The organism is Micromonospora zingiberis (genome assembly GCF_004331455.1).
In the GTDB taxonomy this organism is placed as follows: Bacteria; Actinomycetota; Actinomycetes; order Mycobacteriales; family Micromonosporaceae; genus Micromonospora; species Micromonospora zingiberis.
Genome location: NZ_SJJR01000030.1, coordinates 1 through 50,436, shown reverse-complemented (window position 1 = coordinate 50,436; position 50,436 = coordinate 1). Strand labels below are relative to the sequence as shown.

General features: G+C 71.7%; 41 protein-coding genes and 1 pseudogene. 16 read left to right on the top strand and 26 right to left on the bottom strand.

The genetic code is table 11. From position 1 onward, the window contains the following. From E0H26_RS27385 to E0H26_RS27370, 4 genes and pseudogenes are all read right to left on the bottom strand, one after another. Positions 1-3,006: pseudogene (locus tag E0H26_RS27385) on the bottom strand (hypothetical protein); the annotation flags it as partial. Positions 3,007-3,008: 2 nt separating this feature from the next. Beyond that, on the bottom strand, positions 3,009-3,395 hold the full coding sequence (locus tag E0H26_RS27380; RefSeq protein WP_131309013.1) for a hypothetical protein: 387 nt from the start codon (positions 3,393-3,395) through the stop codon (positions 3,009-3,011). Between the two features lie 419 nt (positions 3,396-3,814). Further along, complete coding sequence (locus E0H26_RS27375; protein ID WP_131309010.1) at positions 3,815-4,285, bottom strand: roadblock/LC7 domain-containing protein; 471 nt, start codon at positions 4,283-4,285, stop codon at positions 3,815-3,817. After that, positions 4,282-4,653 (bottom strand): hypothetical protein, encoded by a 372-nt coding sequence (locus tag E0H26_RS27370; RefSeq protein WP_131309007.1) that lies wholly within the window; start codon positions 4,651-4,653, stop codon positions 4,282-4,284. Before E0H26_RS27370 ends, E0H26_RS27375 begins: the two co-directional genes overlap by 4 nt. Positions 4,654-5,027: 374 nt before the next feature. Between E0H26_RS27370 and E0H26_RS27365 the strand changes: the two genes are divergently transcribed. Beyond that, positions 5,028-5,894: an AraC family transcriptional regulator gene (locus tag E0H26_RS27365; RefSeq protein WP_131309004.1), complete on the top strand. Its 867-nt coding sequence runs from the start codon at positions 5,028-5,030 to the stop codon at positions 5,892-5,894. A gap of 61 nt (positions 5,895-5,955) precedes the next feature. On the opposite strand, the gene E0H26_RS27360 is transcribed toward E0H26_RS27365, so the two are convergent. Continuing rightward, entirely contained in the window at positions 5,956-6,771 is an 816-nt protein-coding gene (locus tag E0H26_RS27360; RefSeq protein WP_131309001.1) for a nucleotidyltransferase domain-containing protein, read from the bottom strand. After that, the gene (locus E0H26_RS27355) at positions 6,764-7,273 is read right to left on the bottom strand and encodes an NUDIX hydrolase (protein ID WP_131308998.1); all 510 of its coding nucleotides are present in this window, start codon (positions 7,271-7,273) and stop codon (positions 6,764-6,766) included. The genes E0H26_RS27360 and E0H26_RS27355 overlap by 8 nt, the downstream gene beginning before the upstream one ends. A gap of 194 nt (positions 7,274-7,467) precedes the next feature. Between E0H26_RS27355 and E0H26_RS27350 the strand changes: the two genes are divergently transcribed. From E0H26_RS27350 to npdG, 4 genes are all read left to right on the top strand, one after another. Continuing rightward, on the top strand, positions 7,468-7,668 hold the full coding sequence (locus E0H26_RS27350; protein WP_240742414.1) for a hypothetical protein: 201 nt from the start codon (positions 7,468-7,470) through the stop codon (positions 7,666-7,668). A gap of 80 nt (positions 7,669-7,748) precedes the next feature. Beyond that, on the top strand, positions 7,749-8,726 hold the full coding sequence (locus E0H26_RS30375) for a histone (RefSeq protein WP_276320422.1): 978 nt from the start codon (positions 7,749-7,751) through the stop codon (positions 8,724-8,726). 69 nt (positions 8,727-8,795) lie between these two features. Then, complete coding sequence (locus E0H26_RS27340; RefSeq protein WP_131308992.1) at positions 8,796-10,229, top strand: RNB domain-containing ribonuclease; 1,434 nt, start codon at positions 8,796-8,798, stop codon at positions 10,227-10,229. Positions 10,230-10,321: 92 nt separating this feature from the next. Then, the gene (gene npdG / locus E0H26_RS27335) at positions 10,322-11,020 is read left to right on the top strand and encodes an NADPH-dependent F420 reductase (RefSeq protein ID WP_131308989.1); all 699 of its coding nucleotides are present in this window, start codon (positions 10,322-10,324) and stop codon (positions 11,018-11,020) included. A gap of 75 nt (positions 11,021-11,095) precedes the next feature. On the opposite strand, the gene panB is transcribed toward npdG, so the two are convergent. Both panB and E0H26_RS27325 read right to left on the bottom strand, forming a co-directional pair. Next, a complete protein-coding gene (gene panB, locus E0H26_RS27330) occupies positions 11,096-11,941 on the bottom strand; it encodes a 3-methyl-2-oxobutanoate hydroxymethyltransferase (protein ID WP_131308985.1) in 846 nt (281 codons plus the stop codon). A gap of 113 nt (positions 11,942-12,054) precedes the next feature. Beyond that, the gene (locus E0H26_RS27325) at positions 12,055-13,821 is read right to left on the bottom strand and encodes an NAD+ synthase (RefSeq protein WP_131308982.1); all 1,767 of its coding nucleotides are present in this window, start codon (positions 13,819-13,821) and stop codon (positions 12,055-12,057) included. A gap of 209 nt (positions 13,822-14,030) precedes the next feature. Here E0H26_RS27325 and glnA (E0H26_RS27320) point away from each other — a divergent pair, with 209 nt between their 5' ends. From glnA (E0H26_RS27320) to E0H26_RS27310, 3 genes are all read left to right on the top strand, one after another. Further along, positions 14,031-15,380, top strand: a complete 1,350-nt coding sequence (gene glnA / locus E0H26_RS27320; RefSeq protein WP_131308978.1) for a type I glutamate--ammonia ligase — start codon at positions 14,031-14,033, stop codon at positions 15,378-15,380. Positions 15,381-15,474: 94 nt separating this feature from the next. Continuing rightward, entirely contained in the window at positions 15,475-15,900 is a 426-nt protein-coding gene (locus E0H26_RS27315) for a DUF350 domain-containing protein (protein ID WP_131308975.1), read from the top strand. Between the two features lie 279 nt (positions 15,901-16,179). Next, positions 16,180-19,221 (top strand): carbohydrate binding domain-containing protein, encoded by a 3,042-nt coding sequence (locus E0H26_RS27310; RefSeq protein WP_131308972.1) that lies wholly within the window; start codon positions 16,180-16,182, stop codon positions 19,219-19,221. A gap of 107 nt (positions 19,222-19,328) precedes the next feature. Here the strand turns inward: E0H26_RS27310 and E0H26_RS27305 are convergent, their stop codons facing one another. Both E0H26_RS27305 and E0H26_RS27300 read right to left on the bottom strand, forming a co-directional pair. Continuing rightward, positions 19,329-19,841 (bottom strand): hypothetical protein, encoded by a 513-nt coding sequence (locus E0H26_RS27305; RefSeq protein WP_131308969.1) that lies wholly within the window; start codon positions 19,839-19,841, stop codon positions 19,329-19,331. 161 nt (positions 19,842-20,002) lie between these two features. Continuing rightward, positions 20,003-20,878 (bottom strand): S66 peptidase family protein, encoded by an 876-nt coding sequence (locus E0H26_RS27300; RefSeq protein WP_131309018.1) that lies wholly within the window; start codon positions 20,876-20,878, stop codon positions 20,003-20,005. A 126-nt stretch (positions 20,879-21,004) separates the two neighbouring features. Between E0H26_RS27300 and E0H26_RS27295 the strand changes: the two genes are divergently transcribed. Both E0H26_RS27295 and E0H26_RS27290 read left to right on the top strand, forming a co-directional pair. Then, positions 21,005-21,772, top strand: a complete 768-nt coding sequence (locus E0H26_RS27295; RefSeq protein WP_131308966.1) for a type 1 glutamine amidotransferase — start codon at positions 21,005-21,007, stop codon at positions 21,770-21,772. Further along, complete coding sequence (locus E0H26_RS27290) at positions 21,772-24,819, top strand: bifunctional [glutamine synthetase] adenylyltransferase/[glutamine synthetase]-adenylyl-L-tyrosine phosphorylase (protein WP_131308963.1); 3,048 nt, start codon at positions 21,772-21,774, stop codon at positions 24,817-24,819. The genes E0H26_RS27295 and E0H26_RS27290 overlap by 1 nt, the downstream gene beginning before the upstream one ends. Before the next feature lie 119 nt (positions 24,820-24,938). Here E0H26_RS27290 and E0H26_RS27285 read toward each other — a convergent pair whose 3' ends face one another. Then, entirely contained in the window at positions 24,939-26,594 is a 1,656-nt protein-coding gene (locus tag E0H26_RS27285; RefSeq protein WP_131308960.1) for a hypothetical protein, read from the bottom strand. Positions 26,595-26,638: 44 nt separating this feature from the next. On the opposite strand from E0H26_RS27285, the gene mptB (E0H26_RS27280) reads away from it, so the two are divergent. Together mptB (E0H26_RS27280) and mptB (E0H26_RS30185) are read left to right on the top strand one after the other, a co-directional pair. Further along, positions 26,639-28,039 (top strand): polyprenol phosphomannose-dependent alpha 1,6 mannosyltransferase MptB, encoded by a 1,401-nt coding sequence (gene mptB / locus E0H26_RS27280; RefSeq protein WP_206025392.1) that lies wholly within the window; start codon positions 26,639-26,641, stop codon positions 28,037-28,039. 209 nt (positions 28,040-28,248) lie between these two features. Then, positions 28,249-29,991: a polyprenol phosphomannose-dependent alpha 1,6 mannosyltransferase MptB gene (gene mptB, locus E0H26_RS30185; protein ID WP_240742416.1), complete on the top strand. Its 1,743-nt coding sequence runs from the start codon at positions 28,249-28,251 to the stop codon at positions 29,989-29,991. Positions 29,992-30,128: 137 nt separating this feature from the next. Here mptB (E0H26_RS30185) and E0H26_RS27265 read toward each other — a convergent pair whose 3' ends face one another. From E0H26_RS27265 to glnA (E0H26_RS27255), 3 genes are all read right to left on the bottom strand, one after another. Continuing rightward, positions 30,129-31,115 carry a hypothetical protein gene (locus E0H26_RS27265; RefSeq protein WP_131308954.1) on the bottom strand — a complete coding sequence of 329 codons (987 nt, stop codon included), beginning with the start codon at positions 31,113-31,115 and terminating at the stop codon, positions 30,129-30,131. After that, a complete protein-coding gene (locus tag E0H26_RS27260) occupies positions 31,112-31,471 on the bottom strand; it encodes a PadR family transcriptional regulator (protein WP_131308951.1) in 360 nt (119 codons plus the stop codon). Before E0H26_RS27260 ends, E0H26_RS27265 begins: the two co-directional genes overlap by 4 nt. Before the next feature lie 196 nt (positions 31,472-31,667). After that, on the bottom strand, positions 31,668-33,092 hold the full coding sequence (gene glnA / locus E0H26_RS27255; protein WP_131308948.1) for a type I glutamate--ammonia ligase: 1,425 nt from the start codon (positions 33,090-33,092) through the stop codon (positions 31,668-31,670). Positions 33,093-33,350: 258 nt separating this feature from the next. On the opposite strand from glnA (E0H26_RS27255), the gene E0H26_RS27250 reads away from it, so the two are divergent. Next, a complete protein-coding gene (locus E0H26_RS27250) occupies positions 33,351-33,749 on the top strand; it encodes an RDD family protein (protein ID WP_131308945.1) in 399 nt (132 codons plus the stop codon). Between the two features lie 177 nt (positions 33,750-33,926). On the opposite strand, the gene E0H26_RS27245 is transcribed toward E0H26_RS27250, so the two are convergent. The 5 genes from E0H26_RS27245 to E0H26_RS27225 form a co-directional block, all read right to left on the bottom strand. After that, complete coding sequence (locus tag E0H26_RS27245; RefSeq protein ID WP_131308942.1) at positions 33,927-34,616, bottom strand: DUF4191 domain-containing protein; 690 nt, start codon at positions 34,614-34,616, stop codon at positions 33,927-33,929. Between the two features lie 167 nt (positions 34,617-34,783). Beyond that, positions 34,784-36,544 (bottom strand): hypothetical protein, encoded by a 1,761-nt coding sequence (locus tag E0H26_RS27240; RefSeq protein WP_131309016.1) that lies wholly within the window; start codon positions 36,542-36,544, stop codon positions 34,784-34,786. Positions 36,545-36,650: 106 nt separating this feature from the next. Continuing rightward, the gene (gene lipA, locus E0H26_RS27235) at positions 36,651-37,703 is read right to left on the bottom strand and encodes a lipoyl synthase (protein WP_131308939.1); all 1,053 of its coding nucleotides are present in this window, start codon (positions 37,701-37,703) and stop codon (positions 36,651-36,653) included. Between the two features lie 132 nt (positions 37,704-37,835). Beyond that, positions 37,836-38,489, bottom strand: a complete 654-nt coding sequence (gene lipB, locus E0H26_RS27230; RefSeq protein WP_131308936.1) for a lipoyl(octanoyl) transferase LipB — start codon at positions 38,487-38,489, stop codon at positions 37,836-37,838. A 68-nt stretch (positions 38,490-38,557) separates the two neighbouring features. Continuing rightward, positions 38,558-40,375 carry a DUF6311 domain-containing protein gene (locus tag E0H26_RS27225; RefSeq protein ID WP_131308933.1) on the bottom strand — a complete coding sequence of 606 codons (1,818 nt, stop codon included), beginning with the start codon at positions 40,373-40,375 and terminating at the stop codon, positions 38,558-38,560. A gap of 265 nt (positions 40,376-40,640) precedes the next feature. Here E0H26_RS27225 and E0H26_RS27220 point away from each other — a divergent pair, with 265 nt between their 5' ends. Beyond that, complete coding sequence (locus tag E0H26_RS27220; protein ID WP_131308929.1) at positions 40,641-41,855, top strand: extracellular catalytic domain type 1 short-chain-length polyhydroxyalkanoate depolymerase; 1,215 nt, start codon at positions 40,641-40,643, stop codon at positions 41,853-41,855. Positions 41,856-41,927: 72 nt separating this feature from the next. Here the strand turns inward: E0H26_RS27220 and E0H26_RS27215 are convergent, their stop codons facing one another. The 4 genes from E0H26_RS27215 to E0H26_RS27200 all read right to left on the bottom strand — a co-directional run bounded on the left by E0H26_RS27215 (position 41,928) and on the right by E0H26_RS27200 (position 43,803). After that, positions 41,928-42,827, bottom strand: a complete 900-nt coding sequence (locus E0H26_RS27215) for a TIGR01777 family oxidoreductase (protein WP_131308926.1) — start codon at positions 42,825-42,827, stop codon at positions 41,928-41,930. Between the two features lie 46 nt (positions 42,828-42,873). Next, positions 42,874-43,020 carry a hypothetical protein gene (locus E0H26_RS29475; protein ID WP_165521999.1) on the bottom strand — a complete coding sequence of 49 codons (147 nt, stop codon included), beginning with the start codon at positions 43,018-43,020 and terminating at the stop codon, positions 42,874-42,876. Positions 43,021-43,127: 107 nt separating this feature from the next. Then, complete coding sequence (locus tag E0H26_RS27205) at positions 43,128-43,544, bottom strand: type II toxin-antitoxin system VapC family toxin (protein ID WP_131308920.1); 417 nt, start codon at positions 43,542-43,544, stop codon at positions 43,128-43,130. Continuing rightward, the gene (locus tag E0H26_RS27200; protein WP_131308917.1) at positions 43,534-43,803 is read right to left on the bottom strand and encodes a type II toxin-antitoxin system Phd/YefM family antitoxin; all 270 of its coding nucleotides are present in this window, start codon (positions 43,801-43,803) and stop codon (positions 43,534-43,536) included. Before E0H26_RS27200 ends, E0H26_RS27205 begins: the two co-directional genes overlap by 11 nt. Before the next feature lie 258 nt (positions 43,804-44,061). Here E0H26_RS27200 and E0H26_RS27195 point away from each other — a divergent pair, with 258 nt between their 5' ends. Beyond that, positions 44,062-44,697 carry a DUF305 domain-containing protein gene (locus E0H26_RS27195; protein ID WP_165522000.1) on the top strand — a complete coding sequence of 212 codons (636 nt, stop codon included), beginning with the start codon at positions 44,062-44,064 and terminating at the stop codon, positions 44,695-44,697. Positions 44,698-44,773: 76 nt separating this feature from the next. Here the strand turns inward: E0H26_RS27195 and E0H26_RS27190 are convergent, their stop codons facing one another. The 3 genes from E0H26_RS27190 to E0H26_RS27180 all read right to left on the bottom strand — a co-directional run bounded on the left by E0H26_RS27190 (position 44,774) and on the right by E0H26_RS27180 (position 48,748). Next, positions 44,774-46,543, bottom strand: coding sequence for an LVIVD repeat-containing protein (locus E0H26_RS27190; protein ID WP_131308911.1), 1,770 nt, complete (start codon positions 46,541-46,543; stop codon positions 44,774-44,776). A 252-nt stretch (positions 46,544-46,795) separates the two neighbouring features. Then, positions 46,796-48,124 (bottom strand): low temperature requirement protein A, encoded by a 1,329-nt coding sequence (locus E0H26_RS27185; protein WP_131308908.1) that lies wholly within the window; start codon positions 48,122-48,124, stop codon positions 46,796-46,798. Positions 48,125-48,169: 45 nt separating this feature from the next. Then, positions 48,170-48,748 carry a TetR/AcrR family transcriptional regulator gene (locus E0H26_RS27180; RefSeq protein WP_131308905.1) on the bottom strand — a complete coding sequence of 193 codons (579 nt, stop codon included), beginning with the start codon at positions 48,746-48,748 and terminating at the stop codon, positions 48,170-48,172. Between the two features lie 138 nt (positions 48,749-48,886). Here E0H26_RS27180 and E0H26_RS27175 point away from each other — a divergent pair, with 138 nt between their 5' ends. Beyond that, positions 48,887-49,831, top strand: a complete 945-nt coding sequence (locus tag E0H26_RS27175; RefSeq protein WP_131308902.1) for an SDR family NAD(P)-dependent oxidoreductase — start codon at positions 48,887-48,889, stop codon at positions 49,829-49,831. Positions 49,832-50,436 lie beyond the last annotated feature (605 nt).

Genomic DNA, 50,436 nt, shown 5'->3' with positions numbered 1-50,436 from the left:
GTCGCTGCTGCCGGACACGATGTGGTGTCGGCCGTCTGGGGTAGGCAGCACTGCTAGGGCGGTCACTTCGTCAGTGTGGCCGGTGAGTTCGGTGAGTTCTATGGCGTTGTCTGGGTCCCACAGGCGTACCGTCCGGTCGCTGCTGCCGGAGACGATGCGGTATTGACCTTCCGGGCCGGGAAGGACGGCCAGGGCGGTCACCTCGTTGGTGTGGCCGGTGAGCTCGGCCAGCTGGATTCCGTTGTCGGGGTCCCACACCCGTACCGCCTCGTCGCTGCTGCCGGAGACGATGTGGTGTCGGCCGTCTGGGGTAGGCAGCACTGCTAGGGCGGTCACTTCGCTGGGATGGCCGGTGAGTTCGGCGAGTTCAGTGGCGTTGTCGGGGTCCCACACGCGTACCGTCTCGTCGCTGCTGCCGGAGACGATGCGGTATTGACCTTCCGGGCCGGGAAGGACGGCCAGGGCGGTCACCTCGTTGGTGTGGCCGGTGAGCTCGGCCAGCTGGGTTCCGTTGTCGGGGTCCCACACCCGTATCGTCTCGTCGCCGGTAGAGACAATGCGGTGTCGTCCGTTCAGACCGGGCAGTACCGCCACCGCAGAAATCCCTCTGGTATGCCCGCCGAGCACGCTTAGCTGAGTTTTTTGGTCGGGGTCCCACACCCGTACGGTCCCGTCGCCGGCCGAGACGATGAGGTGCCGCCCGTCCGCGTTGGGTAGCACCGCTAGTGACGACACCCAGCTTGTGTGACCGGTCAGTCGTGCCAACGGGATGCCGTTGTCGGGGTCCCACACCCGTACCGTCTCGTCCCCAGCGGAGACAATGCGGTGTCGCCCGTCCGGGCTCGGCAGCACTGCCAGAGCGGTCACTTCGCTGGTGTGGCCGGTAAGTTCGGCTAGTTGAGTGCCGTTGTCGGGGTCCCATACGCATATCGTTTCGTCGCCAGCGGAGACGATGCGGTGTCGTCCGTCCTTTCCGGGCAGCACCACTACCGAGCACACCTCGTTAGTGTGGGCGGCAATGGCGGCTAGTAGGGTGCCGGAATCGGCATCCCATATCCGCACCGTCCCGTCGTTGTTGCCGGAGACAATGCGGTACTGCCCGTCTGGGCCAGGCAATGCGGCCACCGCTGACAGCCCTTCCCCGAGTCCGGTGAGTTCGGCCAACAGACTACCGCTGTCGGGATCCCATACCCGTACTGTTCGGTCATTGCTGCCGGAGACAATGCGGTACTGCCCGTCTGGGCCAGGCAGCACCGTAACCGTGAGAACTGCCCCAGTGTGTCCGGTAAGGATGCGGGCAGTGGCGCCAGACCAGACCGCGCTATGCACGTGCCAAGGCCATTCATAGCCGCCAGAGGTGAGCCTGTCGGCAAGGTGGGTCGACCGGGTCTTTCGGGCCCAGATATGTAGCCACCATGCTCGTTCAGATTCGGTCCTGTTGGACCAATCACTGGTGGCGGCGCTCTCAAGAGCGGCGGCTGCGGTGATGTTCTGACGGCGGGTCAGGGTGTGTCGATGCCACAGGACCTGTCCGGGCGGAAAAGAGAGCAGGAAACCGGGATCTGTCACGAGGTCGTCGAGAACCTTGCCAGCGGCGGCGTGGCTGGGCAACTGCAGGCGAGTGTAGTGATCCATGCCGGCCCAATCACGCCGCCCAGTAGTACTGTTCTGGAATGGGATGAGCCACATAGCGATCGCTCGATGTGCTGCCATCCATGCGGCATGCAACCGTTCGGTCAGCCCGGCGTCGAGGGGCTCACGGTCGTCAGCGGTGGCGGGGGCGATGAAGAGGTCTCGAAGACTCTGGTGCCTGACCTGGTACTGGCGCACGTCGCCCACACCGGTAGTGACATCGAGGAAGGCACGGGCTGGCCCGTCTAGCCACTTTGTCAGTTCGCCAGTAACGCCCGGTTGTTGCAAGGCGGCGGCGAGGTCTTTGATGGTGATGCGACGTCTGAGTGCAGCGAGCAGGGCCAAGGCGGGTAGGTGTATATGTTCCCAGGCATGATGCTCGGACCATCTTTGGACATGCTGTTCGTAATACCCGCGAAGTCGGTCTGGCAGGAAGGCGATATCGTTTGGGGGGCGAAGTCCGGCGCGGATTTCGTCGAGTACGTAGCGGAGGTAGATCCACACGCCTTGGCAGCGGTTTAGCAACGTCGTGGTGAAAGCCTCGGCGGTGACTCCGTGATCGCTAAGTGTCCGAGCTAGGGCCGGATCTGAGTTGGGGCCGGATGTGGCTCCCCGGAGGTAGGCGGCCATGTCGGCCAAGTTGTCGGCGCCTTGCACATCGATCTGTGACCAGCCAACCCGGAGTGGATCACGCAGCGCCACTAAGGGAAGTCCGTATCGGCTGGTCGCGATGATGTAGGCCCCCGAAGGTAAGGCGTCCGGGGTGGGCAGTCCGAGTGGGATTCCGGTGCCCATTCCTGGTGGATCTGGTTCGGCCTCGTCCAAGCCGTCAACGATCAGCACTATCGGCCGGCGCTCCGCTGGCGGATGCTGCTCATTTCGAGCTGCTATCGCTGCTCGAATGACCTTGGCGAGCCAGTCCGGCCGCTCTGCTGCAGCTGGAAAGACGTCTCCGGGGGTGAAGCGCTGAGCCAACCGCCAAGCGCCGATCAGTTGAGCTGCCAGGCTTTTACGTGCCTCGACCGGGTTACGCGCGCCACCATCCAGCCCAGTGAAGTGATAAGCGCACGGACGGGTCCAGACCAGATGCGCCGCCAGTGTGCTTTTACCGACCCCGGCTTCGCCGCGGACGACCACATACCCACGGTCGGTCGTGGTGATTCGCTCGTCAATACGGCTGATCAACTCTTTACGGCCTTGAAATCGTGCAAGGTCCAGGAGTTCGAACAGCGGTGCTGGGTCGAAGACCGCGTCATGAACCTGATCGAAGCGGCCAGCCGTGACCTGTACGTAGGTCGGCCCAGTGTTAACGGTGCCAGAAATATCTCGCCCGGCCGCTACCGCACCGGGGGCAAGCTGCCACGATCGGCTCATTATTAGCCGCCCGATTTCGGTGTCCGTCCGGGCTGTTGTCCCGTGGTGTCGATGTCCGCTTGTTCGGTGATGTCTTGTCCGGCGACGACCGCGCCGGGATTCACCCCCAGTGCGGGCGACAGGTCGTGGACCGAGGCAACTGCGGACCCATCAGTGCGGACCCGGCCACCGATGTCCCGGCCAGCGACGACCGCACCCCGCCCAATCCGTTGCTGCGTGTCCATCGGCCGCGCTGCCAGCCACCCTGCCAGCACCGCTCCGGCCAACGTCAGGACGCTGCAGGCGACCCACCACTTCCAGCCGCCGTGAAGCTCGTTGATCACCGCGCTGTTGATCGCGGCTAGCGTTACCCCAACCCCCGCGGTCCAGGCAACCTGACGACCTGCCACCTAATACACCCCTGATCATCGAAGGCGCTGACAGCAGTACCCGAGCGCCACAGTCTAGTAGGCGCCAGCCACGGCGCTCGCGGGCGCGAACACAAAGCGTCAATCACGGCAACCGCCAACTGAACTGTCCGGTCGATGGGCCTTGGGCGAAAGTCGGCGTACAGGTCGACTCGTCCGTCGCCCACCGGCTCAGAGCCGCGTTCAAGGCTGCTGGTCCGATGCCCGCAGCCATCGCCGAGCAGATCCCACCTGCCGAGGCATGTCGGCGGTGGCGCTACGGCCCGGTGGGGTGAGCTGATGCCGGTAGTGGCCGGAAAGGGCGGGCGCACCGCCATCGGGCAGCGAGGAACACGCGGGTGGGCCGCGTGGCGTACGCGATGGCGGTGCGCCCGGTCTGTGGCGCCGCAGCGGTGTCGGGGTCAGACCTGTTCGAGGAGCGTGGCCAGACGTTCCGCGACCGGTGGGGCGTGCAGGTGCAGTCGGGCCACGTTGATGGCGTCGGTGCCGACCACGGAGAGCAGGGCCTGCGGGCCGACCGCGTACACGGCGAAGTAGCCGCCGTGGTTGCGGACGGTGGACTGGCGGAAGTCGCCCTGGCCGAGACGGAGGCTGACCTGGCGGCCCAGGCCGAAGGTTGCCGCCGCCATCGCGGCCAGGTCGTCCGGGTCCAGTTGGACCGGTACGTCGTGGGTGATGCGTAGTCCGTCCACGCCGCCAAGGACACTTCCCTGCACGCCGGGGATCTGTAGGCGCAGCTCGGCCATCTCGGTCCCGATCGCCGGGTACGGCAGTGACGGGTTGCCGGCCAGTGACGGTGGGAGCCTGGGCGGTGGCGGGGCGGCGGGCTGCCGGGCGGTACGGCGGGGCAGGAACGTGTCGCGGTTGTTCACAGTTCCAACTGCTCCTCGATGGCGCGCAGCTGGTGCCGGGCGAGCGCCAGGTTGGAGCGGGACTTGCTGAGCATCAGGTAGAGGAAGAGGCCCTTGCCGTTGGAGCCGGTGAGCGGCCGGATGATGTGGTACTGGCCGCCGAGGGTGATGAGCATGTCCTCGATGTCGTCGTTGAGCTTCAACATCTCGATGGTGCGCATCTTGGCGCGTACCACGTCGGTGTTGCCGGCCGCCGCGACGGTCAGGTCGATCTCGGGGGTTCCACCGGCCACGCCGAGCGTCATCCCGCTGGTGTAGTCGACGAGCGCGACGCCGATCGCGCCGTCGATGGTCATGGCGTCCTTGAGTGCGGAGTCGAGGTTGGCCACGGTGCCTCCAGGTCTGACTGGCGCGGCTACCCACGCCAGCGCATGGTCTTCCGGGAGATTCGGTCCCGACGAAGAAATCTCGCACGAGGGTGGCACACGTTCCGTCTCATCTGCACCCCGAGCAGCGCGAACAGACTGAGCGGGCCACGCTAGGTGACCGCCGGGCTGATGGAGATCGTCGCTGCGGTGGATGTCTGGTGGTTCACTTCGCTGCTACCTACTCCACCTGTGAGCTGGGAAATCTGGCACTGGCGGGCGGTTTCCGAGAGTACGGAGGTAACCCGGGGTACGCACCCGACCCGACCGGGCACAGCATGTCGGGTCGACCGGCCCGGTGCGGCCATAGCTTGGACCACACAAGGGAGGGAGACCCGGTGCTGGAGCGGCTCAACCAGGCGATGGAGCACCTTGAGCGGCACCTCGACCGGCCGGTCGAGATCGCCGAACTGGCCCGGATAGCGGTCACGTCGGAGTACCACTTCCGGCGGCTGTTCTCCGCGCTGGCCGGCATTCCGCTGTCCGAGTACGTGCGCCGCCGACGGCTCACCATGGCGGCGGCGGAGGTGGTCGCGGGGGAGCGCACGCTGCTCGACATCGCGGTCCGCTGGGGGTACGGCTCGGCTGAGGCGTTCGCCCGGGCGTTCAGGGCCGTGCACGGCGTCGGTCCGGGCGAGGCTCGGCGTACGAAGGCGCCGCTGCACGCCCAGCCCCGGATGTCCTTCCGACTCATCGTCGAAGGGAGCAGCAGCATGCGATACCGCATCGTACGCAAGGACCCGTTCTCGCTGGTCGGGCGCAAGGCCCGGGTACCGCTGGTGCACGAGGGGATGAACCCGGCGATCGTCGCCTTCGTCCGGAGCATCGAGCCGGCGACCCGGGAGCGGATCGAGGCGTTGTCCGACCAGGAACCGGCGGGGATCGTCAACGTCAGCGACGGGCTGGCCGGCAACCGCGAGGAGGGCACCGAACTGGATTACTGGTACGGCGTGGTCACCGGCGCCGAGGTGCCGGCGGATCTGGACGTGCTGCCGGTGCCGGCGGGCGACTGGGCGGTGTTCGAGGTGTCCGGGGAGTTCCCGGCGGCCGTGCAACACCTGTGGCGGGACGTGTTCACCCAGTGGTTCCCGTCCAACCCGTACCGTTCCCGCCCCGGGCCGGAGATCTCCCGTACCCGGCTCTCCGCCGACGGCGCCCACGCCGAGGCCGAACTGTGGATCCCGGTGGAACCGGTCTCCGCCTGAGGCACACCCGATCCGGGTCGGCACCGCCCGCGCCGGGCGGCGGGTCGAGCGCCGATCCGGGTCAGGCGGGGCGGTGCGCGGCCGGGGGTACCGGGTCGCCGAGGGCGGCGAGGACCCGGCGCTGGAACTCGCGGGCCGATGGGCCGGTCGGCGGGGTGCCACCGGTGCGGGCGGCGATCGACCGTTCGACCAGGTCGGTGCTGGTGGCGTCGACCAGCGGCCCGGCGTCGGCCAGCAGCCGGCGGCCGGCGGCCACCTTGGGCAGCCACACCCCGTGTCGCAGCCGTACCCAGGACCGGCAGGCGCCGAGGACGGCGTCCTCGGCGCCGGGGGCCGGTACCTCGCCGGGCGGTACGGGTAGCGCCAGCCACCAGCGCAACGCCTCCCCGATCAGCCGGCGCAGGTCGTCGGGGGCCAGGTCGGCGAAGGCTTCGGCGGCGGGCGGGCCGGACAGGGTCCGCCCGCTCTGGTGCAGGATGCTGCGGTCCAGGGCGTACCAGAACAGGCCGTCGGCGGCGGGCCGGTCGGCCGGCCCGTACGAGGCCCGGAAGTCCATCCCGGCGCCGGTGTTCAACTCGACCTCGAACCCCGGCTCGGGGGTGCCGGAGCGGGCCACCTCCCGCCGGTACACGACCAACTCCAGGCCCCGTGCCGGGCACGGCAGCGCCTCGTGGCGCAGCCGCGCCACCAGTTCGCCCGCGACCGCCCGGTCCAGCCGGTCGGCGCAGACCAGCGCCACGTCGACGTCGCTGCGGCCCGGCTGGTAGGCGCCCAGGCCCACCGACCCGGCCGCGTACGAACCGTGGAGCCCGGCACCGAGCAGGTCAGCGCAGACCGCGACCAACTCGGTCAGGTACCGCCGGAGTGGCTCATCCATGCTCAAGTTCGCCGGGCTCGCCCCACAGCGTGCCGGGGGGCAGGAAGAACGCCGAGTGCTCCGCGCCGAGGGCGTGCCGGATCACCAGCCGGGAGTGCTCGTCCAACTCGGGCAACCGGCCCGGCGGGAACCAGGCCACGGCCAGCGACTCGTCGTCGTTGACCCGTGCCTCGCCGCCGAGCAACCGGCAGTGGAAACCGAGGTTGAGGTACTCGCACTGGTCCCCGTTCGGGTAGCGGTGCGGGTGCGAGACCGCGCTGCTGAGCCGTAACGGCTCGACCTCCAGGCCGGTCTCCTCCAGCACCTCGCGGACCACCGCGGTGGCCGGCTGCTCGCCCGGCTCCACGAAGCCGCTCACCACCGCCCACCGGCCGTCGTCGGCGCGCTGGCCCAGCAACAGTTCGCCCGCGTCGTTGCGGACGACCGCGCTGACGCTCGGCAGCCAGAGCAGGTCATGTCCGACGTGCTTACGCATCCGCAGGATGTAGTCCGGTACGCCCACCCGGCGACCTTAGCCCTCCGCCGGACGTCGCCTCGCACCCGGCCCGGACCCGCACCACCCCCACCGATCCTGGGCCCGGACGGTCGATCCGCCCGTTTCGGCCCGCCGGCCGCATACCCCGTCTACTGTGGAAAAGGCTGGTGACTTGCGGTGTTCCGGTGGCGGGCGGTCGCTTATCGGTGCACAGTGATCCCATGAGCGACAGCGGACGTGGACGCTACTACTGGTGTACGCGACATCACCGGGTCGAGACCGAGGCCGACGTGTGTCCGGCGCGACACGTTCTCGGACCCTACGCCTCTGCCGCCGACGCCGAGAACGCCCTGCAACAGGTGCGGGAGCGCAACGAGGCGTGGGAGGCCGAGGACAGCCGCTGGGCCGGGGAGGAGAAGTAGCCGACGCGGGACGCCTCCCGCGTCGTAGAGCACCGCGTGCGCCGCGAGGGCGGTGACACGTCCCCAAGGAGGGAACCGAGATGGCCGAAGCACAGCAGGCCACCCGCCCGGCCGCGAAGCGTACGCCCGCGAGGAGGACCGCCGCGACGGAACGTACCGCGGGCCTGACCCGTACCCCGTCCAGCCGTCGGGCCGACGGCACTGCGCCGGCGGCCCGGAAAGCGTCCGGCGGCACCGCGCGGACCACGGCGGCCAAGAGCACCGCCACCAAGGCACCCGCGAAGAAGACGGCGGCGAGCAAGGCGCCCGCGAACCGGGCCGCGAAGAAGACCACCACCACCGCCGCGAAGAAGACCACGGCGGCGAAGAAGACCACGGCGGCGAAGAAGACCACGGCGGCGAAGACGGCGGCCGCGAAGAAGACCACCGTGGCGAAGACGGCGGCGAAGGCGTCCGGTCGCCCGGCGACGGCGGGCAAGGCCACGCCGGCTCGCAAGACCACGGCGGCGACCACGCAGACGCCCGCCCGCAGGACCACGACGGCGGCCCGGAAGACCACCGCGACCGGGGCACCCGCGAAGAAGGCGACCGCCGCGAAGAAGGCGACCGCGACCCGGCCCGCGACGGGCGCGCGGAAGACCACCGCGACGAGGGCGCCCGCGAAGAAGACTGCCGCCCGCAAGACCACCACGTCGCCGGCCCGCAAGTCGGTGTCGGCCGCGAAGGCACCGGCCCGTAAGACCGCGACGAAGGCGACCGCGACCAAGGCACCGGCCCGTAAGACGGTGTCCGCGACCAAGGCACCGGCCCGTAAGACGGTGTCGGCCGCGAAGGCGCCGGCCCGTAAGACGGCGACGAAGGCGCCCGCGAAGAGGGCGACCGCCGCGAAGAAGGCGACCGCGACCCGGCCCGCGGCGGGCGCGCGGCAGACCACGGCGGCGAAGGCGCCCGCCCGCAAGGCCACCACCAGGGCGGGCGCGGCGACGAAGCAGACCAGCGCCGCCAAGGCGTCGGGGCGTACGGCCTCGGCGGGGCGGGCCCGCAAGAGCGCCGGCTGACCCGGCGTACGCCCGACGGCCGTCGGTCGGGGGAGGGCGCGGCGGGCGAGGCGCTGTCAGGATTGGCCCATGGTCATCCGACGGGTCCTCGCACCACGCATCGACTTCGGGGCGTTGCGCCGCGAGTTGGGGCTGCCCGACCACTACCCGGAGGCGGCGCGGCGGGAGGCTGACGAGGCCGCCGCCGCGCCGCCCCGGCCGGGCGTCGACCGCACGGACATAGCGCTGGTGACCGTCGACCCACCCGGCTCGCGTGACCTGGACCAGGCGATGCAGCTCAGCCGCCGCGCCGGTGGCGGCTTCCGGGTGCGGTACGCGATAGCCGACGTCGCCGCCCACGTACGCCCGGCTGGTGCTCTGGAGGAGGAGACCTGGCGGCGGGGGCAGACCGTGTACCTGCCCGACGGCAACGTGCCGCTGCACCCGCACAGTCTCGGCGAGGGCGCGGCCAGCCTGCTGCCCGACGTCGACCGGGCGGCCGTGTTGTGGACCATCGACCTGGACGCCGACGGTGGCACCACCGCCGTGCGGCTGGAACGGGCGCTGGTGCGCAGCCGGGCCCAACTGGACTACCCGGGAGTGCAGGCCGACGCCGACGCGGGTCGGCTGCCGGAGCCGATCGCCCTGCTGCCCGAGATCGGGGCGCTGCTCACCGCCCGGGGGCTGCGTCGGGGCGCGATCAACCTGCCGATCCCGGAGCAGGACGTGGTGGCCGACGGCGACGGTTGGCGGTTGGTGCTGCGGGCCCCGGTGCCGCTGGAGGAACACAACGCGCAGATCTCCCTGCTCACCGGGATGGCCGCCGCGGATCTGATGCTGGCCGGCGGGATCGGTCTGCTGCGTACGATGCCCGCCCCGAAACCCGAGGCGGTGCAGCGCCTGCGCGCGGCGGCCACCCCGCTGGGCGTGCACTGGCCGGACGAGGTGGGCGTCGGTGAGTTGCTGCTCGGGCTGGACCCGGCGCAGCCCCGGGCCGCCGCCTTCGTCGACCAGGCGGCCGAGCTGATGCGGTCGGCCGCGTACACCGCCTTCGACGGCGAGCCGCCGGGGCAGCCGGCGCACGGCGGGGTGGCGGCCGCGTACGCCCATGTCACGGCGCCGTTGCGCCGACTGGCCGACCGGTACGCCACGGAGGTTTGTCTGGCCCTGCACGACGGCCGCGCGATACCCGACTGGGCCCGTGCGGCGCTGCCCCGGCTGCCGGCGGTGATGGCCGCCACCGACCGCACCGCGTCGGCGGCCAGCCGGGGCGCGATCGACCTGGCCGAGGCGGTCCTGCTGCGGCACCGGGTGGGCGAGACGTTCGACGCGGCCGTGCTGGACGTGGACGCGCCGCCGAACGGCCGTACCCGTCCGGGTCGCCCGCCCGGTGGCACGGTCGCCCTGGACGATCCGCCGGTACGCGCCCGCTGCCTCGGGGAACTGACGCTGGGCACCCGGGTGCGGGTGCGGCTGGTGACCGCCGATCCGGCCACCCGTACCGTCTCCTTCGAACTGGTCTGACGCCGCCGGCCGATCGTCGTCCGCGCCGCAGGGGGCTTTGTCACAGTGGCGGTCGTCGCTGCCAGCTGGGCGGAACTGGAAGGATGACGACCATGGCATACGACCCGAGTGACCTGCCCGACGTGTCCGGACTCACCGTCGGCATCATCGGTGGCACCGGCGACCAGGGTCGCGGGCTGGCCTACCGGTTCGCCCGCGCCGGTCAGCCGGTGCTGATCGGCTCGCGCTCCGCGCAGCGGGCCGCGCAGTCGGCCGAGGAGATCGCCGCGCTGCCGGGGGTGCCGGCCGGCGGCAGCGTCACCGGGGCGGACAACGACGAGGTGGCCCGGCGCAGTGACGTGGTGATCATCGCGGTGCCCTGGGACGGGCACGCCGCCACCGTCTCCGCGCTCGCCGAGCCGCTGGCCGCCAAGATCGTGGTCGACTGCGTCAACCCGCTCGGCTTCGACAAGCAGGGCCCGTACGCGCTGCCGGTGCCCGAGGGCAGCGCGGCCCAGCAGGCCGCCGCGCTGCTGCCCGACTCCCGGGTCTGCGCGGCGTTCAACCACGTCAGCGCCCCGTTGCTGGCCGACCCGGAGATCGACCGGATCGACCTCGACGTGCTGATCTGCACCGAGGAGCGCGAACTGGTCGGGGTCGTCGCGGCGCTCGCCGCCCGCATCCCGGGCATGCGCGGCGTCTACGCCGGGCGGCTGCGCAACGCCCACCAGATCGAGGCGTTCACCGCCAACCTGATCGCGATCAACCGGCGCTACAAAACCCACGCCGGCGTCCGCGTCACCGACCTCTGAGCTTCCTTCCTCGACCTTGGTACGAAGTCGCCCCTCCGAGGGCCCGTTCGTACCAAGATCCAGGAAGGGGTGGGGCTAGAAGGTGTGTTCGGGGGCGGGGAATTGGGTGGTGCGGACCTCGTGGGCGAAGTTGCGGGTTGCCTCGTCCAGGGTGCTGGCCAGGTCGGCGTAGCGCTTCACGAAGCGCGGGGTGCGGCCGGTGCGCAGGCCGGCCATGTCCTGCCAGACCAGCACCTGGGCGTCGGTCTCCGGTCCGGCGCCGATACCCACCGTCGGGATCGGCAGTTCGGCCGTGATCCGCTTGGCGACCTCACCGGGCACCATCTCCAGGACCACCGCGAAGGCGCCCGCCTCGGTCACCGCCCGGGCGTCGGCGATCACCTCCTCGGCGGTGTCGCCGCGACCCTGCACCCGGTAACCGCCGAGGGTGTGCTCACTCTGCGGGGTGAACCCGATGTGCGCCATGACCGGGATGCCGGCGCCGACGATGGCGGCGATCTGGTCGGCGCAGCGCCGGCCGCCCTCCAGCTTCACCGCGTGGCAGCCGCCCTCCTTCATGAACCGCACGGCGGTACGCAGCGCCTGCGTCGGCCCCTCCTCGTACGACCCGAACGGCAGGTCGCCGACGACGAGGGTGTGCCGGGTGGCCCGGACCACCGCCCGGACCAGGGGCAGCAGTTCCTCGGCGGTCACCGGCAGGGTGGTCTCGTAGCCGAACACGTTGTTCGCCGCCGAGTCGCCCACCAGCAGCACCGGGATCCCGGCGGCGTCGAAGATCGAGGCCGTGTACTGGTCGTACGAGGTGAGCATCGGCCACTTCTCGCCGCGCTCCTTGGCGGCGATCAGGTCACGGGTGCGGACCCTTCGGGTGGCCGGGCCGCCGTATAGCGCGGTCACCTCGGCCGGGGTGGATTCCACCATGACTGTCTCCTTTCCTCGAGGCCGCGTACGCGGTCCCCGGGCTCTGCCGCGATCGTCGCACCGTCGGCCCCGATCGCGGCAGGTCGGAGTGGAGGAATTCACTCCGGGCGAGCTTAGCCGTCCTCGCGCCACCGGTTGGTGATCGGCAGCCGCCGATCCCGACCGAACGCCTTCATGGAGATCTTCGTGCCGGGAGCGGACTGGCGCCGCTTGTACTCGGCGGTATCCACCATCCGCAGCACCTTGTCCACCACCGCCGGGTCGTGACCGGAGGTGACCAGGCCCTCGCGGCCGAGATCGCCGTCGACGTAGCCGATCAGGATCGGGTCGAGTACGTCGTAGTCGGGCAGCGTGTCGCTGTCCAGCTGACCCGGGCTCAGCTCGGCGCTCGGCGGCTTGCCGATCGAGTTCTCCGGAATCGGCGGCGTCTCGCCCGTCCGGGCCGCCTCCGCGTTGCGCCACTTGGCCAGCCGCCAGACCAGCGTCTTCCACACGTCCTTGATCGGGTTGAAGCCGCCGACCGAGTCGCCGTAGAGGGTGGAGTAGCCGACCGCCAGTTCGCTCTTGTTGCCGGTGGTGAGCACCAGGTGGCCCTCCTGGTTCGACAGCGCCATCAGGATCACCCCGCGCACCCGGGCCTGGAGGTTCTCCACCGCCACCCCGGACAGCGACAGGTTCGCCAGGAAGGTGTCCACCATCGGCTGGATCGGCTCGACCCGGTAGTCCAACCCGGTGCGTTTGGCCAGGTCGGCCGCATCCTCCCGGCTGTGCTCCGAGGAGTGCTGGCTGGGCATGGAGACGCCGACCACCCGGTCCGGGCCGAGCGCGTCCACCGCGATGGCCGCCACCACCGCCGAGTCGATGCCGCCGGAGAGGCCGAGCACCACCGAGGGGAACCGGTTCTTGTCCACGTAGTCGCGCAGCCCGAGCACCAGCGCCTGCCACACCTCCGCCTCGTCGGCGACCGGCTCGATGACCCCGCCGACCGCCGCCGGGCCGTCCGGCGCCGGTGGGATGCCCTCGACGGTACGGCGGACCACCCGCAGCCCGTCGGCGACCTCGGCGCCGTCGGCTGCCTCGCCCCCGTCGGCGGCCGGCGGCACCTGCACGTCGTGGACGAGCAGATGCTCGACGAACTGCGGCGCCCGGGTCAGCAGCGTCCCGTCCGGCGCCACGATCATCGAGTCGCCCTCGAAGACCAACTCGTCCTGGCCACCGATCATGTTCACGTAGGCGATGGTGGCCCCGGCCTCGGCGGCGCGACGGCGGACCACCGGCAGCCGCAGGTCGTCCTTGTTCAGCTCGTACGGTGAGCCGTTGATGTTGACGACCAGCCCGACGCCGGCCTGCCGGGCGGCGGCGAAGGGCCCACCGGCCTGCCACAGGTCCTCGCAGATGGTCAGCGCCACGTCGACCCCGTCGAGGCGGACCACGGTGAGCATGTCCCCGGGGACGAAGTAGCGGTCCTCGTCGAAGACCCCGTAGTTGGGCAGATGGTGCTTGAAGTAGGTGACCACCACCTCGCCCCGGTGCAGCAGCGCGGCCGCGTTGCGGGCCCCGTGCCCCGGCTCGGCGTCGGCGCTGACCTGCGGTGGGCCGTCGGCGTCCAGGTAACCGACCACGATCGGGAGTTCGCCCAGCCCGTCGGCGGCCAGATCGGCGGCGAGCCGGTCCAGCGCCGCCTTCGACGCGGCGATGAAGGACCGCCGGAAGACCAGGTCCTCCACCGGGTAGCCGGTCAGCATCATCTCGGGGAAGAGCACCAGCTGGGCGCCGGCCTCGGCGGCTCGACGGGACCAGGCGCGGACCAGGTCGGCGTTGCCGGTGAGGTCGCCGACGCCGGGGTTGACCTGGCACAGGGCAAGACGCAGGGTGGGCATGTCCTCATCTTGCCCCAGCGGGGTGGGGTCGACACGTGGGCGTGCGCAGCCGGCCGCCGGACCTGGCGACCGACCGCCGGTCGGGACTGCGCGGGACGCGGTGGCGGCGATTCGCGTAACGTCTGCGTAATCGGGCCGGTGAAGACTGGTCGGTCAGGTCGGGCAAAGCCCGGTCGAAGGCGGACATAGAGTCGCGGAAGGTTGGGTCAGTGGACCGTCAGCAGGAGTTCGTCCTCCGTACGCTGGAAGAGCGGGACATCCGCTTCGTCCGGCTCTGGTTCACCGATGTGCTCGGCACGCTCAAGAGCGTCTCGGTCGCCCCCGCCGAGTTGGAGGCCGCCTTCGACGAGGGCATCGGGTTCGACGGGTCGGCGATCGAGGGCTTCGCCCGGGTGTTCGAGTCCGACATGGTGGCCATGCCCGACCCGACGACCTTCCAGGTCTTTCCGTTCGAGGGTGGGGTCAGCGGCGAGAGCGCCCGGATGTTCTGCGACATCCTGCTGCCCGACGGCGGCCCGTCCTGGGCCGACCCCCGGCACGTGCTGCGCCGGGCGCTGTCCCGGGCGGCGGAGAAGGGCTTCACCTTCTACACCCACCCCGAGATCGAGTTCTTCCTGCTGGAGAACGGGCCGATGGACGGCTCGGTGCCGGTGCCGGTGGACACCGGCGGCTACTTCGAGCACACCACCCACGCGGTGGCGCGGGACTTCCGCCGCCAGGCGGTGCTGTCGCTGGAGCGGATCGGCATCTCGGTGGAGTTCAGCCACCACGAGGTCGCCCCCGGTCAGCAGGAGATCGACCTGCGCTACGCCGACGCGCTGACCACCGCCGACAACATCATGACCTTCCGGCACGTGGTCAAGGAGGTGGCGCTCTCCACCGGAGTGCAGGCCACCTTCATGCCCAAGCCCTTCACCGACCAGCCGGGCAGCGGCATGCACACCCACCTGTCGCTGTTCGAGGGGGAGCGCAACGCGTTCCACGACGCCAGCGACCCGATGAAGCTGTCCAAAGTGGCCCGGGCGTTCATCGCCGGGCTGCTGGTCCACGCCCGCGAGTACACCGCGGTCACCAACCAGTGGGTGAACTCCTACAAGCGCCTCTTCCCGCAGGCCCTGCCGGACCGGGTGACCGAGAGCCCGGCGTACGTCTGCTGGGGTCACCTGAACCGCTCCGCGCTGGTCCGCGTCCCGGCGTACGGCAAGCCGAACTCGGCCCGGGTGGAGGTCCGCTCGCCCGACTCGGCCGCCAACCCGTACCTGGCCTTCGCGGTGCTGCTCGGCGCCGGGATGAAGGGCATCGAGGAGGGGTACGAGCTGCCGCCGGGCGCCGAGGACGACGTCTGGTCGCTGACCAGCGCCGAACGCCGGGCAATGGGGTACGAGCCGTTGCCGGAGAACCTGGCCGAGGCGATCGACGTGATGGCCGGCTCCGAACTGGTCGCCGAGGTGCTCGGCGAGCACGTCTTCGACTTCTTCCTGCGCAACAAGCGGGCCGAGTGGGAGCAGTACCGCCGCGAGGTCACGCCGTACGAGCGCCAGCACTACCTGTCGCTCTGACCCGCCGGGCTGCCGGTCGTTGCGGGCTGTCGCTATCGTCTCGATCACCGTGCCGGCGCCCTGCCGGTGCGATGAGGAGTCGGGGAGGCAGTCGGTGCTGGAGGATCTGCTCAGCGGGGCCTGGCAGAGCGTGGTGTTCGGGTTCGTCGGCGTCGGCCTGATGGCCGCCGGCTTCGTGCTGGTCGACTTGCTCACGCCCGGCAAGCTACGGGACCTGATCTGGGTACGCCGCAACGCCAACGCCGGGCTGCTGCTCGCCGCCAACCAACTCGGCGTCGCCGGGATCGTGTTCACCGCGATCCTGACCAGTTACCACGACTTCGCCAAGGGCCTGGCCTCGACGGTGCTGTTCGGACTGATCGGCCTCGGCATCATGGCGCTGGCCTTCGTCGTCCTGGACCTGCTCACGCCGGGCAAGCTCGGCGAGGTCATCTGCTCCGACGAACCGCACCCGGTCGCCCGGGTCAGCGCCGCCAGCCACTTCGGCGCCGCCCTCATCGTCTGCGCCTGCATCGCCTGAGCTGTTTCGCCACCCACCCCGGTCGGGCTGCACGCCGTGACCGGGGTGGTTTCGTGTCTGAGGGCCGGCGACGTCGGCGGTGCCTGGTGGCTGATCTCTGAAAGTCTTGCGGACTTCTTCCAGCCTGTTTAACAGGGGAAATCCATCGACCATCCAAACTATCTCTGGTGCTCAGAGGGTGCGCGCTGGTAACTTCCTCGCAACCTTTGCTGCAAGGGCTTGCAACACCTTTCGCGTTGTTGCGCCGGGCCGAGCCCGACGCGGGGTGTCAGGAGAGCCATGGAACATCGTTCGACGAGCCGTACGGGCACACGCGGTCGATGGCGGGGACGGTGGGGCATTCTCACCCTCGCCGTCGGCCTCGTCGTCAGCCTGCTGCCCGTGACCCCGGCCGCCGCCGCCAACACCGTCACCGTCTACTACCAGCCACCGGCCGCCTGGGGCGCCTCGGTCAACGTTCACTACGGCATCGACGGTGCCGCCTGGACCGCCGTGCCCGGCGTAGCCATGGAGGCCGCCTGCACCGGCTGGCGGCGCAAGAGCATCGACCTGGGTGCCGCCACCGGCCTACAGGTGGTCTTCACCAACGGCACGGGAACCTGGGACAACAACAACGGGGCCAACTACCGGCTCGGCACCGGCTCGGTGACCGTCTCCGGCGGGCGGATCGGCAGCGGCGACCCGTGCGCCGCAAGCAGCCCTTCGCCGACACCGAGCGGTACCCCCGGCGGGGCGACCGCCGAGGTCTACTACCGGCTCACCACCCGTGGCTGGAGCGCCGCGAACATCCACTACCGCCCGACCGGCGGCGCCTGGACGACCGTGCCGGGGGCGGCCATGGAGGTGGCCTGCGCCGGGTGGGCCCGCAAGGTGGTCGACCTGGGAACGGCCGGTGGCCTCACCGCGGCCTTCAACAACGGCGCCGGCCAGTGGGACAACAACAACGGCGCGGACTACGCGATCGGCGTCGGCCGCAGCACCGTCTCCGGCGGCGTGGTCACGCCGGCCGCGGCCGACCCGTGCGGGCCGCCCGCCCCACCGGACACCACCGCGCCGTCCGTCCCGACCGGGCTCACCGCCACGGTGGACAACGTCCAGGTCACCCTGACGTGGACGGCGTCGACCGACGACCGGGCGGTGACCGGGTACGAGGTGACCCGCACCGGCGGCACGACGGAACCGGTGACGGTGACCACCACCGGCACCCGCCACGTGGCCAACGGCCTGTCGCCGCGTACCGCGTACCGCTTCACGGTGCGGGCGCGCGACGAGGCCGGCAACCGGTCGGCGGCGAGCGACCCGGTCACCGCGACCACCGGCGACGCGCCACCCGCGCCGGCCGGCGGCACCCCGCTCGGCGGTGACCCCCGCGAGGACACCATCTACTTTGTCATGACCGCCCGGTTCGCCGACGGCGACCCGAGCAACAACCGGGGCGGCAGCCAGCACGTGCGCTCCGGCAACGCGGCGGGCGACGACCCGATGTTCCGGGGCGACTTCCAGGGGCTGATCGACAAGCTCGACTACATCAAGGCGCTCGGTTTCTCCGCCATCTGGATCACCCCGGTGGTGCTCAACCGCTCCGACTACGACTTCCACGGCTACCACGGCTGGGACTTCCACCGGGTCGACCCGCGTCTGGAGAGCCCCGGCGCGAGCTACCAGGAACTGATCAACGCCGCGCACGGCAAGGGCATCAAGATCTTCCAGGACGTGGTCTACAACCACAGCTCACGGTGGGGCGCCAAGGGCCTGTTCACCCCCACCGTGTACGGCGTCCGCGACGAACAGTGGAAGTGGTACTACGACCAGCCGCAGGCCGGCCGCGAGTACGACCCGATGGACGAACACGACGGTGCCGACCCCGCGCTGACCGCCGCCCAGAACGCCCAGGCCAAGGGCCGCCCGTACAACGGTGACCTGTGGTCGTCGTCGGCCCCCGAGGGCAACCGCTGTCTGCGGTGGGGCACCCCGAACGGCGCGTACAGCCGGGAGGGCTACACCGTTCACCACTGCCAGTGGCCCGTCCCGACCAGCGGCCTGTTCCCGGCCGACCTGTACCACCAGTGCTGGATCGGCAACTGGGAGGGCGAGGACTCGCGCAGTTGCTGGCTGCACGAGGACCTGGCCGACTTCAACACCGAGAACGCCCAGGTGCAGCAGTACCTGATCGACGTCTACAACAAGTTCATCGACATGGGCGTGGACGGCTTCCGGATCGACACCGCCGTACACATTCCCCGGGTCACCTGGAACCGCCGGTTCCTGCCCGCGATCCAGCAGCACGCGGTGGCCCGGCACGGCGAGAAGGGCAAGGACTTCTACGTCTTCGGTGAGGTGGCCGCGTTCGTCAACGACAAGTGGAACCGTGGCTCGGTCAACCACTCCGCGCAGTTCTTCACCTGGAAAGAACGCCGCGACTACAGCCCCGACGACGTCCGCGCCGCGATCGAGCAGTACGAGTACGAGCAACTGCTCGGCACCGGCAACCAGCCGACCAGTGACAACGCCTTTCTGCGCGGCAACGACTACCACACGCCCGACCATTCGCGCTTCTCCGGCATGAACGTCATCGACATGCGGATGCACATGAACTTCGGCGACGCGAACAACGCCTTCGGCAACGGGCGGGACTCCGACGACAGCTACAACGACGCCACCTACAACGTGGTCTATGTCGACAGTCACGACTACGGGCCGAACAAGTCCTCGGTGCGCTACACCGGCGGCACCGACGCGTGGGCGGAGAACATGAGCCTGATGTGGACGTTCCGGGGCATCCCGACGCTCTACTACGGCTCCGAGATCGAGTTCCAGAAGGGCGCGCCGATCGACTGCGGCCCGAGCTGCCCGCTGGCCACCACGGGCCGGGCCTACTACGGCGGTCATCTGGCCGGCAGCGTCACCGCCGCCGACTTCGGCGTGGTCGCCAGCGCCTCCGGCACGGTCGCCCAGACCCTGGACAAGCCGCTGGTCAAGCACGTGCAGCGGCTCAACCAGATCCGTCGGGCCATCCCCGCGCTACAGAAGGGGCAGTACTCGACCGAGGGGATCAGCGGTAACCAGATGGCGTACAAGCGCCGGTTCACCGGGGGCGGGGTGGACAGCTTCGCGCTGGTCACCGTCTCCGGCAGCGCCACCTTCAGCGGCGTACCCCACGGCACCTACACCGACGCGGTGACCGGGGACGTCAAGGTCGTCACGAACGGCACGCTGACCGCTTCGGTCAGCGGGAAGGGCAACCTGCGGGTGTACGTACTCAGCCTGCCCGACAACCCGGCCCCCGGGAAGATCGGTGAGACCGGCCCGTACCTGAGATGATCCTCGGCGCGTGAAACGCAGGGGCGGGGGCGGCATCCACGATGCCGCCCCCGTCCTGCCGGTGTCACCGGGCGGTACGCCGCTGCGTCACGTACCCGTGCCGGGCGTCACTTGCCGGCGGTGTCGTCCTGACCGCCCTTGTCGCCGGGGCCGCCGAAGACGCCGGCCTCGACGGCCGCGGTGATCGCGTCGGCCTGCTCCTGGGTGAGCTTGCCCTCCTCGACCGCCTTGGCGAGCCGCTCGGCCAAGGCCTCCTTGCGGTCCTCGGGGGAACCCTGCGGCCCACGGCCGCCGCCACGCTGGTGCTCGCCACCGCGCCCCTCGGGGCGCTCACCGTTCGGCTTGCCCTGCGGCTTGTGCTGCTCGCGCAGCTTCTCCAGGGCGGCGGTCACCTGGTCGGTGGAGACGCCCAGTTCCTTGGCGAGGGCCTCGGCGAACGCCTCCCGCTGCGCCCCGCGTTCGGGCCGCTGGTCGTCCTGCTGGGTGGCGTCGGCGCTCGCGCTGGCGCTCGGGGTCTTGTCGTCGGCGAGCGCCACGGTGGGAGCGGCGATCCCCACGCCGAGCACACCCGCGGCGGCCAGGCCAGCCAGCAGGTGCTTCTTCGAAATGGTGCGGGACATCAGTCCTCCAACTCGTCGGTGATGCGATGACGTGACCGACAGTGACGAGGCTGGCTGGGGGCGACCCGTGGCGAACCTGTCAGGGAGCTGGCAATCCGAGCCACGAACCGGACATCGGGGCAGTTCCGGCTCGCCCGGGCGGCGGCCGTGGGGCGAGCGGCTCAGCGGACGGCCGGGGCGACGGTCAGGATGCCGGCGTCGGCGTCGAGGGTGGCCCGCGTGCCCACCGGCACGGTGAGCTGCTCGGGGCCGTGACCGATCGGCAGCCCGCCGAGCACCGGCACGCCCAGGTCGCCGAGCCGCTCGGTGAGCACGTCGGCGACCCCCACCTCCCAGCCGTCCGCGCAGTCGGTGAACTGACCCACCGCCACCCCGGCCAGCCCGTCCAGCGCACCGGCGCGGCGCAGTTGGGTCAGCATCCGGTCGACCTTGTACGGCGGCTCCTGCACGTCCTCCAACAGCAGCACCGCCCCGGTCAGGTCGGGCATGTCCGCGGTGCCCAGCGAGGCCACGATCAGGCAGAGGTTGCCACCCAGCAGCCGACCCACCGCCCGCCCCGGCACCCGTACCGCGAAGGTCTCCTCGCGCTCGACGGCGGGTACGGTGACCGGCTCGGTGGTGGTCAACGCGGCGTGCAGCGACGCGGCGGAGGCCAGCGGGGTCCGTTCGTCCCGCCAGGCCGCCCCGGGTCCGTGCACCCCGGCCAGCCGGGCACCGCGCCACAGCGCCAGTTGCAGGGCGGTGATGTCGGAGAAGCCGGCGACCACCTTCGGGTTCCGGCGTACCGCCGCCATGTCGATCGCGTCCACCACCCGTTGGGCGCCGTAACCGCCTCGGGTGCAGATCACGCCGCGTACCTGCGGGTCGGCGAAGGCGGTGTTCAGGTCGGCCGCGCGCAGCGCGTCGGCGCCGGCCAGGTAGCCGTGCCGGGCGTACACGTGGGGGGCGAGCACCGGCCGCAGGCCCCAGCCGGTGAGCAGCTCGATTCCCCGGGCCACCCGCTCCGGGCGGGTCGGACCGGAGGGCGAAACCAGCATGACCGTGTCGCCCTCGCGCAGTGCCGGCGGGCGTACGACGTGGTCAGGTGCGGTGTGGTCGGACACAGCCGGAGAGCCTAGTCCCGCGCGCGGACCCGGTCGGCCGGACCGGATAGCCTCGACGGCGTGGCAACCGCGCTGGTGATCGAGAACGACCCGACCGACGACGCGCGACGGCTGGGGGAGTGGCTGACCGAGGCGGGTCTCGACCTGTCCGTGACCCGCCCGCATGCCGGCGACGAACTTCCCGCCGACCTGGTGGGCTACGCCGCGCTGGTGGTACTCGGCGGCGACCAGCAGGCGTACCCGGCCTCCGACGGGGAGCCGGGGGCATCCTGGTTTCCCGCCGTGGAGGGACTGCTACGCAAGGCGGTCCGGCACCGGCTGCCGACCCTGGGCGTCTGCCTTGGCGCGCAACTGCTCGCCACAGCCCACGCCGGCACCGTCGAACGCAGCCCGTCCGGCCCCGAGGTCGGTCCCGCCGTGGTCGGCCGGCGCGACGCCGCCGAAACCGACCCGCTGTTCCGGTACGTGCCGCTGATCCCGGACGTGCTGCAGTGGCACGCCGACGAGATCACCGAGCTGCCCGCCGGAGCCACCCTGCTGGCCGCCTCCACCCGCTACCCGAACCAGGCGTTCCGCCTCGGCGACCGGGCCTGGGGTCTCCAGTTCCACATCGAGTGCGACACCGCGATGATCGCCGACTGGGCCACCGACTCGGCGCTGCTGGCCGAGCTGGGCTACGACCCGGATCTGGTGGTGTCCGCCTGCAACGCGGTGATGGTCGACGTCGAGGAGGTCTGGCAGCCGTTCGCCGCCCGGTTCGCCGCGCTGGCCCTCGGCGAGTTGGACGACGACGGGCCGCGCCGCAGCCTGCCGCTGCTCGGGCACTGATGGGCCGGCCGACCAGCGCCACCGGCCGGCTCGCCCGGTACGGCTTCGACGTCACCGACTCCGACGGCGGCACGCGCGCCGCTGACCTGCTCGGCCCGGCCGGGCTGGACCTGTGGCGACCGCAGACCCAGGAACCCACCGGCGACGCGGCCCAGGAACTGCTCACCGCGCTGTCCCGGGCCGCCGACCCCGACCTGGCGCTGCGGCAGCTGCACCGGCTGGTCGAGGCGGAGCGCCGCGTCCAGGCCGGCCCGAACGGCACATCCGGTACCGCCACCGGTGGCATCGGGGCGGGCTCGGCGGTGCTCACCGCCCTGCACGACGACCCGGGACTGCGCCGCCGGCTGATCGCCGTGCTGGGCGCCTCGTCGGCGTTGGGTGATCATCTCGTCGCCAACCCCGACCAGTGGCCGGTGCTGCGTACCGAGCCGGACGGGCTCGCCCCGGCGGCCGACGGGCGGCTCGACGTGACCGGCGACGGCAACCCGGTGGCGATGCTGCGCCGGGCGTACCGGCTGTCGTTGTTGCGGATCGCGGCGGCCGACCTGACCGGCGGGCGTGGCCTCGAACAGACGATGGCCGCACTGTCCGCGCTGGCCGACGCCACCCTCTCGGCCGCCTACGGCATCGCCGTGGGCGAGTTGCCCGAGGGCACCCGGGCACCCCGGCTGGCCGTGGTGGCGATGGGCAAGTGCGGCGGCGGCGAACTGAACTACGTCTCCGACGTGGACGTGATCTTCGTGGCGGCCGAGGACGACGACCTCACCACGGCCACCACCGTGGCCACCCGACTGATCCACATCTGCGGGCTGGTGGCCTGGCCGGTCGACGCCGCGCTGCGTCCCGAGGGCAACCGGGGTCCGCTGGTACGCACCCTGGCCAGCCACCTGGCGTACTACCGGCGCTGGGCGCGCACCTGGGAGTTCCAGGCCCTGCTCAAGGCCCGCCCGGCCGCCGGTGACCTGGCGCTGGGCCAGGAGTGGATCGACGCCCTGGCGCCGCTGCTCTGGCAGGCGGCCGAGCGCCCCGAGGCGGTCGAGGACGTCCGGGCCATGCGCCGGAAGATCATCGACCACATCCCGCCGAAGGAGCTGGAACGCGAGATCAAGCGCGGTCCCGGCGGGCTGCGCGACATCGAGTTCGCGGTGCAGCTGCTCCAACTGGTGCACGGGCGCGGCGACGAGACGTTGCGGGCACCCGGCACCATCCCCGCCCTGCGGGCGCTGGTCACCGGGGGCTACGTCGGCCGGGCCGACGGGGAGGCGCTGCTGCGCGGCTACCGCTTCCTGCGCGGCGTCGAACACCGCCTGCAACTTCAGGGTCTGCGGCGTACCCACACGGTGCCCACCGATCCGGGCGCGTTGCGCTGGCTGGCCACCGCCCTCGGCTACACCGCCACCCCCGGGCGCAGCGCCGTCGAGGAGTTCCGCGCCGAGTGGGTCACCCACGCCACCGAGGTACGCCGGCTGCACGCCAAACTGCTCTACCGCCCGCTGCTGGAGTCGGTGGCCCGGGTACCCGCCGACGGTCTGCGGCTGACCCCGGAGGCGGCCCGCAACCGGTTGGAGATCCTCGGCTTCGCCGACCCGGCCGGGGCGCTGCGTCACCTCCAGGCCCTCACCGGCGGGGTGAGCCGCACCGCCGCCATCCAGCGCACCCTGCTGCCGGTGCTGCTCAGCGAGTTCGCCGACGCCCCCGAACCGGACCGGGGCCTGCTCAACTACCGCCAGGTCTCCGACTCCCTCGGCAGCACCCCCTGGTATCTACGCCTGCTGCGCGACTCCGGGCCGGTGGCCCGGCGGCTGGCCCGGGTGCTCTCCTCCTCCCGGTACGTCGCCGACCTGCTCACCCGCGAGCCGGAGGCGCTGCGCCTGCTGGCCGAGGAGAGCGAACTGAGCCCTCGGCCCCGCGAGGTGCTCTGCGACGGCTTCACCGCCGCCGCGGCCCGGCACACCGACCCGGTCGAGGCCACCCGGGCGGTACGCGCGCTGCGCCGCCGGGAACTGCTCCGCCTCGCCTGCACCGACGTGCTCAGCCGGGCCGGTTCGCTGGCACCGTCGCGTCCGGACGGTGACCGCGCGACACCCGGCCTGGCCGACGTCACGGCGGTCGGCACCGCCCTCTCCGACGTCACCGACGCCACCCTCGCCGCCGCGCTGCGCACCGCCCGCGCCGCCCAGGCACCGATGCCCGGACTGAAGTTCGCGGTGATCGGGATGGGTCGGCTCGGCGGGTACGAGTCGAACTACCTCTCCGACGCCGACGTGCTGTTCGTCTACGAGCCGCCGGAAGGGGTCAGCGAGAGCGCCGCCAGCGCCGCCGCCCAGGCCATCGCCGAGGAACTGCGCCGGCTGCTCGGCATGCCCGCGCCCGACCCGCCGCTCGGCGTCGACGCCGACCTGCGTCCCGAGGGCCGGCAGGGGCCGCTGGTCCGTAGCCTGGCCGCCTATCAGCAGTACTACGCCCGCTGGTCGCGGGTGTGGGAGGCGCAGGCGCTGCTGCGCGCCCGGTGCGTCTGCGGCGACGCCGACCTGGGCACCCGGTTCGAGCAGATGGTCGACCCGGTCCGGTATCCGGCCGACGGGCTGACCCGGGAACAGATCATCGAGATCCGCCGGATCAAGGCGCGGGTGGAGACCGAGCGGCTGCCCCGGGGCGCGGACCCGGCCACCCACACCAAGCTGGGGCGGGGTGGCCTGGCCGACGTCGAGTGGGCGGTGCAACTGCTCCAGCTGCGGCACGCCGGGGCGTACCCGGTGCTGCGCGGTACCCGTACCCTCGACGCGCTCACCGCCGCCCGCGACGCGGGCCTGGTGGACCCGGCGGACGCCGAGGCGATGATGGCCGGCTGGACCCTGGCGGCGCAGGTCCGCAACGCGCTGATGCTGGTCCGGGGCCGGGCCGGCGACCAACTGCCCCGACACGGGGTGGAACTGGCCGGGGTGGTCCGCCTGCTCGGCGCCGACGACCCGGGCGAGTTCCTCGACGAGTACCTGCGCACCGCCCGCCGCTCCCGCGCCGCCGCCGAACGCGTGCTGGAGATGTAAGGAAGGGCACCTTATTAACGCCTGCGGTAGAGCAAGGGCCCCTTGTTAACGCGCCGGTGCCGGTCTGTACTGCCGCACGCGGGCGTTGCCGTCGCTCAGGGCGGCGAGACGTCGCCGGCTCAGCTGCCGAGGGTGTACGTGCCGGCACGCGGCACGGTGACCGTCGTCCAGTCCCCGTCGGCGGAGACACCCGCACCGCCGGAGACGGTCAACCAGCGGCTGTGCCGGACCCGGACCGGCACCGTGGCGGCACCGGTGGTGCGGAAGGTGACCGAGGCGCCGTCCGCACTGAGCAGTTCGCCGGGGGCACCGACCAGTGGCCTCGGGTCGGTCACCGCGTACAGCCGCCAGTGCCGGTCGGCCCAGACCTCGGTCAGGTACGGCAGGCCCGCGTCGACCAGCTCCGCCTCCGCCCGGCCGACCCAGGACAGCGGGACGTCGGGCAGCGCGACGTACTGCACCGCGTTGGCGTCCAGCCAGGCCCGGTAGCTGCTCGCGGTCAACGGCACACCGGTGCCGGCCGCACCGGGCACCGTGGTGAAAAACAGCGGGTTGCGGTCGATGTCGGCCTGCCGCAGCCAACCCCGGGCCAGCGGCACGTCGCCGAGTCGGGCCGCCTCCCAGTAGTTGCGGGTCGGCGGCACCTCCAACCGGCCGGTGAGCCCGCGCCGGTCCAGTTCGGCCCGCAGCGGCGCGAAGTAGCCCGGATCGCTGGTCGGGTCACCGATGCTGCGCAGGTCGGCGGGGACCACCGGCGGCTGCCACCAACACACCGCCGCCAGCAGCGCGGCCACCGCGACCGACCCGGACCTCCGCCGCCAGCCCGGGCCGACGCGTCCGATCGCGCCGTCGCGGGACGGCCGCACCGGGTCGCCGGGGCGCCGCGTCGGCGACGACACACGGGCCAGCCAGGCGGGGCGACGGACCGTGGCGGCCAGCACGGGCAGCGCGAACATGGTGGCCAGCCGGGTGGCGTTCAGCCCGACCGGAGTGTGCACCAGCGCCGCCGTGACCACCCCGCCGGCCGCCAGCAGCGCGCCGATCCGCACCGGCCGGTACCCGACCAGCGCGGCCGCCAGCAGGGCGGTCACCGCCGCCCGGATCGTGTCGGTACGACTGATGTTCATCCAACCGCCGTCGCCGAACAGCAGCGCGGTCACGCCCAACGGCAGGGCGGCGGCCAGGGCGAGGGTCAGCCCGTCGGCGTACCGGCGGGACAGCAGCAGGGCGACCCCGGCGAGACCGACGAAGAGGCCCGCCACCGGGCTGGTCGCCGACGCCAGCGCCGCGCCCACCCCGGCCAGCACGACCGGCAGCCGCCCGCCCGGGCGGGTTGCCCCGGCTAACGCGGGTCGCCAGGTGAGGGCGAGGAGGGCGGCCAGGCCGAAGGCCACCCCGAGGCCGTACGTCACCCGGCCGGAAACCAGGTTGCCGGCGATGGTGGCCACCCCGACCAGGCTGCCGAGCAGCGGCCGGGGCACCCGGGTCCGTACCAGCAGCGCGGCGAACAGGGTCGCCGCCGCGACCAGGCCGACGACACCGGTGAGGCGTACCCCGAGCAGGGCCATCACCGGCTGGGCGAGCAGGCTGTAGCCGAACTGCTGGACTCCGCCGTACCAGCGCAGGTCGACCGGGGTCGGGCCGTGCGCGGCGAAGAAGTCGGCCCGGGCCACCTGCGCCGCCAGGTCCGAGCCCATCACCGGGAGGATGAGGTACGCCACACCGAGCGCCCCGGCGGACGCGGTGGCCAGCGCCACCACCCGACTGCCCCGCATGCCCACCTCCGTACCGCGCTCACGGTACTGGCAGCATGGCGGGCGTGCCCCATCACCTCGTGCGCTGGACTGGACTAGCCGGATCGATCATGTTGGCGGTGGCCGCCTTCCTCGGCGGCGCCCTACCCGACGGAGACCTGCGACCCAACCCGGTGAAGATCTGGCTCGGTACGAACGGACCACTGATCATCGGGTTGTGGCTGTTCGGCACCATCGCCATGGCGGTGGCCTGGTGGGTGGTGCGTGACCGGGTGCCCTCGGTCCGATGGGCGCTGGTCACCGCCGGGCTGTGGATCCTGCCGTTCCTGGTCACACCGCCGCTGGGCAGCCGCGACGCGTACGCCTACGCCTGCCAGGGGGCCAGCTACTCCAACGGCATCAACCCGTACGAGTACGGGGTCTCCGCCCTGCCCTGCCCCTGGCTGGACACCATGTCGTACATCTGGCGGGACACCCCGGCGCCGTACGGTCCACTGTTCGTGGTGATCTCCGGTGCGGTGGTGGCCGTGACCGGCTCGCTGCTCGGCAGCATCGCGCTGTTCCGGGTGCTCGCGGTGGCCGGCGTGGTGCTCACCGCGGCCTGCCTGCCGGTGCTGGCCCGCCGCTGCGGCGTACCGGTCGAGCGGGCCCTCTGGCTGGCCCTGGCCAGCCCGCTGGTGGGCGTGCACCTGATCTCCGGGGTACACAACGACGCGATGATGGTCGGGCTGCTGGTGGCCGGACTGGCCATCGTGGTCACCTGGCCGGGTCGCAGGTGGCTGCTGCTGGCCGGCGGCGTGGTGCTCGGCCTGGCCGCCGGCGTCAAGGTGACCGCACTGGTGGTGGTCCCGTTCGCGGCGCTCGCCGCGATCACCGGCGGCTTCTCCCTGCGCGGGCTGCTGCGCGACGGTACGCCGGTGGTCGGCGGCGCGGTGGCCACCCTGATCGGGGTTACCCTCGCCGCCGGGCTGGACCTGGGCTGGATCACCGGCCTGTCGCACGGCAACGAGGTGATCGCCTGGACCTCGCCGCCGACCGCCGTCGGGCAGACCATCGGCTACCTGGTACTGCCCTTCGGACTGCACATCGACGCGCTGCCGGTGACCCGGGCGATCGGCATGGTGGTGCTGGCGGCGCTGCTGGTCTGGCTCTGGTTCCGGGCCCGGCACCGGGAGCCGCTGTGGCACGCCGCCCTGGCGCTGACCGCCACGGTGGCGCTGGCCCCGCTGTTCCACCCGTGGTACTGGTTCTGGCCGCTGGCCCTGCTCGCCGCCACCGCCCACCGCACCTGGTGGTTCAGCGCGGTGACGGTGTTCTCCGCGTTCCACGTACTGGCCGACGGCACCGGGCTGCCCCGGCACACCAAGACGATCGGTGCGCCGCTGATGACACTGTTCGTGATCGTGGTGGCGGTCCGCTTGGTACGGTCGGCTCGGGTGGCTCGCCGCCCCGTTCCCGCCGACTGAGGAGAGGTACGCCGGTGACCGACCCCGGCGCCGCCCGCTCCGACCGGGCCTCCGCCACCGGCTCCGAAGCCGGCTCCGACCGGGCCTCCGTCACCGGCTCAGACCCGGCCTCCGAAGCCGGCTCCGCCCCGGCCTCGGTCACCGGCTCAGACCCGGCCTCCGACGCCCGCGCCGAGGCTCGGGCGGTCACCGGCCGTGATTCCCGTCCGGTGACCACCCGGGACCGGATCGTCCGCTGGATCGGCCTGGCCGGAGCGCTGCTGCTGGCCATCGCCGGTTTCCTGGGCGGTGCGTTACCCGACGAGACCACCATCCGCGTCTGGGACTCCGACGACGGTCCGCTGACCGTGGTGCTCTGGCTGGCGGGCACCGCCGCCATGGTCGGTGCCTGGTGGGCACTGCGCGACGGCGCCCCGTCGGCCCGGTGGGCGTACCGCACCGCCGGGCTGTGGGCGCTGCCGCTGCTGTCCACCGCCCCGCTGGGTAGCCGCGACGTCTACTCGTACGCCTGTCAGGGCTGGGTGTACGCCGACGGCGCTGATCCGTACGCCATCGGGGTGGCTGCGGCCGGCTGCCCCTGGCTGGACGCGGTCGCGCCGGTCTGGCGGGACACCCCCGCCCCGTACGGCCCGTTCTTCGTGCTGCTCGCCGCCCTGGCCGTGCTGCTCGGCGGTGGCCTGGTCGGCACGGTGGCGCTGCTGCGGCTGCTGGCGGTGGCCGGATTGCTGGTGGCGGCGCTCTGCCTGCCCGGCCTGGCCCGGGCGGCCGGCGTGCCGGCCCGGCGGGCAACCTGGCTGCTGCTGGCCTCCCCGCTGGTCGGCGTGCACCTGGTCGCCGGCGCGCACAACGACGCGGTGATGCTCGGCCTGCTCCTGCCCGGCCTGCTGCTCCTGGTCCGCCGTCCGGACCGGCCGGCGACTACCCCAGGCCAACTGCCGTCAGGCCGGACTGCTGCTCCGCGTTGGCTGCGGTCAGGCCGGACCGCTCCGAGTGGGCTGCCGTCGGGCCGGACCGCTTCGGGCCAGCTGCCGTCGGGCCGGTTCGCGGCGCTGGCGGCCGCCCGGCTGCTGGTGGCCGGGGCGCTGCTCGGGCTGGCGGTGTCGGTGAAGGCCACCGCCGTGGTGGTGCTGCCGTTCGCGGCGCTGCTGGCGGTACGCGGCCGACCCACCTTGCCGTCGTTGTCGCGCGACGGTGGCCTCCTCGCCGTCGGGGTGGTCGGCGCTCTGGTGCTGACCTCGCTGCTCTCCGGCCTCGGGCTGGGCTGGATAGGCGGGCTGGGCAGCAGCGGCGACACCGTGCAGTGGACCTCGCCGCCGACGGCGGTCGGCATGGTCGTCGACTACGCCGGCGAGTTGGCCGGCCGGCACCTTGGCGCGGTGCCGGTGGCCCGTGTCGTCGGGTTGGTCCTGCTGGCCGGCTTCCTGGTGCTGCTCTGGTGGCGGACCTGGTCCGCGCTGCGCACCGTGGACCCCGCCGAGTCGATGTCCGTCACCGACCCGACGCGCACGTTGGACTCGGCCGAGCCGAGCCGCGCGTTGGACTCGGCCGAGCCGAGCCGCGCGTTGGACTCGGCCGAGCCGAGGCACGCTTTGCACTCGGTCGAGCCGACGGGCACGCCAGGTGGGGTCGGGTGGCCAAGCGGCCCGCCGGCAGCCGAGCGGCGCAGTAGGCCGACGCTGCTCGGGGCCGGGGTGGCGCTGGCCGCCACGGTGATTCTCGCGCCGGTGTTCCACCCCTGGTACGTGACCTGGCCGCTGGCGGTGCTCGCGGTGGCGGCAACCCGGACCTGCTGGTTCGTGCTGCCCAGCGCGCTGGCCGCCTTCCTCACCCTGCCCGACGGCACCAACCTGGCCCGGCTGGTGAAGGCCCCAGGTGCGGTGGCGATGACCCTGCTGCTGGTCGGCCTGGTGATCTGGGCCCTGCCCCGGCTACACCGCATCCGCTTCGACTGAGCCTGGTCGAACCAGCGCCGACTCCTGTCCGCCTGCCCCACCCCACGGCCGGGCGCAGGGCCGGAAGCCCTGGCCGGCCTGATCGGCACCCGACCGACCACGCGCTGGCCTCGGCGCGGTCGGTCAGGTGACGCCGTTCAGCGGTGGGCGCCGCAGGTCGGACAGGGCGCGACGGGCTCGGGCACGACCTGCCGGCGGCGCAACGCCACAGCCGCCGGCAGTAGGGCCGCCCCGAGCAGGCCGACGGTGATGGCGGTGGCGACCATGGTCGGGTAGGTCGGGCGGGTGGCAGCGCTGGCGAGGCCGTCCACCGCACCGGCAAGCGGGTGCACGTTGAGCAGGCCAACCGGGGTGAGCAGGACCATCACCGTCCACCAGCCCCGCCTGTCGCGGCGGATGCCCAGCCCGACGGCGAGCAGCAGGGCGACCGCCAGCAGCGCCCCGCCGGCGGCCGGCAACACCTGCTCAGCGGTCCAGTTGTACCAGCCCCAGTACGCGCCTGGCCGGTTCCAGAAGGCGTCGAGGCTGGCACCGGCGAGCGCCGCCGTGATCGGCAGGACGCGGGCCGCCAGCGGCAGGCGGCCGTCGACCGCGAGCGCCAGCACTCCGAGTACGACCGGCGGAAGCAGCACGTACAGCGGCGGTCGGGGCACGTCGATGACCAGACTCACCAACGGCGTGGTCGCGGTCAGCAGCATCGCCGCGGCGACCGCCGCCCGGGTCGGCCGGCCGGGTGCGACCAGGGTGAGCAGGGCGGCCAGCAGCCAGGCGAACCAGGCGACCGCGCCGATCGAGACGAACGGCCCGAAGGCCGGGACGCCGGCTCCGGCGGGCGGCGACTGCCATTCGAGGACCGCCCAGAAGCCGGCCAGGAAGGTGGCGGTGGTCAGGGCGAGGAGCGCGGCGAGGCGTACCCCGGGGAGGAGATCGTTGGCGCCGGCGGCCCGGAGCCGCTGACGGAGGCCACCGCGCACCAGGTCGGCGACGTCCGCCGGGGAGGGCCAACGTCGTCCCGGGCCGGCCAGGTCGAGGTACGTGCCGACGATCTCCTCGCTGCGCTCCCGGCGATAGTTCGCCGGGTACGCCCACAGCAGCCGCCGGTAGCGACGCTCCAGTCTGTTCATGCCAGCCCTCCGGCGGTTCGCGGCGCCAGTGGCTGCACCCGGCGGGCGCGTAGGCGCGCGGTGGCCGCCTCGACGTTGCGTCGTAGCCGTTCGGTCTCGGCCGCGAGCGTGGCGTCCCCGCTCGGGGAGAGGCGGTAGTAGCGGCGTAGCCGCCCGTCGACGGTCTCCTCCCGATCCAGTTCGACCAGGCCGGCGTCGGTGAGCCGGTCCAGCGCACCGTAGAGGGTGCCGGGGCGCAGCGAGAGCCGTCCGTCGGAGAGACCGACGACCTCGCCGATGATCGCGTAACCGTGCATCGGCTCACGGGCCAGCGCGGTGAGGATCAGGAAGGTTGGTTCGCGCAACGGCGTATCCACCCACCCAATATACCGCCCACGAAGGTATCCCCGCCCCCCATCGCCCGGTTGATCAAGAAGTTTGCGTCAGCGTCAGCCGGGATCCTGACGCAAACCTCTTGATCAACTCGGCGAGTGGGGGTGGGGTGGGTGGGGTGGGAAGTGGTCGGGCCGGCTCCGCGGGTGCGGAGCCGGCCCGAGTTGTGCTGATCGTGGATCAGCAGTCGAAGTACATGGCGAACTCGTGCGGGGTCGGGCGCAGGCGCACCGGGTCGACCTCGTTGGCCCGCTTCCAGTCGATCCAGGTGGAGATCAGGTCGGGGGTGAAGACGCCACCGTCGAGCAGGTAGTCGTGGTCGGACTCAAGCGAGTCGAGCACGGCCGGCAGCGAGCCCGGCACCTGCTTGACGTCGCCCCACTCCTCCGGCGGGAGGTCGTAGAGGTCCTTGTCGATCGGAGCCGGCGGCTCCATCTTGTTCTTGATGCCGTCCAGGCCGGCCATCAGCATCGCCGAGAAGGCGAGGTAGACGTTGGCCGACGGGTCCGGCACCCGGAACTCGACCCGCTTGGCCTTGGCGTTGCTGCCGGTGACCGGGATGCGGGTGCAGGCGGAGCGGTTGCGCTGCGAGTAGACCAGGTTGACCGGCGCCTCGTAGCCCGGCACCAGGCGACGGTACGAGTTGACCGTCGGGTTGGTGAAGGCCAGCAGCGACGGGGCGTGGTGCAGCAGGCCGCCGATGTACCAGCGGGCGGTCTCCGACAGGCCGGCGTAGCCGGTCTCGTCGTAGAACAGCGGCTCACCGTTGAGCCAGAGGCTCTGGTGGGTGTGCATGCCGGAGCCGTTGTCGCCGAAGAGCGGCTTCGGCATGAAGGTCGCGGTCTTGCCGGCGGCCCAGGCGGTGTTCTTGACGATGTACTTGAACAGCTGGAGCTGGTCACCGGCGTGCAGCAGGGTGGAGAACTTGTAGTTGATCTCCGCCTGGCCGGCGGTGCCGACCTCGTGGTGCGAGCGCTCGACGGTGAAGCCGGTGTCGATCAGCTTGCGGACGATCTGGTCGCGCAGGTCGGCGTAGTGGTCGACCGGCGGCACCGGGAAGTACCCGCCCTTGTACGCGGTCTTGTAGCCCCGGTTGCCGCCCTCTTCCTCGCGGCCGGTGTTCCAGGCGCCCTCGATCGAGTCGATGTAGTAGAAGGCCTGGTGGGCGGAGGTCTCGTGGCGGATCGAGTCGAAGATGTAGAACTCCGCCTCGGGGCCGAAGTACGCGGTGTCCGCGATGCCACTGGCGGCGAGGTACGCCTCGGCCTTCTTCGCCACGTTCCGCGGGTCACGGGAGTACGCCTCACGCGTGAACGGGTCGTGGATGAAGAAGTTCAGCGCGAGGGTCTTCTGCGCGCGGAAGGGGTCGATGAAGGCGGTGGCGACGTCCGGGAGCAGGAGCATGTCCGACTCGTGGATCGCCTGGAAACCACGGATCGACGATCCGTCGAAAGCGAGACCGTCGGTGAAGAAGCTTTCGTCGACCGACTCCACCGGCAGATTGAAGTGCTGCATCACGCCGGGCAGGTCACAGAAACGTACGTCGACGAACTTCACGTCCTCGTTCTTGAGGTATCGCAGGAGTTCCTCGGGATTGGCGAACACTCGTCCTCCTGGCACGTCCACGGTTAGCTAGGCTCCTGGCGACGCTATGGCCGTGCGGTTGCCCGGCCATGTCTCCAGTGTTTCTGCCGTGTTACGTCCCTCGCGGTGTGTCACGGCAAACAGGGTGTGGACGCCGTGACCGGAGAGACTGGTCCGGCTGTGTCAGTCTAGTGAAACTTCCTGCTATTGGTCCGTTTCGACACCACGCGTCGGACCTGCGCCGGCCCGGTGCTGCCGCCCTGAGTAGTCTTGCCCGCTGTGACCACCCAGCCGCACCGCCCGACACCGCCCGCCGTCGACCCCGACTTCACCCCGGCCGACCTCGGGCGCCGGTTCGGAGCGCTGCTCATCGACTGGGTGCTCTGCCTGCTCGCGGCCGGCCTGTTCGCCACCCCGGCGCGCGACGCCTGGGCGCCGGTCGTCGTGCTGATCGTGGAGTACGCGATCTTCCTCGGCCTGTTCGCGCAGACTCCCGGCATGTACCTGACCCGGATCCGCTGCGTGGACTGGACCGACGGTGGCCGAATCGGCGTGCTCCGGGCCCTCCTGCGTGGCGTGCTCCTGGCCCTGGTCGTACCCGCCCTGCTGATGGACCAGCACCGCCGCGGCCTACACGACCGCCTCACCAACTCGGTAATCACCCCAACCCCCCGCTGACCACCCCTCTCCCGACCCGACTCCACCCGCGATCATGCACTTTCCGACCCGGCAAAGGCCGCATTTCCCGCACAACGGCGACCACAAGTGCATGATCGCCGAGGGCGTGCGAGGGCGTGCGAGGGCGTGCGAGGGCGTGCGAGGGCGTGCGAGGGCGTGCGTGCGTGGTGGGGTGGGTCAGCGGCCGCGCATCTGGCGGAAGGCGCCGCGGGGTGGGCGGAGGTTCTTCGGGACGGCGCCCTTGGGGAGCTGCGGTCGGGCGGTGAGGGCCTTGAGGCGCTTGTCCAGGGAGTTGACGTCCTTGCCGTTGAGGTTGCGGGGCAGCCGCATCAGCGTCATCCGCAGCTTGCGGATCGGCAGCTCGCCCTCCTCCTGACCGATCACGTAGTCGTAGAGCGGGGCGTTGCCGATCACCTTGGCGAGCCGGCGCTTCTCCTGGCCGAGCAGGTTGCGGATCCGCTGCGGGTTGCCCTCCGCCAGCAGGATCACGCCGGGTCGCCCGATGACCAGGTGGACCATGTCCATCTGGGTGGTCGAGCTGACCGCAGGGGAGACCCGCCAGTCGCCACGCATGCTCTCGATGATCTGCGCGGCGGCACCCGGCTGGCCCTCGGCGGCGTTCATCATCGCCCGGTTGGACCGCAGGTTGAGCACGATCAGCAGGCAGAGCAGGGCGAACAGGATGCCCAGCGGCAGCCACAGCCAGCCCCAGCGCACGACCGCGACCACGGTCAGCGCGAGTGGGATCAGCACCGCGCCGGTGGCCAGCGGCGCGAACCACTTGTCCTGCTTGGCGGTGAACCGGAACACCAACCCGATCTGCTTCAACCGCTGGCCGAACGAGACCTTCTCCTGGGGCTTTGCCATGCCGACAAGTCTAGTGGTCGCGCGCTGGGCCGTTGATCCCCGGCCGGTCCTGCCCGTCGACCTCGCGGCGGGCCGGCGGCGGTAAGCGAGGCGGCCGCGCTCGCCGACGGGCGCGGCGCGGTGCCGCTCGGCGACGCGGACCTCGGCCAGCGCCCCGGCGACCCAGGTCAGGTGCGGGGGAGGTACACGCGCCAGCCGTCGAGCCTGAGCAGGGTGAGTGTGCCGGACGCGGCGTGCAGCCGCTCGTCCAGGCGGGCCGCGAGCGGGGAGTCGTCGGGCGCGACCCAGGCCGCCCCGGCCGACGCTGCCACCGCCCGACGGTACGGCTGGTAGCGGTCGTGGCCCGGGTTCAGGTCATCGTCGACGACGGCACAGACCACCTCCTCGACACTGGCGAAGGTGAGCCGGTTACAGGTCCAGTAGGTGGCGTAGACGTGCCGTACGCCCCGCTCGCGCAGCGCGGCGACCAGCGCGTCGTGGCGTTTCTCGGCGGCCTGGGCGGCCGGGGCGGCGCCGATCGCGCCGGCCGTGGCGACGGCGGCGGTGCCGAGGGTGGCCACGAGGACCCCGACCGCCGCGATCCGCGCCAGCACGGTGGTGGTGCGCCCCGGCCGGTTCGCCCGTCGGCGGGCCGCCGTCCACAGCGGCCACAGCAGCACCGGTACGGAGATCAGCAGGCAGGAGAGGTACCGGGAACTCTCCACCGGCGTCCGCCCGGCGGCGCTGCTGACCGTGTACGCCGCCACGGTCGCCACCGCCGCCACGACGAGCGCGAGCGCCACCGCCGCCCCGACCCGTACCGCCCCGGCGTCGGCGCCGACAGACCTTCGCGTCGACACCGACCCGGCCAGCCCTGACACCGACCCGGCCGACACCGACGCCGATCCGGCCGACACCGACCCGGCCGACACCGACGTTCGCGTTGTCGGCACCGGGCCCGCGCCATCACCTCGGCCTGCGGGCGGGGCGGGGAAGGCGGGTGGCTGGCGGAGGGTGCGCCAGGCGGTCAGGGCGGCGCCGAGCAGCAGGACCGGGAGTGCCGCTGCCCACCAGAGCTGCCAGCCGGCACAGCGGCCCGGGTCGCAGAAGCCCATGCCGAGCGCGGGACCGAGCACCAGCCCGCCGTACAGCCGGTCGGCCCATCCGGCGGCCTGGTCGGCGCCGCTGGCGGTGAGCACCGCGGCGAGCGGGTTGCGGCCCGCCAGCAGGCTGTCCACCAGCAGCGGCGCCGCGCCGACCAGGGCACCGAACCCGAGCAGCATCCCGGCGCCACCGCGCAGGTCACGCCAGCAGAACGCCACCAGCACCAGCCCGGTGGCCCCCACGTACGGCAGCACCAGCGGATCGACCCAGACCATCAGCCCGGCGACGAAACCCCAGGCCGCCCAGCGGGGCAGCCGCCGACCGGGCCGCCGGGCCGCCAGGTCGTACGTCAGCAGGGCCAGGGCCACCCCGGCCACGTTCATCTCCGGGTACCCGCCACCGGCGATCAGCTGGTTCTTGACGATCCGGTCCGAGCCGAGGGCGAGCAGGGCGACCACCAGCAGGGCGAACCAGTGGTCCCCGGTCAACCGCAGCGTCAACCGCCAACTCAGCAGGACGAACAGCGCGTACATCGCCAGGGTGGGTAGCCGCAGGGCGAACGTGGTCGGACCGGCCACGGCGAACAGCGGCGCGGCCAGCCACGCCTCAAGGGTGCCCATGTACGACTGGCCGTAGAACCAGATGGGGAACTCCTGGCCGCGCGAGATGTGCAGGGCGGCCAGGCCCATGGTGGCCTCGTCGCTGTTGGTGGGCGGCGCGGCGAACAGCATCAGGCCGAGGCGGTAACCCACTCCGGCGAGGAACGCGAGCACGGTGAGCAGCACGGGCAGCCGGGAGCCGTGCCGCCGCAGCGAGTCGGGCAGCGTACGTAGGGCCGCCGGCAGCGCGCGTAGCGCGGGATGTGGCTCTCGGCGTACGTCGGCGGTCACCTGCCGATCATGGCACCTGGCCGGCGCGGCGGACGGCGGCCGCACCGGCGCGGCGGCCCGCTCAGCCGGCGGCGACGGCGCCGACGTGCTCGCGGGCGGCGAGGGCCTGCTGGTAGAGGCGGCCGGCGCGGTACGACGAGCGGACCAGCGGCCCGCTCATCACCCCGGCGAAGCCGATCTCCTCGGCCTCGGCGCTCAGCTCGACGAACTCCTCCGGCTTGACCCAACGCTCCACCGGGTGGTGCCGGGGCGAGGGGCGGAGGTACTGGGTGATGGTGATCAGCTCGCAGCCGGCGTCGTGCAGGTCGCGTAGCGCCTGGGAGATCTCCGTACGCTCCTCGCCGAGGCCCAGGATCAGGTTGCTCTTGGTCACCAGGCCGGCGGCGCGGGCCTGCCTGATCACGTCCAGCGACCGCTCGTAGCGGAACGCCGGCCGGATCCGCTTGAAGATCCGCGGCACCGTCTCGACGTTGTGCGCGAGTACCTCGGGGCGGGCGCCGAAGACCTCGGCGAGCTGCTCCGGTACGGCGTTGAAGTCGGGGATCAGCAGCTCCACGCCGCAGCCGGGCTGGAGGGCGTGGATCTGGCGGACGGTCTCGGCGTACAGCCAGGCACCGCCGTCGGGCAGGTCGTCGCGGGCGACGCCGGTGATGGTGGCGTACCGCAGGCCCATCGACACCACCGACTCGGCCACCCGGCGCGGCTCGTCGGCGTCGAACTCGGCCGGCTTGCCGGTGTCGATCTGGCAGAAGTCGCAGCGGCGGGTGCACTGGTCGCCACCGATGAGGAAGGTGGCCTCGCGGTCCTCCCAGCACTCGTAGATGTTGGGGCAGCCGGCCTCCTGGCACACCGTGTGCAGCCCTTCGCGGGCGACCAGCCCACGTAGCTGGGTGTACTCCGGGCCCATCTTGGCCTTGACCTTGATCCACGGTGGTTTGCGTTCGATCGGCGTCTCGGCGTTACGGGCCTCGATCCGCAGCAGCCGCCGCCCCTCGGGTGCGGGCGTCGCGGTACCTGCGGCCTGGCCGGTCGTGGTTGCGGAGCGCTCGATCGTCACAAAAACGAGCCTACGCCGGGTGGTGCCCGTCGATGAACTGCGGGCGACCGCCGTCACCCCGCAAATCCTGTGACGCCTAACACCGCCCACCGCCAACCCGGGTCACACCCCAACGCCGCGCACCCCTTTCCCCCGTTGATCAAGAGGTTTGCGTCTGGACCAGCGGGGATCCTGACGCAAACCTCTTGATCAACGCGTCGGGCCGGGGGTGGTGATGGTGGGGAGGTGGGTTTCGACGACGGGGAGTACGTCGGCGGTGGTGATGGGGCGGCCCAGTTCGGCGGTCAGGGAGGTGACGCCGGCGTCGCGGATGCCGCACGGGACGATCTTGTCGAAGTGGGTCAGGTCGCAGTCGCAGTTGATCGAGAAGCCGTGCAGGGTGACCCCCCGGGCGACCCGGATGCCGATGGCGGCCACCTTGCGGGCCGGGCCCCGCTCGTCGTCCGGCACCCAGACGCCGCTGCGGCCCTCGACGCGGCCGGCGGTCAGGCCGAACTCGGCGCACACGTCGATCAGCATCTGCTCGACCCGCCGCACGTACGCGACCACGTCGACCGGGTCGGGTAGCCGCAGGATCGGGTAGCCGACCAACTGCCCGGGGCCGTGCCAGGTGATCTTGCCGCCCCGGTCCACGTCGACCACCGGGGTGCCGTCGACCGGGCGGTCCCACGGCTCGGTGCGCTTGCCGGCGGTGTAGACGCTCGGGTGCTCCAGCAGCAGCACGGTGTCTCCGGACTCGCCGGCGGTCACCGCCTCGTGCAGGCGGCGCTGCTCGTCCCAGGCCGCGGTGTAGTCGAGGACACCGGCGCGAACGGCCGTCAGGCCGGAGGTCGTCGTGGTCACGAGTCCAAGCCTAGACCCGTACTCGCTGGTCACCTGTGGTGAGCCGGCTCACCCACGAACCGCTGTGGTCAGTTCTGCCGGACCCGCCAGAGCCAGACGTCCTCGACCCGTTCCGGTTCGCCGAGCAGCATGGTCAGCGTCCGGCGCAGGGCCTCCTCGTCGACCGCCCACTTGGCGCCGTGCACCTCGTCGACGAGCACCACCGTCTCGACCCGCCAGTGCTCCAGGTCGGCCTTGACCTCCTCGCGGGTGCCCTCGGTGACGATCGGCGGCAGTCCGGTGCGGGCGGCCTGGTCCAGCAGCGCGCCGAAGGGGCGGGGCACCGGCCCGATCCGGCCCCGGCCATCGGGGCCGCCCGGTCCGAGGAAGAAGCCGGACGGGATGGCGAACTCGCCCTGCCGGTTGGCCAGCGCGTACGCCTGCCAACGCTGGCCGTCGGGGTAGACGTCCAGGGCCAGCGGGGCGGGAGTCAGCACGCCGCCGGGGGAGACGTACTCCCGCCAGGCGCCCGAGGTGATGAAGCGGGGGATCGGCTCGCGTTCGACGGTCAGCAGCGGGGTCGGCAGCAGCGGCACCAGCGCCACCACGAAGCCGACCGTCCAGGCCACCGCCGCGGCCCGGCGCGGTGGACGCTGACGCAACTGGTCGATGGCGTACGCCAGCAGCAGGCCGATCACCGGTGTCACCACCAGCGCGAGCCGGGCGGGCAGCGCGGCGTTCACCACCGGCAGGTGCCCGAGCAGGTCGAACGGCATGGGCAGGTCGGTACGCCGGCCGTCGACCTTCGCCACCGGCCCGAAGGAGAGTACGGCGAAAGCCACCGCCAGGATGCCGAGCGCCCACAGGGTGGCCCGGCGGCGCGGGTCGGCGCGCCGCCACAGCAGCACGAAGCAACCGGCGGCGAGCACCAGCAGCGGTAGGCCGAAGAACGAGTTCTCCTCGGTGGGGTTCGGGGCCAGCGAGGTACGCAACCCGGCCTCGCCCGCCAGCGAGCGGCGGGGATAGGCGGCGTACGCCGCGATGTCCTCGGAGTGGATCACCGGGTCGAAGCCGGTGCCGTGGAAGCGCTGCGGCCCGGCGAAGTGCAGCCACAGCGGGTACGCCAGCAGCGCTCCGGCGACCACCGCCGTCACCGCGAGGCCGCGCAGGAACGACGGCAGCACGGCGCGGGCCTCGGCGCGGTTGGCCGGGTGCAGCGCCCAGACGGCGACGAAGAGACCGAGTGCCAGCGCGGTGAAGAACAGCCCTTCGGCGGCGATCGAGAAGGCGACGGCGACGAGCAGCCCGAGGATCACGCCGTCGCGCAGCCAGCGCCCGGGGCGGCGCAGCGCGAACACCCGCCACACCAGCAGCGGCACCAGCCAGCCGGCGGTCCAGTTCAGGTGGGCGTTGGCGTGCGAGACCATGCCGGGGGAGAAGCCGATGAACAGTCCGCCGACCGCGGCGGCGAGCGGGCTGCGGACCAGGTGCCGGGAGAGCAGCCAGTACCAGGCGAGGGCGGTGGCGGCCAGGTTCAGGGTCAGGATCACCAGGAAGGTGGCCGGCGGTCCGATCAGGTACGTCAGTGGGGCGAAGACCACCGCGTACACGGTGATCGAGGTGTTGACCGCGAGGTTCACCCCGTCCGGGACGTTGATCAGATACGTGTAGAGCGGGTTCTCCCCGTGGCTGACCGCGTGCCCGCCGAAGGCGAGCAGCCACTCGAACAGCGCCTGGTCGCTGGAGTTGACGGTGATCGCGCGACCGTTCGGGTCCCGCCACAACCCGCTGGTCACCCAGACGGCGAGCGCCAGCGCGACAAGTGTCACGATCAGGTCGGCGCGACGATCACGGGTGACACGTACTGGCGAGGTGGGCGCGGACGCCACGGACGGCGAGGTGGGCACCTAGCGGACGTTACCAACCGCACCCGGACACGCCGGCACCTTCCAGGTGCAAGGAAGGGCCCCTTGTTATCGCCTGGAGTAGATAAAGGGCCCCCTGTTAACAGTCTGGGCGGTGCCCGACACCTGGCGATCGGGCGGATTGCCCGGTGGGCCACACCCGGACATCGACGAATGTGTGCACCCTCGCCATGTCACCGGGGAGACACATCTGCGTAACCTCGCGGCAATCATCGGTGACCCAGCTCACACATCCCCTGGAGGTCCCGTGCGTCGCACCCGTACTCTCTCCGGCCGGCTCGCCGGCATGCTGGCCGGCCTGGTGGTGGCCGCCGCCGCGCTGGTGGCGGCCGCCGCCCCCGCCCAGGCCGCGACCCTGACCCAGGTCACCAGCTTCGGCTCCAACCCCGGCAACCTCGCCATGTACGCCTACCGGCCGGACAACCTGCCGTCCGGCGCCCCCGCCGTCGTCCTGCTGCACGGCTGCACCCAGAACGCCGCCGGCTACTTCGCCAACTCGGGCTGGCAGAAGTACGCCGACCAGTGGAAGTTCGCGCTGATCGTGCCCGAGCAGCGGTCCGCCAACAACTCCAGCACCTGCTTCAACTGGTTCGAGACCGGCGACACCACCCGGGGCCAGGGCGAGGCGCTGTCCATCAAGCAGATGGTCGACCATGCCAGGTCCTCCTACGGCACGGCCGCCAACCGGGTGTACGTCAGCGGCCTGTCGGCCGGCGGCGCGATGAGCGCGACCCTGCTCGCCACCTACCCGGACGTCTTCGCCGCCGGCTCGGTCGTCGCCGGCATCCCGTACCGCTGCGCCACCGGGACGCTCAACGCCTTCACCTGCATGAACCCGGGGGTGGACAAGACCCCGGCGCAGTGGGGCGACCTGGTGCGCAACGCCCACCCCGGCTATGCCGGCCCGCGCCCGAAGGTGGCGGTCTGGCACGGCACCGCCGACTACACGGTGGCGGTGGCCAACGCCACCGAGTCCCGCGACCAGTGGACCAACGTGCTCGGCGTGTCGCAGACCCCGACCAGCACCGCGCAACTGCCCGGTGGCACCAGCCTGGAGGTGTACGGAAACGACGCGGTCCGCGTCTACCGGATCTCCGGCATGGGCCACGGCACCCCGGTCAACCCCGGCTCGGGCGTGGACCAGTGCGGCAGCACTGGCGCGTACTTCCTGAACACCATCTGCTCGGCGTACCGTGACGCGGTCTTCTTCGGCCTGGACGGCCCGACGGCGCCCAGCCCGACGCCGTCGGCCACCCCGAGCCCGACCGCGTCGCCCAGCCCCACCAGCGCCCCGACCTGCGTCACCGCCAGCAACTACGCCCACGTGACCGCCGGCCGCGCCTACCACTCCGGCGGCTACGCCTACGCCAACGGCTCGAACCAACGAATGGGGCTGTACAACACCTTCCACACCACCACCCTGCGCCAGACCGCCGCCAACCACTGGGTCGTCGGCTGCTGACCGGCCCCGACCCGACGCCCGGCACGGTCGGGGCGCGGCGAGGTCGGGGCGAGGTCAGCGCGCCCGGCGAGGTCAGTCGTGCAGCGCGGCGTGCAGGGCGCTGGGAAGGTCGGGGTGGCGGAAGGTGAAGGCGGCGCGGGTCAGCACGCCGGGTAGGACGCGGGTGCTGGTCAGCGCCTCCTGGGCGAAGCCGCCGAGGGCGGCCCTGAGGGCCAGGGCCGGGATCGGGATGACGGCGGGACGGTGCAGTTGCCGGGCCAGTTCCCGGGTGAACTCGGCGTTGGTGACCGGTGCCGGGCCGACCACGTTCACCGGCCCGGCCAAATCGGCGTGGGCGAGCAGGTAGGTGCTGGCGTTCAGCCAGTCGACCATCGAGATCCACGGGATCCACTGCCGCCCGCTGCCCAGCCGCCCGGCGATGCCCAGCTTGAACGGCAGCAGCATCGGCTTGAGCAGTCCGCCGTCGCGGTGCAGGGGCAGCCCGGTGCGCAGCCGCACCACCCGTACCCCGGCGTCCTCGGCTGGCCGGGTCGCGGCCTCCCACACCCGGGCGACGTCGGCGAGGAAGCCCTCACCGGCCGGCGCGTCCTCCTCGACGACCCGGTCGCCGGTGTTGCCGTACCAGCCGATCGCCGAGGCGTTCAACAGCACCTCGGGCCGGTCGGCGGCCGGCAGGCCGGCGATGGTGATGGCCAGCGTGCTGGTGGTGTCCACCCGGCTGGACCGGATCAGCTGCTTGTACCGGTCGTTCCAGCGCCGGTCGCCCACCCCGGCGCCGGCCAGGTTGACCACCGCGTCCGCCTCGGCCACCAGCGCCGGGTCCAGTTGCGCCGCGGACGGCGACCACTGCCGCTCGTCAGGGGTACGCGGCGCCCGGCGGACCAGCCGGGTCACCTGGTGCCCGTCGGCGACGAGCAGGTCGACCAGTCGGGTGCCGAGGAAGCCGGACGCGCCGGCCATCAGGATGCGCATCCTCATATCTTCGGGTACGCACGGCGGCCCGACCCCGTCTAGTCGGTCACGCGGCGATATAGCTCGCGCCCGGAGGTAGCTCGGCCAGCAGGCTCTCCACCCCGGCGTACCCGTCGCCCAGCCGTCGCCCAGCCGAGGAAGCGGTCCGGCACAGCCATAGCGGGCGCAGCGGGGTGTGCGGATTCGCGGTCACCAGCGGCCGCCGTTGGCCCGCCAGGTCTGTGCGGGGGTGAGTCGGCCGACCCGGCCGACCTGGAGGTTGGCGCGGGTCACCTCGTCCCACCCGCGGCCGTGCGTGGGTCAGGGGCGGCGTACGGCTCGTACGCTGACCAGATCCTCCAGCCCGGCGAAGTCGCCCGGGTTGGTGGTGTAGAGCGGTAGGCCGTTGGCGTGGGCCACCGAGGCGATCATCAGGTGGGCGAGCCGACGGCGGGTGGTGCGGCCGGTGGCCAGGACCGCACTGGTGATCATGCCGAAGGCTCGCGCTGCCTCGGCGTCGAAGGGCAGCGGGTCAAAGGTGGCCTCGGCATGCTGGAGGACGCTGGTCCGTCGGGCCCGCTCGGCGCGGTCATCGGCGTGGTGTGGGCCGGCGGACAGTTCCGCGAGGGTCACGGCGCTGATCACCAGTTCCTCGGGCAACTCGTGGGGGTCCAGGGCGCCGAGGTGGATCACGATGTTGGTGTCGATCAGACCCCTGGCGGGGGAGTCACCACTCACGGCTGAATGGGTCCTGGTCGGCCGTCGAGTCGATGTCACGGCGGAACTTCTCGGCGTCGAGCACGGGAGCGGTGGCGAAGGCGGCCATCGCCTCGGCACGCGGTACGAAAGTGCGCCGCCGGAGCGGGATCAGCTTCCCGACCGGGGTGCCGTTACGCGTGATGATGAAGGAGTCGCCACGTTCGACGCCGCGCATGATCGCGCCCGAGTCGTTGCGCAGCTCTCGCTGCGTGATCTCCCGATGAGCGTGCTCAGCCACGGGCTAATCCTAGCCTGGAGTGCTACAAAGTGCTACAGATTGAGCGCCGGTTGAGATGAGGACGCTCAAGCCACGAGACCAGTGCCGCCGCTACCCGACCAGCCAGCCGTCCACTGGCCCGTGGTTGATCCACAGCAGCCGGCCGGTCCCTGGTGACGGCGACCGGCATGAGGCACTATTGCCTTCACATCTGTGCAGCTCAAGCTGAGATTGGGTACGTGAACCATGCCGCTGTCTCGTCGCGTGATCATTTCGGCCGTGGCCGTCACGGCCGTGATCGGTTCGGGGGTGGGGATCGCCCTCTGGCCCGACAGCGAGCCGCCGTACCGCCCGCCGAGCTCGCACGTGGTCCAGCCGGGCGCACCGGGTCAGGCGGGCAAGACCCTCACGGAGGACGAGGTGTCGCAGCTGTCGCCGCCCAAGTTCAGCGCGGCCGACACGCTGTTCATCCAGGGCATGATTCCGCACCACGAGCAGGCGCTGGCGATGACGGCGCTCGTGTCGGGGCGTACCGACAACGCGGATATCGCGCTGCTGGCCAAGCGGATCGACGTGTCACAGCATGACGAGATCGCGTTGATGCAGCGTTGGCTGGAGGATCGGGCGGTGCCGACCAGCGGCCCGAACGCGGGTCACACCGGGCATGAGCTGATGCCGGGGATGCTCACCGCCGCGCAGTTCGACCAGCTCAGGCAGGCGCGTGACGCGGAGTTCGACCGGCTCTTCCTCAAGTTCATGGTGCAGCACCACGAGGGAGCGCTGGCGATGATCAAGGAGCTGTACGACGCCGGTGGTGGGCTTGAGCCGGCCACCGACCAGCTCGCCCGCGAGTTCAACGCCGATCAGAGCATCGAGATCCAGCGGATGCAGCAGATGTTGGCCAAGATGCGCTGACCCCCCTCCGCCACCAGCGCAGAGCGGCCCCCGACTCGAAGGCTTCGAGTCGGGGGCCGTTTCCGTCAGGGACGGATCAGAGCGAGGCCCGCAGGTCCAGGATCGCCTGCTTCAACGCCTGGTGCTCGGGAGCGACGAGCTTGCTGGAGATCTCCCCGAGCTGGGACACCGCGGCGGACCGCTTGCCCTCGGCCGCGAACTTCTCGGCCCGGTCCAGGAACATGGGGACCTGGGACTTCAGCGGGTGGCCGATGACGTTGGCCCGTACCGCCTGGTCGTAGTGGGCACGCGCGACCGTGAAGCTCGGCGTCCAGCTGATCTTCGGCTGGTGCTGGGCGTTGAACTCGGCGAGCTGCACCTGACCAGCCGCCTTGATCTCCGCCGCCGACAGGTGCGCACTGGGCTTCAGCGCGAACACGTCGAGACCACGGGCGATCTCGTTGCCGTAGATGTTGCCGTTGTACCAGTACACCGACCAGTACCCACCGGTCACCAGCCGGTCCGCGGCGACCGGACCCCGGTCGAAGAACGCGATCTCGTGCGGGTTGGCCGAGTCGGTGAAGTCGAACACCGACAGACCACCCTGGTACCAGGCCTGCACCATGATGTCGCGGCCCGGAACCGGGATCAGCGAACCGTTGTGCGCGACGCAGTTCTCCTGCAGCGACTGGGGAACCGGCAGCTTGTAGTAGCTCTTGAACTCCATCTTGCCGTCGACGATGTCGAAGATGGCGTTCGCGCCCCACTCGGGCCGGTCGGTGTCGCGGCAGCGAGCACCGCTACCGCCACCCCACTCGTCGGTGAAGATGACCTTGGTGCCGTCGTTGTTGAACGTCGCCGAGTGCCAGTACGCGAAGTTCGGGTCGGCGACCTCGTCGATCCGGACCGGGTTGGCCGGGTCCGAGATGTCGATCAGGATTCCGTTGCCCTGGCACGCGCCGGCAGCCAGCCCGATCTCCGGGTAGGCGGTGATGTCGTGGCAGGCGTTGGTGTTCGGCGACGGCGACCAGGTCGAGCCGGACGGGTGGCGCGGCTCGATCGGGCCGTTCTGCAGGCCGTCGACCCGACCGGTCTCCGGGTTCGCGAAGAGCCGGGGCTCGTTCACGACAGCGGCCTGCTCGGGCGCGGCCAGCGGAACCTTGATGACCTCGATGCGCCACCGGGACGGGTTGTCGCCCGTCGCGGTGTTGTTGTTGCAGCCGGCCATGGTGGTCGCCGGGCGCACCCCGGCGGTGCCGGAGACGTAGACGTAGACGTTGTCCTTGTCCTTGGGGTCGGCCACGACGGTGTGCGTGTGCGAACCGCGGCAGAGCTGAACCGCCGCTACCTGCACCGGGTTCTGCACGTCGCTGATGTCGAAGACGCGGACGCCCTGGAAGCGGGTGCCGACGCTGGCGTTGGTGCCGCAGTCGAGCCGCCCGCGGGTCTCCTCGACCGACATGAACAGCAGGTTCCCGTACGCCGAGAGGTCGCCCTGCCCACCCGGGCAGACCACGCTGGTGACCAGCGTCGGGTCGGCCGGGTTGGAGACGTCGACGATGTTGAACCCGTTGTAGTTGCCCAGGAAGGCGTACTTGCCGCCGAAGCCGAGGTCCGAGGCGATGTACGAGCCGCTGCCGGGGTTGGCCGGGTCGACGAAACCGGCGGGCTTGTCGCGGTGCGCCAGGTGATCCAGGTTGCTGATCGCCGTCTGCGCGTCGAGCCAGCCCGCGCCGAGCCCGATCCGTGGATCGGGCTCTGCGGCCGACGCGGTGCCAGGCAGCGCGCCGGCCAGGAGCAGCCCTGCGGCGAGCAGGCCGAGGGCTTGCCGGCCCCTGCGGGGCCGAGAGGGGGATCGAAGTGTCATTGCCTGCCTTTCGATGGAAAGACTGACGCGAGGTCCAGTTGGGTGGGGGACGCGTCGGATGCGTAAGGACCGTACCGGCCAGCACTCATGTGGCGTCTCCGCCGTTCGGCTGAAGAAAACACCAGGTGAGAGTGCGTACGGACGAGTTTCGGCAGGTACCGGAAAGCGGGCCGGAAATCCCGCTCGAATGTCCGCCATTCGTCGAATGGTCAGCGGCCGGGTTGCCCCGCCACGTCGCTTCCGGCGGGATTTTCAGGGCGTCGCCTCGGGTGGGTTCTGGTGCCAACGGGCGCGGTAGGCGGCCTCGGCGGCCTCGTGGGTGGTGCGCTCCTCGAAGACCGCCGCGCGGAGCGCACGCCGGGCCTCGGACATCAGCAGCACCTCGGCGACGACCAGACCGACGCAGATCGCGGTGAGCAGGCCCATGGTGACCAAACCTGGCAGCGGCATGGCCAGCGGGATGCTGACCGCGAGTACGCCCACCGTGCCGAGCCGCAGCCAGGACAGCGTGCGCAGGGTGCGCAGCTGGAACAGCATGTTCCCGGCCAGGTAGCAGATCACCCCGCCGAACAGCAGCGGGACGTCCGGGCCCTGCGCCGGTGCGCTGACCGGCACGCCGGGCTCGGCGATGTCGTGCACGATGCCCTCGGCACCGAGGGCGAACAGGATGATCCCGGCGATCATCGGCAGGTAGAGGTACGCGTACGCGTCCCGGGCCATCAGCACCCGTGGGCGCCCCTGACTGGCGTGCAGGGCGATCCGGGCGGCCGGACCGATCACGTCGTAGTGCAGCCACCACAGTGCGGCGGTGAAGACGATGCCGAGCACCGCCGCGCTCACCCCGGGCCAGGTGGGCGGCTGGCCGATCAGGTTGCTGCCCAGCCCGACGGAGATCACCGACTCGCCCAACGCGATGATCAGGATCAGGTCGTACCGCTCGGTCCAGTGTTCCGCGGAGGTCACCTCCCAGCCCCAGGTTCTGGCGAGCAGCCCGGTGGAGTACTGGAGCAGGATGACGGTGATCCACAGGCCGTCGCGGACGAGTTGGGCGGTGTCCGTGTCGGGCAGGTGGGCGGGCAGCAGCGCCGCGGTCAGCAGCAGGACGGTGCTCAGTATCAACTCGGGGGCGTACCGCAGCAGTTGTCGACGTTCCACCGGGTCGACCCGGACCACGTGCAGGAACAGTGCCAGGTGGACGGCGCGGATGACCAGATAGCTCCCGGCCAGCACGATCGCCCCAGCCTCGGCGTGGTGCGGATCCTGGAACGCCTGCGGTAGGGCGAGCGCGAAGCAGAACAGCGCGGCCATCCCGGCGACCATCAACACCGGTACGAAACCCTCGCCGATGCGTACCCGGGTGGCGATCACCGTGTGCACCACCCAGCACCACCAGAGCACGGCGAGCACCAGCAGGGCGTGCAGCAGGGCTCGGCCGGTGATGTTCGCGGCCGTGGTCCGGGAGATGTTGAAGAACGAGAAGACGAAGACCAGGTCGAAGAAGATCTCGAACTTGTCGACCCGGGCGCCCGGCGCTATCCCGACGGCCGGCCCGAGCCGGCCGCGCCAGCCCCTGTCGCTCACCGCCTGAGTTTCCCAAGCGTGAGACGGGGCTGGGCGGGATTCGGCTCAGCCCGGCGGGCGGTGGCGTAGGCCGTCCATCAGCAGGTCGAGCAGTCGCTGGGCCTGGTCACGCTGCGCCCGCCCGCCCGCGGCGAGACTGACGCCGCCGAGCCCCACCAGCAGGTCGGCCGGGTCGATGTCGGTACGTACCGTGCCGGCCGCCGCACCGGCGTCCAGCAGCAGACGCAGGGCGGCGAGGAGCCGATCACGGCTCTGGGCGTACGGGTTGGTCCCGGCGGCGATCACCAGCCGCAGGGCGTCGGCCATCTCCCGTTTCGTGGTGACGTAGTCGATGAAGCGGTCCATCCAGGCCCGGGTCGCCTCGTCCGGCGGAAGGTGGTCGAGCAGCTCGGCGGCGCCATCGCACAGTTTCGCCAACTCGTTGCGGTAGGTCGCCTCGACCAGCGCCTCCCGGGTGGGGAAGTGCCGGTAGAGCGTACCGATGCCGACCCCGGCGTCCCTGGCGATCGCCTCCAGCGTTACCTCGGCGCCGGCCTGGGAAAACGCCCGTACGGCCGCGTTCAGCAGGCGCTCGCGGTTGCGTGCCGCGTCGGCGCGCAACGGACGCGGGTCTGTCTCCGGCACGTCTCCTCCTGAACTCCGGTCACCGACCGGGTGGCAAGCGGAGGGTCCTCCGGTTAGCCTTGGCCGTAACGGAGGAGCCTCCGTTTCTCATCGTAGTGGCGGTCAGTCCCGCCGCGCCGTCTCCGACAAGGATGGATCATGACCATCGGTACGCCTGTCAGCACCCCGTTCACCGCGTCCAGCACCGCACTGGAGATCGTCGCGGGCCTCGACCTGAGTGGCCGGCGGGCCGTCGTCACCGGCGGGGGATCGGGCATCGGGATCGAGACCGCCCGCGCGCTCGCCGCCGTCGGCGCCGACGTCACCCTCGCCGTACGCAAGCCGGAACAGGGCGAACGGGCCAGGGCGGACATCGTCGCCAGCACCGGCAACGACCGGGTCGCCGTGGCCCGGCTCGACCTGGACGACCCGGCCTCGGTGGCCGCCTTCGTCGCGGCCTGGGACGGGCCGCTGCACATCCTGGTCAACAACGCCGGCATCATGGCCTCGCCGTTGATGCGCACCCCGCAGGGCTGGGAGATGCAGTTCGCCACCAACCACCTCGGCCACTTCGCGCTGGCCACCGGGCTGCATCCGGCCCTGGCCGCGGCACAGGGCGCGCGGGTCGTCTCGGTCAGCTCAGCGGCGCACCTGCGCTCGCCGGTCGTCTTCGACGACATCCACTTCCAGCGGCGCGAGTACGAGCCCTGGTCCGCGTACGGTCAGTCCAAGACCGCGAACGTGCTCTTCGCCGTCGAGGCCACCCGGCGGTGGGCTGACGACGGCATCCTGGTCAACGCGCTGCACCCCGGCGCGATCCAGACCAACCTGCAACGCTACGTGACCGAGGAGGATCTGGCCCGGCTGCGTGCCCTGAGCGGTCCCGCCGCACCCACCTGGAAGACCCCCGAGCAGGGCGCGGCCACCTCGGTCCTGGTCGCCGCCTCGCCGCTGCTCGACGGCGTCGGCGGACGCTACTTCGAGGACTGCCAGCAGGCCGGCCCGAACCAGCCCGGCACCCGCACCGGCGTCGCCGCGTACGCCCTCGACCCCGAAGCCGCCACCCGCCTCTGGCAAACCACCACCCAAACCCTGACCCCCTGACCCGCCCCGGCCCGCCTCCGCCCCGGCCCGCCTCCGCGCCGGCCCGCCTCCGCGCCGGCCCGCCTCCGCGCCGGCCCGCCTCCGCGCCGGCCCGCCTCCGCGCCGGCCCGCCTCTGCGCCGGCCCGCCTCTGCGCCGGCCCGCCTCTGCGCCGGCCCGCCTCTGCGCCGGCCCGCCTCTGCGCCGGCCCGCCTCTGCGCCGGCCCGCCTCTGCGCCGGCCCGCCTCTGCGCCGATCATGGACTTTCTGCCTCCGCAAAAGCGGCGAAGGCGGACGAATCAGGGACCGAAAGTGCATGATCGACGCTCCGCTCCGCGGCGGGGCAGCGCTCCGCGGCGGGGCAGCGGGGCGGAGCGGGGGAGCGCGGGCGTGACGTGGCGGGGCAGCGTGGCGCGGCATGGCGGCGGGGCAGCGCGGTGCGGGGTAGGGGTGGATGGGGTGAGCGAAAGGGCGCCCCGGTCGGTGACCGGGGCGCCCTTCTCGTGTTTTGACCGTTCTGTGGGCAGGGTGGTCTGGCGGTGTGGTGTGGGTGTGTTCGTGGTGGTGTGGGGGTGGGGTGTTATTTGCCCTTGTGGATGGCGTTCTTGCGGATGACGGGGTAGCGGG

Excerpts from the sequence above, each read along its gene's own strand:
- E0H26_RS27360 (WP_131309001.1), bottom strand. The coding sequence starts at position 6,771 with ATGGATGAGCCACTCCGGCGGTACCTGACCGAGTTGGTCGCGGTCTGC.
- E0H26_RS27350 (WP_240742414.1), top strand. The coding sequence starts at position 7,468 with ATGAGCGACAGCGGACGTGGACGCTACTACTGGTGTACGCGACATCAC.
- E0H26_RS30375 (WP_276320422.1), top strand. The coding sequence starts at position 7,749 with ATGGCCGAAGCACAGCAGGCCACCCGCCCGGCCGCGAAGCGTACGCCC.
- E0H26_RS27340 (WP_131308992.1), top strand. The coding sequence starts at position 8,796 with ATGGTCATCCGACGGGTCCTCGCACCACGCATCGACTTCGGGGCGTTG.
- npdG (WP_131308989.1), top strand. The coding sequence starts at position 10,322 with ATGGCATACGACCCGAGTGACCTGCCCGACGTGTCCGGACTCACCGTC.
- panB (WP_131308985.1), bottom strand. The coding sequence starts at position 11,941 with ATGGTGGAATCCACCCCGGCCGAGGTGACCGCGCTATACGGCGGCCCG.
- E0H26_RS27325 (WP_131308982.1), bottom strand. The coding sequence starts at position 13,821 with ATGCCCACCCTGCGTCTTGCCCTGTGCCAGGTCAACCCCGGCGTCGGC.
- E0H26_RS27310 (WP_131308972.1), top strand. The coding sequence starts at position 16,180 with ATGGAACATCGTTCGACGAGCCGTACGGGCACACGCGGTCGATGGCGG.
- E0H26_RS27305 (WP_131308969.1), bottom strand. The coding sequence starts at position 19,841 with ATGTCCCGCACCATTTCGAAGAAGCACCTGCTGGCTGGCCTGGCCGCC.
- E0H26_RS27300 (WP_131309018.1), bottom strand. The coding sequence starts at position 20,878 with ATGCTGGTTTCGCCCTCCGGTCCGACCCGCCCGGAGCGGGTGGCCCGG.
- E0H26_RS27290 (WP_131308963.1), top strand. The coding sequence starts at position 21,772 with ATGGGCCGGCCGACCAGCGCCACCGGCCGGCTCGCCCGGTACGGCTTC.
- E0H26_RS27285 (WP_131308960.1), bottom strand. The coding sequence starts at position 26,594 with ATGCGGGGCAGTCGGGTGGTGGCGCTGGCCACCGCGTCCGCCGGGGCG.
- E0H26_RS27265 (WP_131308954.1), bottom strand. The coding sequence starts at position 31,115 with ATGAACAGACTGGAGCGTCGCTACCGGCGGCTGCTGTGGGCGTACCCG.
- E0H26_RS27245 (WP_131308942.1), bottom strand. The coding sequence starts at position 34,616 with ATGGCAAAGCCCCAGGAGAAGGTCTCGTTCGGCCAGCGGTTGAAGCAG.
- E0H26_RS27215 (WP_131308926.1), bottom strand. The coding sequence starts at position 42,827 with ATGCGCATCCTGATGGCCGGCGCGTCCGGCTTCCTCGGCACCCGACTG.
- E0H26_RS27190 (WP_131308911.1), bottom strand. The coding sequence starts at position 46,543 with ATGACACTTCGATCCCCCTCTCGGCCCCGCAGGGGCCGGCAAGCCCTC.
- E0H26_RS27175 (WP_131308902.1), top strand. The coding sequence starts at position 48,887 with ATGACCATCGGTACGCCTGTCAGCACCCCGTTCACCGCGTCCAGCACC.